At 62.3% G+C, this 54,583-nt stretch carries 58 protein-coding genes and 3 tRNA genes; 28 read left to right on the top strand and 33 right to left on the bottom strand.

What is annotated here, in order from left to right:
• The first annotated feature begins 214 nt into the window (after window positions 1-214).
• The 4 genes from NKJ46_RS24505 to NKJ46_RS24490 all read left to right on the top strand — a co-directional run bounded on the left by NKJ46_RS24505 (window position 215) and on the right by NKJ46_RS24490 (window position 3,699).
• Window positions 215-985 (top strand): rhomboid family intramembrane serine protease, encoded by a 771-nt coding sequence (locus tag NKJ46_RS24505; protein ID WP_352668256.1) that lies wholly within the window; start codon window positions 215-217, stop codon window positions 983-985.
• A gap of 101 nt (window positions 986-1,086) precedes the next feature.
• A complete protein-coding gene (locus tag NKJ46_RS24500; protein WP_023717464.1) occupies window positions 1,087-1,518 on the top strand; it encodes a CBS domain-containing protein in 432 nt (143 codons plus the stop codon).
• A 191-nt stretch (window positions 1,519-1,709) separates the two neighbouring features.
• The gene (gene gatB, locus NKJ46_RS24495) at window positions 1,710-3,209 is read left to right on the top strand and encodes an Asp-tRNA(Asn)/Glu-tRNA(Gln) amidotransferase subunit GatB (RefSeq protein ID WP_352668253.1); all 1,500 of its coding nucleotides are present in this window, start codon (window positions 1,710-1,712) and stop codon (window positions 3,207-3,209) included.
• Window position 3,210: 1 nt separating this feature from the next.
• The gene (locus tag NKJ46_RS24490) at window positions 3,211-3,699 is read left to right on the top strand and encodes a GNAT family N-acetyltransferase (protein ID WP_352668251.1); all 489 of its coding nucleotides are present in this window, start codon (window positions 3,211-3,213) and stop codon (window positions 3,697-3,699) included.
• A gap of 16 nt (window positions 3,700-3,715) precedes the next feature.
• Here NKJ46_RS24490 and NKJ46_RS24485 read toward each other — a convergent pair whose 3' ends face one another.
• The 5 genes from NKJ46_RS24485 to NKJ46_RS24465 form a co-directional block, all read right to left on the bottom strand.
• Window positions 3,716-4,057 carry a hypothetical protein gene (locus NKJ46_RS24485; protein WP_352578246.1) on the bottom strand — a complete coding sequence of 114 codons (342 nt, stop codon included), beginning with the start codon at window positions 4,055-4,057 and terminating at the stop codon, window positions 3,716-3,718.
• Window positions 4,058-4,208: 151 nt separating this feature from the next.
• Complete coding sequence (locus NKJ46_RS24480) at window positions 4,209-5,420, bottom strand: hypothetical protein (RefSeq protein ID WP_352668249.1); 1,212 nt, start codon at window positions 5,418-5,420, stop codon at window positions 4,209-4,211.
• A gap of 146 nt (window positions 5,421-5,566) precedes the next feature.
• Window positions 5,567-5,866: a hypothetical protein gene (locus tag NKJ46_RS24475; protein WP_352668247.1), complete on the bottom strand. Its 300-nt coding sequence runs from the start codon at window positions 5,864-5,866 to the stop codon at window positions 5,567-5,569.
• A 94-nt stretch (window positions 5,867-5,960) separates the two neighbouring features.
• On the bottom strand, window positions 5,961-7,361 hold the full coding sequence (locus NKJ46_RS24470) for an ArnT family glycosyltransferase (protein ID WP_352668246.1): 1,401 nt from the start codon (window positions 7,359-7,361) through the stop codon (window positions 5,961-5,963).
• Between the two features lie 210 nt (window positions 7,362-7,571).
• Window positions 7,572-8,732 (bottom strand): helix-turn-helix transcriptional regulator, encoded by a 1,161-nt coding sequence (locus NKJ46_RS24465; protein ID WP_352668244.1) that lies wholly within the window; start codon window positions 8,730-8,732, stop codon window positions 7,572-7,574.
• Window positions 8,733-8,987: 255 nt separating this feature from the next.
• Between NKJ46_RS24465 and NKJ46_RS24460 the strand changes: the two genes are divergently transcribed.
• The 3 genes from NKJ46_RS24460 (at window position 8,988) to NKJ46_RS24450 (ending at window position 10,482) form a co-directional block, all read left to right on the top strand.
• Entirely contained in the window at window positions 8,988-9,386 is a 399-nt protein-coding gene (locus NKJ46_RS24460) for an NADH:ubiquinone oxidoreductase subunit NDUFA12 (protein ID WP_352668241.1), read from the top strand.
• 155 nt (window positions 9,387-9,541) lie between these two features.
• On the top strand, window positions 9,542-10,024 hold the full coding sequence (locus NKJ46_RS24455; protein ID WP_352451095.1) for a DUF2155 domain-containing protein: 483 nt from the start codon (window positions 9,542-9,544) through the stop codon (window positions 10,022-10,024).
• Between the two features lie 89 nt (window positions 10,025-10,113).
• Complete coding sequence (locus NKJ46_RS24450) at window positions 10,114-10,482, top strand: hypothetical protein (protein WP_352668304.1); 369 nt, start codon at window positions 10,114-10,116, stop codon at window positions 10,480-10,482.
• A gap of 83 nt (window positions 10,483-10,565) precedes the next feature.
• On the opposite strand, the gene aat is transcribed toward NKJ46_RS24450, so the two are convergent.
• From aat to NKJ46_RS24420, 6 genes are all read right to left on the bottom strand, one after another.
• Window positions 10,566-11,183, bottom strand: coding sequence for a leucyl/phenylalanyl-tRNA--protein transferase (gene aat / locus NKJ46_RS24445; protein WP_352668240.1), 618 nt, complete (start codon window positions 11,181-11,183; stop codon window positions 10,566-10,568).
• Window positions 11,184-11,198: 15 nt separating this feature from the next.
• A complete protein-coding gene (gene accC, locus NKJ46_RS24440) occupies window positions 11,199-12,542 on the bottom strand; it encodes an acetyl-CoA carboxylase biotin carboxylase subunit (protein WP_352492533.1) in 1,344 nt (447 codons plus the stop codon).
• 19 nt (window positions 12,543-12,561) lie between these two features.
• A complete protein-coding gene (accB, locus tag NKJ46_RS24435; protein WP_352668237.1) occupies window positions 12,562-13,020 on the bottom strand; it encodes an acetyl-CoA carboxylase biotin carboxyl carrier protein in 459 nt (152 codons plus the stop codon).
• Between the two features lie 26 nt (window positions 13,021-13,046).
• Complete coding sequence (gene aroQ, locus NKJ46_RS24430) at window positions 13,047-13,481, bottom strand: type II 3-dehydroquinate dehydratase (protein WP_031211260.1); 435 nt, start codon at window positions 13,479-13,481, stop codon at window positions 13,047-13,049.
• A gap of 163 nt (window positions 13,482-13,644) precedes the next feature.
• Window positions 13,645-14,448 (bottom strand): DsbA family protein, encoded by an 804-nt coding sequence (locus NKJ46_RS24425; protein ID WP_352668235.1) that lies wholly within the window; start codon window positions 14,446-14,448, stop codon window positions 13,645-13,647.
• Between the two features lie 70 nt (window positions 14,449-14,518).
• Window positions 14,519-15,913, bottom strand: coding sequence for a M48 family metalloprotease (locus NKJ46_RS24420; RefSeq protein ID WP_352668234.1), 1,395 nt, complete (start codon window positions 15,911-15,913; stop codon window positions 14,519-14,521).
• A 145-nt stretch (window positions 15,914-16,058) separates the two neighbouring features.
• Between NKJ46_RS24420 and NKJ46_RS24415 the strand changes: the two genes are divergently transcribed.
• A complete protein-coding gene (locus NKJ46_RS24415) occupies window positions 16,059-17,207 on the top strand; it encodes a pyridoxal phosphate-dependent aminotransferase (RefSeq protein ID WP_352668232.1) in 1,149 nt (382 codons plus the stop codon).
• 11 nt (window positions 17,208-17,218) lie between these two features.
• On the top strand, window positions 17,219-18,166 hold the full coding sequence (locus NKJ46_RS24410) for a glutaminase (protein WP_352668229.1): 948 nt from the start codon (window positions 17,219-17,221) through the stop codon (window positions 18,164-18,166).
• 94 nt (window positions 18,167-18,260) lie between these two features.
• Here the strand turns inward: NKJ46_RS24410 and NKJ46_RS24405 are convergent, their stop codons facing one another.
• Window positions 18,261-21,245, bottom strand: a complete 2,985-nt coding sequence (locus NKJ46_RS24405) for an Rne/Rng family ribonuclease (RefSeq protein ID WP_352668227.1) — start codon at window positions 21,243-21,245, stop codon at window positions 18,261-18,263.
• A 667-nt stretch (window positions 21,246-21,912) separates the two neighbouring features.
• Here NKJ46_RS24405 and NKJ46_RS24400 point away from each other — a divergent pair.
• The 6 genes from NKJ46_RS24400 to NKJ46_RS24375 all read left to right on the top strand — a co-directional run bounded on the left by NKJ46_RS24400 (window position 21,913) and on the right by NKJ46_RS24375 (window position 29,392).
• A complete protein-coding gene (locus NKJ46_RS24400; protein WP_352668225.1) occupies window positions 21,913-23,175 on the top strand; it encodes an N-acetylmuramoyl-L-alanine amidase in 1,263 nt (420 codons plus the stop codon).
• A 214-nt stretch (window positions 23,176-23,389) separates the two neighbouring features.
• Window positions 23,390-25,846: a penicillin-binding protein 1A gene (locus NKJ46_RS24395; RefSeq protein WP_352492524.1), complete on the top strand. Its 2,457-nt coding sequence runs from the start codon at window positions 23,390-23,392 to the stop codon at window positions 25,844-25,846.
• 167 nt (window positions 25,847-26,013) lie between these two features.
• Window positions 26,014-27,145 (top strand): peptide chain release factor 2 gene (prfB, locus tag NKJ46_RS24390; RefSeq protein WP_352668223.1). Its coding sequence is split into 2 segments (ribosomal slippage): window positions 26,014-26,079 and window positions 26,081-27,145, totalling 1,131 coding nucleotides; the frame shifts between segments, so codons are not numbered across the junction.
• A 470-nt stretch (window positions 27,146-27,615) separates the two neighbouring features.
• Window positions 27,616-28,002, top strand: coding sequence for a hypothetical protein (locus NKJ46_RS24385; RefSeq protein WP_352668221.1), 387 nt, complete (start codon window positions 27,616-27,618; stop codon window positions 28,000-28,002).
• 198 nt (window positions 28,003-28,200) lie between these two features.
• Entirely contained in the window at window positions 28,201-28,569 is a 369-nt protein-coding gene (locus NKJ46_RS24380; RefSeq protein ID WP_023679923.1) for a GFA family protein, read from the top strand.
• A 175-nt stretch (window positions 28,570-28,744) separates the two neighbouring features.
• Window positions 28,745-29,392, top strand: a complete 648-nt coding sequence (locus NKJ46_RS24375; protein WP_254817106.1) for a YiaD family glycine zipper/OmpA-like lipoprotein — start codon at window positions 28,745-28,747, stop codon at window positions 29,390-29,392.
• Between the two features lie 112 nt (window positions 29,393-29,504).
• On the opposite strand, the gene NKJ46_RS24370 is transcribed toward NKJ46_RS24375, so the two are convergent.
• Together NKJ46_RS24370 and NKJ46_RS24365 are read right to left on the bottom strand one after the other, a co-directional pair.
• Window positions 29,505-29,777: a DUF2798 domain-containing protein gene (locus NKJ46_RS24370; RefSeq protein ID WP_023679921.1), complete on the bottom strand. Its 273-nt coding sequence runs from the start codon at window positions 29,775-29,777 to the stop codon at window positions 29,505-29,507.
• 44 nt (window positions 29,778-29,821) lie between these two features.
• Window positions 29,822-30,706, bottom strand: a complete 885-nt coding sequence (locus NKJ46_RS24365; protein WP_352668219.1) for an NmrA/HSCARG family protein — start codon at window positions 30,704-30,706, stop codon at window positions 29,822-29,824.
• A 120-nt stretch (window positions 30,707-30,826) separates the two neighbouring features.
• Here NKJ46_RS24365 and NKJ46_RS24360 point away from each other — a divergent pair, with 120 nt between their 5' ends.
• Complete coding sequence (locus NKJ46_RS24360; protein WP_352668217.1) at window positions 30,827-31,720, top strand: LysR family transcriptional regulator; 894 nt, start codon at window positions 30,827-30,829, stop codon at window positions 31,718-31,720.
• A gap of 86 nt (window positions 31,721-31,806) precedes the next feature.
• On the opposite strand, the gene NKJ46_RS24355 is transcribed toward NKJ46_RS24360, so the two are convergent.
• The 7 genes from NKJ46_RS24355 to NKJ46_RS24325 form a co-directional block, all read right to left on the bottom strand.
• Window positions 31,807-33,384: a DEAD/DEAH box helicase gene (locus NKJ46_RS24355; RefSeq protein ID WP_352668215.1), complete on the bottom strand. Its 1,578-nt coding sequence runs from the start codon at window positions 33,382-33,384 to the stop codon at window positions 31,807-31,809.
• A gap of 190 nt (window positions 33,385-33,574) precedes the next feature.
• Complete coding sequence (locus tag NKJ46_RS24350) at window positions 33,575-34,348, bottom strand: NAD kinase (protein ID WP_023679915.1); 774 nt, start codon at window positions 34,346-34,348, stop codon at window positions 33,575-33,577.
• A 461-nt stretch (window positions 34,349-34,809) separates the two neighbouring features.
• Window positions 34,810-35,568, bottom strand: a complete 759-nt coding sequence (locus NKJ46_RS24345) for an MBL fold metallo-hydrolase (RefSeq protein ID WP_352668213.1) — start codon at window positions 35,566-35,568, stop codon at window positions 34,810-34,812.
• 2 nt (window positions 35,569-35,570) lie between these two features.
• Entirely contained in the window at window positions 35,571-36,635 is a 1,065-nt protein-coding gene (locus tag NKJ46_RS24340; RefSeq protein ID WP_352668211.1) for an ABC transporter ATP-binding protein, read from the bottom strand.
• Window positions 36,632-37,414 (bottom strand): ABC transporter permease, encoded by a 783-nt coding sequence (locus tag NKJ46_RS24335; protein WP_352668208.1) that lies wholly within the window; start codon window positions 37,412-37,414, stop codon window positions 36,632-36,634. The genes NKJ46_RS24340 and NKJ46_RS24335 overlap by 4 nt, the downstream gene beginning before the upstream one ends.
• Before the next feature lie 2 nt (window positions 37,415-37,416).
• The gene (locus NKJ46_RS24330) at window positions 37,417-38,259 is read right to left on the bottom strand and encodes an ABC transporter permease (protein ID WP_502903447.1); all 843 of its coding nucleotides are present in this window, start codon (window positions 38,257-38,259) and stop codon (window positions 37,417-37,419) included.
• 13 nt (window positions 38,260-38,272) lie between these two features.
• Window positions 38,273-39,379: a polyamine ABC transporter substrate-binding protein gene (locus NKJ46_RS24325; RefSeq protein WP_352668206.1), complete on the bottom strand. Its 1,107-nt coding sequence runs from the start codon at window positions 39,377-39,379 to the stop codon at window positions 38,273-38,275.
• A 91-nt stretch (window positions 39,380-39,470) separates the two neighbouring features.
• Here NKJ46_RS24325 and NKJ46_RS24320 point away from each other — a divergent pair, with 91 nt between their 5' ends.
• Entirely contained in the window at window positions 39,471-40,085 is a 615-nt protein-coding gene (locus tag NKJ46_RS24320) for a TetR/AcrR family transcriptional regulator (protein WP_352668205.1), read from the top strand.
• 50 nt (window positions 40,086-40,135) lie between these two features.
• On the opposite strand, the gene NKJ46_RS24315 is transcribed toward NKJ46_RS24320, so the two are convergent.
• Window positions 40,136-40,336 (bottom strand): DUF2905 domain-containing protein, encoded by a 201-nt coding sequence (locus NKJ46_RS24315; RefSeq protein ID WP_023679908.1) that lies wholly within the window; start codon window positions 40,334-40,336, stop codon window positions 40,136-40,138.
• Window positions 40,337-40,476: 140 nt separating this feature from the next.
• Between NKJ46_RS24315 and NKJ46_RS24310 the strand changes: the two genes are divergently transcribed.
• The gene (locus tag NKJ46_RS24310) at window positions 40,477-41,043 is read left to right on the top strand and encodes a DUF2569 family protein (RefSeq protein WP_352668203.1); all 567 of its coding nucleotides are present in this window, start codon (window positions 40,477-40,479) and stop codon (window positions 41,041-41,043) included.
• Between the two features lie 64 nt (window positions 41,044-41,107).
• Here NKJ46_RS24310 and NKJ46_RS24305 read toward each other — a convergent pair whose 3' ends face one another.
• The 4 genes from NKJ46_RS24305 to NKJ46_RS24290 form a co-directional block, all read right to left on the bottom strand.
• Window positions 41,108-41,746, bottom strand: a complete 639-nt coding sequence (locus tag NKJ46_RS24305) for a cupin domain-containing protein (protein ID WP_352668200.1) — start codon at window positions 41,744-41,746, stop codon at window positions 41,108-41,110.
• A 135-nt stretch (window positions 41,747-41,881) separates the two neighbouring features.
• Window positions 41,882-42,079, bottom strand: coding sequence for a hypothetical protein (locus NKJ46_RS24300; protein ID WP_084641813.1), 198 nt, complete (start codon window positions 42,077-42,079; stop codon window positions 41,882-41,884).
• Window positions 42,080-42,339: 260 nt separating this feature from the next.
• Window positions 42,340-42,579 (bottom strand): hypothetical protein, encoded by a 240-nt coding sequence (locus NKJ46_RS24295; RefSeq protein ID WP_352668199.1) that lies wholly within the window; start codon window positions 42,577-42,579, stop codon window positions 42,340-42,342.
• A 154-nt stretch (window positions 42,580-42,733) separates the two neighbouring features.
• A tRNA-Thr gene (locus NKJ46_RS24290) sits at window positions 42,734-42,809 on the bottom strand.
• 158 nt (window positions 42,810-42,967) lie between these two features.
• Here NKJ46_RS24290 and NKJ46_RS24285 point away from each other — a divergent pair.
• The 3 genes from NKJ46_RS24285 (at window position 42,968) to NKJ46_RS24275 (ending at window position 44,496) form a co-directional block, all read left to right on the top strand.
• Window positions 42,968-43,135, top strand: a complete 168-nt coding sequence (locus NKJ46_RS24285; protein ID WP_352668197.1) for a hypothetical protein — start codon at window positions 42,968-42,970, stop codon at window positions 43,133-43,135.
• A 187-nt stretch (window positions 43,136-43,322) separates the two neighbouring features.
• The gene (locus NKJ46_RS24280) at window positions 43,323-43,622 is read left to right on the top strand and encodes a BA14K family protein (protein WP_352668195.1); all 300 of its coding nucleotides are present in this window, start codon (window positions 43,323-43,325) and stop codon (window positions 43,620-43,622) included.
• A 517-nt stretch (window positions 43,623-44,139) separates the two neighbouring features.
• Window positions 44,140-44,496, top strand: coding sequence for a hypothetical protein (locus NKJ46_RS24275; RefSeq protein WP_352668192.1), 357 nt, complete (start codon window positions 44,140-44,142; stop codon window positions 44,494-44,496).
• A 39-nt stretch (window positions 44,497-44,535) separates the two neighbouring features.
• Here the strand turns inward: NKJ46_RS24275 and bhcR are convergent, their stop codons facing one another.
• Window positions 44,536-45,393, bottom strand: a complete 858-nt coding sequence (gene bhcR, locus NKJ46_RS24270) for an HTH-type transcriptional regulator BhcR (protein WP_352668191.1) — start codon at window positions 45,391-45,393, stop codon at window positions 44,536-44,538.
• A gap of 204 nt (window positions 45,394-45,597) precedes the next feature.
• On the opposite strand from bhcR, the gene gcl reads away from it, so the two are divergent.
• The 3 genes from gcl to NKJ46_RS24255 all read left to right on the top strand — a co-directional run bounded on the left by gcl (window position 45,598) and on the right by NKJ46_RS24255 (window position 49,314).
• On the top strand, window positions 45,598-47,379 hold the full coding sequence (gcl, locus tag NKJ46_RS24265; protein ID WP_352668189.1) for a glyoxylate carboligase: 1,782 nt from the start codon (window positions 45,598-45,600) through the stop codon (window positions 47,377-47,379).
• A gap of 23 nt (window positions 47,380-47,402) precedes the next feature.
• Window positions 47,403-48,200, top strand: coding sequence for a hydroxypyruvate isomerase (gene hyi / locus NKJ46_RS24260; RefSeq protein ID WP_352668187.1), 798 nt, complete (start codon window positions 47,403-47,405; stop codon window positions 48,198-48,200).
• A gap of 229 nt (window positions 48,201-48,429) precedes the next feature.
• Complete coding sequence (locus tag NKJ46_RS24255; protein ID WP_352668184.1) at window positions 48,430-49,314, top strand: 2-hydroxy-3-oxopropionate reductase; 885 nt, start codon at window positions 48,430-48,432, stop codon at window positions 49,312-49,314.
• Between the two features lie 12 nt (window positions 49,315-49,326).
• On the opposite strand, the gene NKJ46_RS24250 is transcribed toward NKJ46_RS24255, so the two are convergent.
• Both NKJ46_RS24250 and NKJ46_RS24245 read right to left on the bottom strand, forming a co-directional pair.
• Window positions 49,327-49,638 carry a hypothetical protein gene (locus tag NKJ46_RS24250; RefSeq protein WP_352668182.1) on the bottom strand — a complete coding sequence of 104 codons (312 nt, stop codon included), beginning with the start codon at window positions 49,636-49,638 and terminating at the stop codon, window positions 49,327-49,329.
• Window positions 49,639-49,648: 10 nt separating this feature from the next.
• Window positions 49,649-50,506: a TrmH family RNA methyltransferase gene (locus NKJ46_RS24245; RefSeq protein ID WP_352668181.1), complete on the bottom strand. Its 858-nt coding sequence runs from the start codon at window positions 50,504-50,506 to the stop codon at window positions 49,649-49,651.
• A 202-nt stretch (window positions 50,507-50,708) separates the two neighbouring features.
• On the opposite strand from NKJ46_RS24245, the gene NKJ46_RS24240 reads away from it, so the two are divergent.
• Both NKJ46_RS24240 and NKJ46_RS24235 read left to right on the top strand, forming a co-directional pair.
• A tRNA-Tyr gene (locus tag NKJ46_RS24240) sits at window positions 50,709-50,793 on the top strand.
• Between the two features lie 67 nt (window positions 50,794-50,860).
• Window positions 50,861-50,934: transfer RNA gene (locus NKJ46_RS24235), tRNA-Gly, on the top strand.
• Window positions 50,935-51,087: 153 nt separating this feature from the next.
• On the opposite strand, the gene NKJ46_RS24230 is transcribed toward NKJ46_RS24235, so the two are convergent.
• Complete coding sequence (locus NKJ46_RS24230; protein WP_352492496.1) at window positions 51,088-51,555, bottom strand: YidB family protein; 468 nt, start codon at window positions 51,553-51,555, stop codon at window positions 51,088-51,090.
• A gap of 159 nt (window positions 51,556-51,714) precedes the next feature.
• Here NKJ46_RS24230 and NKJ46_RS24225 point away from each other — a divergent pair, with 159 nt between their 5' ends.
• Complete coding sequence (locus tag NKJ46_RS24225; protein WP_023717513.1) at window positions 51,715-51,972, top strand: GlsB/YeaQ/YmgE family stress response membrane protein; 258 nt, start codon at window positions 51,715-51,717, stop codon at window positions 51,970-51,972.
• A 45-nt stretch (window positions 51,973-52,017) separates the two neighbouring features.
• Here the strand turns inward: NKJ46_RS24225 and NKJ46_RS24220 are convergent, their stop codons facing one another.
• The 3 genes from NKJ46_RS24220 to NKJ46_RS24210 form a co-directional block, all read right to left on the bottom strand.
• Complete coding sequence (locus tag NKJ46_RS24220; protein WP_352668178.1) at window positions 52,018-52,674, bottom strand: peptidoglycan recognition protein family protein; 657 nt, start codon at window positions 52,672-52,674, stop codon at window positions 52,018-52,020.
• A 104-nt stretch (window positions 52,675-52,778) separates the two neighbouring features.
• On the bottom strand, window positions 52,779-53,177 hold the full coding sequence (locus NKJ46_RS24215; RefSeq protein ID WP_352668299.1) for a GFA family protein: 399 nt from the start codon (window positions 53,175-53,177) through the stop codon (window positions 52,779-52,781).
• Window positions 53,178-53,267: 90 nt separating this feature from the next.
• Window positions 53,268-54,155: a DMT family transporter gene (locus NKJ46_RS24210; protein ID WP_352668177.1), complete on the bottom strand. Its 888-nt coding sequence runs from the start codon at window positions 54,153-54,155 to the stop codon at window positions 53,268-53,270.
• Window positions 54,156-54,426: 271 nt separating this feature from the next.
• Here NKJ46_RS24210 and NKJ46_RS24205 point away from each other — a divergent pair.
• Window positions 54,427-54,583 (top strand): GTP-binding protein (locus NKJ46_RS24205; protein ID WP_352668298.1); only part of this gene is annotated, 157 nt, incomplete at its 3' end.

The following is a 54,583-nucleotide window of genomic DNA, read 5'->3' as shown; positions in this document are numbered from 1 at the left end:
GCACACCAAAACCACTCCAGAAGCGGTCGTTTTGCGACGATCGGCAGCACTTCAGTCAAGAGTTCAGGGGGAGCAAGGGGGCTCGACTAGCCGTTCAAGGGAAACCTTGGACGGCTTCTTTTTTGATTCGGGGCTGCTGATTCGCCGTTTGTGATTCGGTTGGCCGTGATCTACATGCTCGCGAAGTCCAACCCAGCGACTGAGTGCAAGCCATATGAGCGACCCAGAAAGCCCACCGGAGATCGAGCAGGGCGAGGGCGGGCCTGTCGCCCGCGAACCGGAGCAGCGCCGCGAGCCGGTGTTCAACCTGCCGCCCGTGGTGCTGGCGGTGATCGGCATCTGCGTCGCTGTCCATCTGATCCGGGTCTATTGGCTGACCGACGACCAGGACTTCGAACTGCTTGTCAGGGCTGCCTTTGTGCCGATCCGCTATTCCGGCCGCTTCGACCTGGATTTCTTTGCGTTTTCAAGCTCTTTCACCTACGCCTTCCTGCATGGCGGCTTTGCCCATCTTGCCATCAACATGGTGTGGCTCGCGGCCTTCGGCTCACCGCTGGCCAACCGCTTCGGCGCGCTGCGCTTCAGCCTGTTCTTCGCCGCGACCGGACTGGCGGCGGTGGCATTGTTCTGGGCCATGCATCCGCTTGGCGAGGCGCCGCTGGTCGGGGCCTCCGGCGCGATTTCCGGTATGATGGGCGCGGCGGCACGCTACGGCTTCCGCATCGACCGCTCGTCGGGCAAGGCCGCCTTCGCCGGTCAGCCTTTGCCGATGGCGGCAGTGCTGCGCTCGCGCGGCGTCGTCACCTTTCTCGCCATGTGGATGGTGATCAACCTCGCGACCGGCCTCTTCGGCCTGGCGCCTGGCATTGACGGCCAGATCGCCTGGGAAGCCCATATTGGCGGCTTTCTTGCCGGCTTCTTCGGCCTGCGGTTTTTTGATCGGCGAGAGCAGGCACCCCGGCAGGCGGACGAGTCGGAGACCTGAGACCTCCGCACTTGAAAAGCAACCGATCGCGGCGCACCATGTTCATCCCAGGGAAAGCCGGCCAGGGCAGGAGCCGGCAAGGAAATGCAGAGGAGGACGCCATGACTGTTAAGGCAATTCTCGAGGCAAAAGGCCACGACGTGGTGACGCTCGGGCCGAACGAAAAGCTCAGCGAAGCCATCCGCATGCTTTCCGAACACAGGATCGGCGCGCTGGTCATCACCAACGGCGATCACAAGATCGTCGGCATTCTTTCCGAGCGCGATGTGGTGCGGGTCCTCGCCAAGGAGGGGGCCGCGGCGCTCGACCTCGCCATCCGCTCGGCGATGACGCCCAAGGTGAAGATCTGCAATGAGAACCACACCGTCAACGAGGTCATGGAGATCATGACCAAGGGCCGCTTCCGCCATCTGCCGGTGGAAAAGAACGGGCTGCTCGACGGCATCGTGTCGATCGGCGACGTAGTCAAGCGGCGCATCGAGGATGTCGAGCGCGAGGCCGAGGAGATCAGGGCCTACATCGCCACGGCATGAGGCGACGGCGGCCGGGTTGCCGGCCATTGAATTTTTTCAAGCCGCTATAGCAGTCCATCGCGGCAGGTGCGGGCCTGTGCCGCGTCGGCGTCTGCGGCTTTGCGCTTGTCTCTTTTGGCGGTTTGCACTAGCGAAGTTGCACATCAAAATATGCGTTCTCGCATGTCCGCAATTTCAATATGCAGGCCCTTATGAGCATCATCGATACCCGCACGCCCGACGCCAAGCGCCTGGTTCCCGGCGCTACCGGCGACTGGGAGATCATCATTGGCCTCGAGGTCCACGCGCAGGTGACCTCGCAGGCAAAGCTGTTTTCCGGCGCCTCGACCATTTTCGGCGCCGCGCCCAATGCCAATGTCAGCCTGGTCGACGCGGCGATGCCCGGCATGCTGCCGGTCATCAACGAGGAATGCGTCAAGCAGGCGATCCGTACCGGGCTGGGCCTGAAGGCTGAGATCAACCACAAATCGGTCTTCGACAGGAAAAACTATTTCTATCCCGATCTGCCGCAGGGCTACCAGATATCGCAGTTCAAGCAGCCGATCGTCGGCGAGGGCAAGGTGATCGTCTCGGTCGGCCCGGACCGGCAGGGCGAATTCGAGGACATAGAGGTCGGCATCGAGCGCCTGCACCTGGAGCAGGATGCCGGCAAGTCGATGCACGACCAGCATGCGACGATGTCCTATGTCGATCTCAACCGCTCCGGCGTGGCGCTGATGGAGATCGTCTCCAAGCCGGATATGCGCTCGGCCGATGAAGCCAAGGCCTATGTCACCAAGCTGCGCACGATCGTGCGCTATCTCGGCACGTGCGACGGCAATATGGACGAAGGCTCGCTGCGCGCCGACGTCAACGTCTCGGTGCGCCGGCCCGGCGGCGAATTCGGCACGCGCTGCGAGATCAAGAACGTCAACTCGATCCGTTTCATCGGCCAGGCCATCGACTATGAGGCGCGCCGCCAGATTGCAATCCTCGAGGACGGCGGCAGGATCGAGCAGGAAACGCGGCTGTTCGACCCCAACAAGGGCGAGACGCGCTCGATGCGCTCCAAGGAAGAAGCGCACGACTACCGCTATTTCCCCGATCCCGACCTTCTGCCGCTGGAATTCGACCAGGCCTATGTCGACGCGTTGGCAAAGGACCTGCCGGAACTTCCGGACGCCAAGAAGGCGCGGCTGATCACCTCGCTCGGCCTGTCGACCTACGATGCCTCGATCCTGGTTTCGGAAAAGGCGATTGCCGATTATTTCGAGAGGGTGGCGGCCGGGCGCGACGGCAAGCTCGCTGCCAACTGGGTCATCAACGACCTCCTGGGGGCCTTGAACAAGGCCGGCAAGGATATTGAAAACGCTCCTGTTTCGCCCGACCAGCTTGGCGCGGTCATCGACCTGATCAAGGAAGGCACTATCTCCGGCAAGATCGCCAAGGATCTGTTCGAGATCGTTTGGAACGAGGGCGGCGATCCGCGTCAGCTGGTCGAAAGCCGCGGCATGAAGCAGGTCACCGATACCGGCGCCATTGAAAGGGCGGTGGACGAGGTGGTCGCGGCCAACCCGGACAAGGTCGAGCAGGCGCGCGCCAAGCCGACCATGGCCGGCTGGTTCGTCGGCCAGGTGATGAAGGCGACCGGCGGCAAGGCCAATCCGCAGGCGGTCAACGAGCTGGTCAAGGCCAGGCTCGGGATCGAGTAGGATGTTCGTCCGCACCGCCGGCGAGCGCGATCTTGCGGCGGTGCGCGCATTGCTGGTCGAGACATGGCATGCCACCTATGATGCCATCTACGGCGCGCCGCGGGTCACCGAAATCACCGATGAATGGCATTCGATCGCCGCACTCAAAGCACGGCTGACGCGGCCGAATTCGGAGTTCCTGCTCGCCGACGACGGCAAGAGCATCGGCGGCATGGCCTTCGCCGCCGCCACCACGGATCCCGGGATCGTCATGCTGAACCAGCTTTACGTGCATCCGGCCTGGCAGAGGCAAGGCATCGGCCAGGCGCTGCTGGACGAGATCGAGGCGAGCTTTCCGGAGGCCCGGACGTTGCGCGTCGAGGTCGAGGAAGCAAATGCTCCGGCCATCGCCTTTTACCGCTCGAGAGGGTTCTTGCCCGCCGGCAACACGGCCGATTGCGGCGGCGCCTCTGGATTGCCGGCGCTGGTCTTGGAGAAGGCGATCGGCTAGCCCGTTCGCCTGACGCTCAGTTGCGTTTCTCAGGCAGGTTGGAGCAGCCGGCGGCGAGAAACTCGCACGGCAGGCTGCCGCCGCCACCCGACGTGTGCGGGGGCGTGGCGGCTTCGATTTTTTCCACCTCGTAATATTTCGACGTGACGCCCCATTTTTTGACGCCCTGGCACGTCGAGCGCACGCCAACCTCGGTCGCCTTCGCCGCCGTCTTGTAATAGGTGGTGATCCGGCAGGATTGGCTGACCGGCAGCGCGTTCGCCGGGCTCGTGACCGGCGGCAGGAAGTTCGGGAAGGCAAGCAGCGAGATTGCCGCAATGATCCGGACGGCGGGCATGGTGTGGGGAAGGTGCAGCATCGTTTGTCTCCATCGACGGCGCCGCTCGCTCGTGGCGAAGTGGCGCGTTTGTTCCCGCAAGATCAGGCCATGATGCCGGCGTTGCCGCATCTGCCGCGCGGGGGATGGCGGCAGCGGTCCGAACCGCCGCCGTCATCCGCCAGCGGCCGCGTCAGGGCGTTTTCGGCTTGATGAGCGTCTTTATCGGAACGGTGACTTTTGGAGGCCGGACCGTGCTGGTTCCACCATCGACGGCCAGCCCGCCGCTGTTGAGATAGCGCACCGTATAGCGCAGCTCGTAGCCCGGAACTCTGATCCATGTAGGCTTGTGATTGAACTGATCCGGAGGCCTCGAATACCACTTCGGGATCTGCATGGTCTTGGAACCGGCACCGAATCCCGCAGTCTTGGCCGCAACTGCGAAGGCGCTGTCTCTGGGGTCGTTCGGCGGTTGGTCGACATTGCCGATGACGACCAGCGAATCGTATTTTCGCGCGTCGAGCCTGAGTGCGGGAAGGTTCAGCGCAGCCACGTCGCCTTCGCGCATCGTCAGCGCCTTCTGAAGGCCGTCCTCATTGGCATAGACGTTGAGGTTTATCGCCTCGGATTCCGCGTAGACCACATTGTTGTGGAAGTCGCGTGCTGCCAGGCGTGTGAGGCTGTCGAAGGTCACTTCAATCGTCGGCTTGGCTATGGCGTCCGTCACCACTAGGTTGCGTCGCGGCACCGTCCAGAAGATGAGATCATCGTCGGTGGCCTGCGTGCCGGCATCGGAGCCGTCTATGGCCGAGCATTTCGAATTCGGAACCGGCGTCGTCACCGGCAGAGGTGCCGAAAACGAGCTGCGTACCTGGGCGTCGATGTAATTGCCGACGTTGAAAACGTCTTCGAGGATGTTGCCGCCCTCGAAGCTCGCCGGGCCGGGTTGCGAGCGGATGATGACCTGGCTGGAATCGGTCTGCCAGCCGCTGCAGAAGACGTTGATGTCTATGGGAATGCCGATGTGGCGGTCGGAGGTCACCGGGATCGAGACTTTGATGGTCAGGATATAAGGAACTTTGACGAACGAGCTGTTCGGCTGGTTCAGCATCTGCGTCGCAAAGCGAGACGGCCGCCATTGCTGCAGCGATTCGATCGATGCGCGTGACGATCGTCCCTGGGCGGCGAGCTGTGCGTTGGTGGCGTCGACCTTGGCCTGTGCCAGATTGCGGACGGTGTTAGTGATCAGGAACACGCCGAGTTCGGCTTCGCAGGGCTTGTTCGATTGTGCGGGGTTGCATGGGGTAAGTGCCGCACTGGGAACCGGCGGCCCCGAAGGCGGCGGCTGGGCGGCCGCGGTGGCCGCCATCAGGCAGAAGAACAGCATCGTGCAGGTTTTCAACATGGTATCCTCGCTCTGTCGTTGGAAACCACCCTCCGGCTAGACAGCAGCATTTCTTCGATGGCGGTTCATCGCCCGCACGGGGGATGAACCGCGAAACATCGGACGGGCCCAGCGACGCCGAGCCGCCGTCCTTTCTGATTGGATGGCTATTGCTTCACGGCGCCTTGGGTTGTCGCCTTCGGCGCGACGACCTTGGGCTTGGGGGTTTTCGGCCCTGGGTCGACTACCAATGCGGCCGTGCAGGAGCATTTGCCCGAACCGCAGTTCAGGTCGCCCTTGCACATTTTGGAATGCCGCATGTCGGTGCAGTCGGCAGTCCCTGAGCAGGAGCAACTGCCTTGCCCAATCGTTCCGGACTGACATTTAAAGCTCCATGCCGGATCGGCGGCAAGGCCGGCCACAGCGAGCGATAAGGCAAAAAGCGTCGTCGAAATGAGCTTGCGCATGAATACCTCCCGGTTCTATCGAGCGATGGAACCACGAAGCAGCAACGACTTCATCTCCCGCGCGGGAGATGAAGTCGCGTACCGGTGACGATCGTCAATGCTGTCCCTTCAGCACGACGAGATAACCGCGTTCGACGCGAAGCCGGAACGCGATTTGCCCTGCAGTGCCCGGATCCTTGGAAACCTTGTCGATGACATAGCCGCTGGGATGCGAGCCAAGCCATTCTTCCGGTTTGTCGGTGCTTTCGAATGGCCTTTGCAAGCGGGCCAGGAAGCCGACTTCGCCTTGATAGTCGAAAGCCACGGCCCAGTCCGCATCCTTTCGCTCGTCGATGAAGTTGGCGAGCGGCGTCAGGTCATAGCGCTTGAACGCGGTTGCCGATGCCACCGCGTGGCCGATGCCGAAAATGACAAGCATGACGACGGCCGAGCTCTTCAGCCTGGCGAGCGGGATGTCCGCCATGAAATAGCCGAACAGGATGATCACGAACGGCAACATTGGCACGACATAGTGGGGCTGCTTGCCGGATATCGCGCTGAACACCAGAAAGACGGCAACGAACGAGAACGACAGCAGGCGCAAGGCGCGCAGATCCGGCGACTTCGTCTCGATCAGGCTGCGGATCCGCGCGCGCAGCTTCAACCGCCAGACCTCGGGTATGAAGATCCACGGTATGAACATGACCGGCAGCAGCAGCAGATAGAAATAGAACGGCCGGCCGTGCGAATTGCGCAAATTGCCGGTGACACGCCCCGCCGACTGGTTCCAGACGAGATCATAGACGAAATTGCCTTTTGTCAGGATCGTCGCCGGCACCAGCCAGATCGCCACCGGAATCAGCGCGGCGAGCACTGCCAGGCCCACTCCAGCGAGGAAGTTCGGTGTCGCCAGTCCCGCCCGCCGGTCGCGCCAGAACGGGTAGAACAGGATGGGCGCGCCGATATGGATCAGCACCACCGGGCCTTTCGTCAGCACGCCCATGCCGATGAACAGCCCGGCCAGAACGGCCTGCCAGCGGTTGCCGCTGCGGCCAAAGGCAATCAGCGACAACAGCGCGGCAAGCACAAAGACCGTCAGCAACAAGTCGAACAGGATCAGCGTCGAATAGATGACGAACACGCTGCTTCCGGCGACCAGCCAGGGGACGCGCCGCGCGATGTCGTCGCGGCCCGGAAACAGGGTCTTTGCCAAAGCCGTCGTCAGCCAGATGACGAGCGAGGAGGCGGCGAAGATGACCAGCATCGCCGCCGGCCGGCTGGCGCCGAAAACGGTCCAGACAAGGTCGATAAGCCAAAACAGCAGTGGCGGCTTTTGCAGATAGGGCGCGAAATTCATCGTCGGGACGAAGATCTGTCCGCTCAGATACATTTCCCAGGTGACGCTGAGATATCGCGTTTCGTCGACGGGCAGCAGTGGCCGGAAAGCGACCGCGATTACGATCAGCGCAAGCAGAAAGAGGTAGGGGAGCAGCCGCTCGGTAGATGTCGGTGTCAAAGATCGAGATCCGTGCCAGAAACCATTTTCATTCCAGCCGAGCATAGTGCCGCGTTTCTGGACCGCGAACGACCGCACCATGATTTTGGCCGAATTGCAACGATGCCGGTTTCGTTTCGCAGATTTTGCGGACGATGGTCTCAAGGGCTTGGAAAAACTTGCCGGCCGAGTCTTTTGGAGCGCTGCCGGTCCGGGGAAACCTGCGCAAAATCAACTCGAGCGCAAGGGCGGCGATAATTCGCGCATCAAGAGTTCGAGCTCGCGCTGATCGCCTGTACCGGTCTTGTCGAAGATCGTCGCCAGCTGCGACTTGACGGTGCCGTCGGAGACGCCGCCGGCGGCGGCGATTTCCTTTCGCGTCAGGCCGGCGGCAACGTGACCGGCGACGCGCCTTTCTGCCGCGGTCAGTCCGAACAGCGCCGCAATGGCGTCCAGCGCCGGGATTGGTGCCGAACCGGCCGCCGCGATGAAGATCGCTGCGGCGGCGCGCTGCGCGATGCGCGCCGAGATTTCACGCCGCGCCAGCGGCATCACATGGGCCACTGCCGGAACGGCCGTCTTGGCCAGGGGAATGTTGATGCCGCAAGGTCCGAGCGCGAATTCGTCGCGCGTGCCGAGCTGGACGGCGCGGCCGATCGCGGCATTGGCGTTGGCGTAGGTGAAGGAAAGCTGGCCGCGCACGCAAGCGACCGAAATGTTTTCGGCGAGCAGCGCTTCGGCTGATGGATTGGCGAAGATGATGGTCATGTCTTCGGCGACGATCAGCACCGGATGGTCGAGGCTTTCGATGATGGAGCGAAAGATTTCGGCCTTGCGCCGCTCGGCCTCGAACAGGTCGCCGATGGTCACCGCGCGCCGCACATGCGGCGCCAGCAGGCAGACAAGCTCGAGATCCTCGCGGGAAATCTGGCGCCTGTCCTTGTCGGTGACCACCATCAACGTGCCGATCCGGGTCGGCCGCTTCATCAACGCCACCCAGAAGAAATCGTCCAGGCGGTTGGGTTGCACCCATTCGCGTACGATGCGGCTTTCGAGCCATCTCTGTCGCGTATCCGGGCCTTGCAGGGCGTAGATCGAATCGACGGTGAACGGCACGTCGATCTCCATCTTGGGAACCGCCGCATAGAACGGCACTTGCGAGCCGTAGTCATGCTTCAACGGCTCAAGAACTGCGGGATCGCCGCAGGACACCGAAAACCGCGCGGAACTGCTGATCGTGTCGATGACGGCGAGCATGGCAAGCTGGCCTTCCGCCAGGTTGCAGATGGCCTCGAGTGTCGCCTGCCAGCGGTCGACGTCGGCAATCGAATCGTAGATCGCCTCAACGACCTGCGGCAGCGCGCGACCGGCCGTGCCCGCCAGCGATGACATGAGCCCCTCTCATTTGCCGTCCTTGAGGCAACGAAGCTTCAACTCCTAGAATAACGCTGCGTAAGGTTGCCAACAACCCATTTCATCTGCTTCGCGCGGACGCGAAAATAACATGATCATTTCGCTTTCCCGCCAGCCATTTGCTCCTCGGTTGCGGCAAGACGCTTGCCTTCGCAATGCCGTGACGCCATAAGCAGGAACAGGCGCCGCAGCCGCCGCGAGGACTTGCTTCAAGGACTTGCCACGAGGATTTGGATGAAAACTTTCCTTCTGCAGTTTTTCACCTGGTGGAATAGCCAGACATTGGGAACGCGCTTCCACACCTGGCGGCACGGCAAGAAGGTCGGGCAGGACGAGGTCGGCAACGTCTACTATGAGGGCGGCGTCGATTCGGAAGGCCGCACCCGTCGCTGGGTCATCTACCGCGACTATTCGGAAGCCTCGGCGATTCCGCCCGGCTGGCATGGCTGGATCCATCACCGTGTCGACGTTGCGCCGCCAAGCGAAGAGTACAAGCCACGCGACTGGCAAAAGCCGCATGTGCCGAACCTCACCGGCAGCCCCGCAGCCTATCGCCCGAAAGGCTCAGTGCTGACCAACCAGCATCGTCCGCAGGTGACGGGCGACTACGACGCCTGGACGCCTGGTTCGTGATCGATCGGCGCGACATGCGCGCGGTCTCCACGGGGCGGTCCCCACGACGACGGTCCTTTGTCGCCACAATTGCTGTTTAGCTGTTTGCTGATCCGACAGCAGCAACTAGCCTTGGCGTTAAGAGAATCACCCGGGCGCAAACCACCGGACCTTGCATGAGCATGTTCAGCCGAATTTTGACGGGCGGATTAACCGCGGTCGTTCTCGCTTCTATGGTGGCGCTTGCTGCTGCGCAGGAGTTGGCGCCGCCTGCGCCGGACGCGTCGGTGGCGCCTGCAGCACCCGCAGTATCCGAGCGCATCACCAATCCCGTCGCTGAATTCGCCGGCATCGACAAGATCACCGGCCGTATCATCACCTTCGATGTCTATATCGACGAGACGGTGCAGTTCGGCGCTTTGCAGGTGACGCCGCGCATCTGCTATTCGCGGCCCGAAAACGAAGAGCCTAAGACGGATTCGTTCGTCGAGGTCGACGAGATCACGCTCGACCGGAAAATACGCCGTATCTTCACCGGCTGGATGTTTGCCGAAAGCCCCGGGATCAACGCCGTCGAGCATGCCGTCTATGATATCTGGCTGAAGGGCTGCAAGCAGAAGTCCGACGTGCCGGCACCCGCCGCCCCCAAAACCAACTAGAATCTGTCAGTGCGGCGGCGGATACCGCGCTTTGCGGAACCGCCGTGTTGCCCGAGCGTTGGTGCCTCTCTACGGAGGAGGTTGCCATGATGATGGCCAACAAGAACGAACTTCTCGACATCGAAAGGGGATTCTGGAGCGGCGGTGCCGACTATTTCAAGGCCAATGCCGATACCGAATGCCTGGTGGCCTTCCCGCAGATGGCGCGGGTGATGAGCAATACCGATCTGGCCGCAACTGCGACGGACCCGAACCGCTGGCGCGATCTCGATATCGACCTCAAGGGCATCATCGAGCCGGGCAGCGACATCGTCATGCTGACCTACGAGGCGCGTGCAACCCGGCAAAATGGCGAAGCCTATGCGGCGCTGGTCAGCACCGGCTATGTCCACCGCGTCAACGGCTGGAAGATGATGTTCCACGCACAGACGCCGCTGGTGACGGCAGCAAAAGGCTGACCGGCCGCTAGAGCAATTCCAGGACAAGTGTGAACGGTTTCCGTCCGGAATTGCGTTTCTGTGAAACGATGAACCATTCCAGGTTATGGAAAAAACACGGCCTCGCCCTTCAGCGCCTCGGCCAGCATCTTCTCGTACTTGCCGCGCGGCACGTCGATCGCGCCGAAGCGTTTGAGATGCTCGGTGGTGAACTGCGTATCAAGCAGTGCAAAACCGCGCGCCTTCAGGCGGTCGACGAGGTGAACCAGGCAGGCCTTCGACGCGTCGGTCTCCCTGGCGAACATGCTCTCGCCGAAAAACACGCGGCCGAGCGATACGCCGTAGAGCCCGCCGACCAACCGGTCGTTGTGCCAGGCCTCGACCGAATGGCAATGGCCCATCCGATGCAGCTCGATATAGGCTTCGCGGATCGGCGCGTTGATCCAGGTCGACCGACGTTCCTCGCGCCTTTCGGCGCAGGCCTCGATCGTCGCCTCGAAGTCGAAATCGATGCGGAACTCGAACAGGTTCTTGCGGATCGTCTTTCTCAGGCTTTTCGGTATGTGGAACCCGTCGAGCGGAATGATGCCGCGCGTCTCCGGCCGCACCCAGAACACTTCGGGGTCATTGGCGCTCTCGGCCATCGGGAAGACGCCGGAGGCATAGGCTTTGAGCAAAAGGTCAGTCGGGATGCGATAACCGGGTGCGTAGGGACGGGTCATCGCTTCGCCCCTGTATCACTCGCCTTCGGCCAGGTATTTTTCCAGCCAGTGGATGTCGTAGTCGCCATTGGCGATGTCGGCGTTGCCAACGAGGTCGCGAAACAGCGGCAGCGTCGTCTTGATGCCGTCGACCACGAATTCGTCAAGCGCGCGCCGCAGCCGCATCATGCATTCGACGCGGTTGCGGCCGTGCACGATCAGCTTGCCGATCAGGCTGTCGTAGTAGGGCGGGATTTTGTAGCCGGAATAGACGCCGGAATCGACGCGGATGCCGAGGCCGCCCGGCGTGTGGAAGTGGGTGATGGTGCCCGGCGAGGGGGTGAAGGTGCGCGGATCCTCGGCGTTGATACGGCATTCGATGGCATGGCCATGGAAGCGGATATCCTCCTGGCGCACCGAAAGCCCGCCGCCCGAGGCGACGCGGATCTGCTCGTGCACGAGATCGATGCCGGTGATCGCCTCGGTGACCGGATGTTCGACCTGCAGGCGCGTGTTCATCTCGATGAAATAGAACTGGCCATCCTCATAGAGGAATTCGATCGTGCCGGCGCCGGAATAGCCGAGATCGGCGATCGCCCTGGCGCAGACGCCGCCAATATGCGCGCGCTCCTCGGCATTGAGAGCCGGCGAGGGCGCTTCTTCCCAGACTTTCTGGTGGCGGCGCTGCAGCGAGCAGTCGCGCTCGCCGAAATGCACGCCGCGCCCGGCGCCGTCGCCGAACACCTGCACTTCGATATGGCGCGGCTTCTGCAGATATTTCTCGATATAGACTGCGTCGTCGCCGAAGGCCGCACCCGCCTCCGAGCGTGCCGTCTGCAGCGCCACCTCGAGATCGGCCTCGCTACGCGCCACTTTCATGCCGCGCCCGCCGCCGCCCGCCGACGCCTTGATGATGACGGGGTAGCCGATCGCGGCGGCAATGCGCTTGGCTTCCTTGTCCTCGGTGACCGCGCCGTCGGAGCCGGGCACGACGGGAATGCCGAGGCGTTTTGCGGTACGCTTGGCCTCGATCTTGTCGCCCATGATGCGGATATGGTCGCCGGTCGGGCCGATGAAGGTGATGTTGTGCGCGGCGAGGATGTCGGCGAACTTGGCGTTCTCCGACAGAAAACCGTAGCCAGGATGCACCGCGTCGGCGCCGGTGATCTCGCAGGCGGCGACGATCTGGTGGATGTTGAGATAGCTGTCGCGCGACGGCGGCGGGCCGATGCAGACGCTCTCGTCGGCGAGACGCACATGCATGGCGTCGGCGTCGGCGGTCGAATGCACCACCACCGTCTGGATGCCGAGCTCCTTGCAGGCGCGCAGCACCCTGAGGGCGATTTCGCCGCGATTGGCGATGAGGATTTTCTGGAACATCTTTCGCCTGTTCCCGGCTCTACTCGATCACGACGAGCGGCATGCCATATTCGACCGGCTGCGCATCTTCAAACAGGATCGCCGTCACCGTGCCGGCACGCGGCGAGGGGATCTGGTTCATCGTCTTCATTGCTTCGATGATCAGCAGCGTCTGGCCTTCCTTGACCTTCTGGCCGATTTCGATGAACGGCCTGGCGTCGGGCGACGGTGCCAGATAGGCGGTGCCGACCATCGGCGAGGCAACGGCGTTCTTCGACACGTCGGGCGTCGTCGGCGCGGCCGCTGCCGCAGGCTGCGCGGCTGCCGGGGCATAGGCCGGCTGAGCCGCGGCGACGGCATGGACGGCCGGGGCCTGCCGCGAGACGCGCACCTTCAGATCGCCGAGCTCGACCTCGATCTCGGTCAGGTTGGTGTCGTTCAGTATGCCCGCCAGATCGCGGATCAGCTGCTGGTCAACACCGTTCTTCTTTATCGACATTTTCGAGCCTTCTGTTTGTTGGCCGGTCATAGGCGTGCAGCCAGCGCCTGCAGCGCCAGCGTGTAGCCGAGCGGCCCGAACCCGCAGATCATGCCGACGGCGACCGGCGCGACCATGGAAACGTGGCGGAATGGTTCCCGCGCATGGATGTTGGAGAGATGCACCTCAGCGACCGGCAGCGGCGCGACAGCGCGGATGGCATCGTGAATGGCGATCGAGGTATGGCCGTAGGCGCCCGGATTGATAACGATTGCGGCGGCCTTGTCGGCGGCCTCCTGGATCCAGTCGACGAGGTCGCCCTCATGGTTCGACTGGCGGAAATCGATCTCCAGCCCAAGTGCGGCACCTGCCTGCTTGCAGTCGTCGGCGATCGCGGCAAGCGTCTTGCCGCCATAGATGCCCGGCTCGCGCTTGCCGAGCGCGTTGAGATTGGGGCCGTTCAGGACGAAAACCGTTTTCAAAAAATGCCGACCTTTCCCGGCGCGGCTAAGCCGGCGCGCCGGACCCTCTATAATGGGCATAGACGCTGGCGAAAAGAGCGCAAGTGCGTTCTTTCGCCGTCCACAACAGCCGGAAAACGGCCCGTGCCGGAAACCCGCAGCCTAATCGAAACCCGAACGCTAATCAGAGCGCGGCCTTCGCCGCCTCGATCTTTTCGGCCAGCACTTCCTGGCCAAGCGCGCCGAACACCACCTCGTTGCCGACGACATAGGACGGCGTTCCGGTTATGGCGAGCTTGGTGGCGAGATCATAGGTCTTGGAGAAGGCCTCGGTGATGCTCGGGTCCTTCATCTTTTCGCGCAGCGCCGCCTCGTCGGCCCCGAGCGACAGCGCCACCTTGATTGCCGCCGCCTCGGTGGCGCGCCCCTGGCCGCCGAGCAGCGCATTGTGGAATTCGCCGTATTTCTCCGGCTTCATCAAATGGAAGGCCATCGAGACGACGCTCGCCTTCTGCGAATCCGGGCCGAGGATCGGGAACTCCTTGAGTACGAAGCGCAGGTCCGGATCGGCCTTGGTCAGCGCGCGCATGTCGTCGATGGCGCGTTTGCAGTAGCCGCAATTGTAATCGTAGAACTCGACGATGGTGATTTTGCCGTTCGGATTACCGACAACACCGTCGAAGGAGGAATTGAAGATCTGGTCCTTGGCGTCTTTGATGACGCCGAGACTGGCGACGCGCTGTTCTTCCTTCTGCTTGGCCTCGAGTGCCTGCTGGGCCTCCAGAAGCACTTCCGGGTTCTTCAGGAGATAGTCGCGGACGATGCCTTCGACTTCGGTGCGGTCGAGCTTGGTTTCCGAGGATGCCATCTGGACAAGCCGCGCCGTGCCGGCCTTCGCCGTCTGCGGATTGCCGGCGACGAAGCCGAACGCCAGCATGGCGAGGGCCGCTGCCACTCCGGTAGTGCCCAGCAGAATTGCCTTGGTCATGATCCTCGATCCTCTTGCCTGTGTTCGGGTCTGCTCGGTTTGGCTGCGTCGCAGCCTGCGTCCGAAAGGTTCACTTCTTCTTACCTGATGGTGCGTAGTTTATTATGTCCTGCGCGCGAAGCCAGCCCGGCTCGCCCCGCTTCATGGTCTGCTGCGCCCGCATGGCGAAGATTTTCGCATTCTTGTAGTCGCCGGAATAAAAATGCCCTTCGGCGGTTGCAAGCTCGGCGGCCGGGATGTTGCCGAGTTCCCCGTAGGCCTGTGCCAGATAGCGGTATCCGTCGGCGTTTTCGCGATCCCGTCCGAGGCCGGTGTTGATCTGCGCCACTGCCTTCTTCAGCGAATCCTGCGTGCCGATGGCCATCAGCGCCTGGCCATAAGAGACCGGCAGCAGCCCGGATCGCGCCGGATCGAGGCTGACCGCCTTGGCATAGGCGTCAGCCGCATCCTTCGGCCGGTTCGCCTTCATCAGGATGTCGCCGCGTAATTCCTGGAAATAGGGATTTTTCGGCTGTTCCTTGATCAACGCGTTGGTCTTGCTGAGCGCCGAGGCCAGATTGCCGAAAAGATAAGTCATCTGCGCGTCGCCATAGCGCGAGGCGAGGCTGCCGGGATTCTTGCGCATCAATCGCGACGCCGCGGCCTGGCCTTGCATATAGGCGGCGATCTTGATGCGCATCATATCGTGGCGCTGCTGCAGTGCCGGCGGGTCGACCTTGTCGACGTAAGGGCTCTGCTTCACCAGCACTTCGAGATTGGCGATACGCTCCTGCGGCATCGGATGGCTGATCCTGTAGGGATCGACTTGCGCGCCCGAGAGCGACAATGCGTTCTGGAAGCGGCCAAACGTCTTCAGCATGCCCATGCCGGACTGGCCGGTTGCATTGAGATAGGTGATCGCCGAACGGTCGGCGGTCATCTCCTCGGTGCGCTGATAGGCGAGGATGCTGCGTTGCGCCATCTCGCCGCCGCCGGCCACCACGCCCATGCCGGCGCCGGCGAGGCCGCGGCTGTTGCTGGTGGCGCCGGCCACCATGGCGCCGGCGCCAAGCAGCGTCGCCAGGATCGCCATCGTCTTGGCGCGCTCGAGCTGTTCGCGCAATTTCTGCTGGTGTCCGCCGGCGATATGGCCGGCCTCGTGGGCGATGACGCCGATGATCTCGTTGGGCGTTTCGGCCGTCATCAGCGCGCCGGTGTTGATGAACAGGCGACGGCCGGCAACGAAGGCGTTGAAGCTCTGGTCGTTGACCAGCACGATGTTGATGGCGTCGCCCGACAAGCCCGCTGCCTTGAAGATCGGCCGCGCGTAATCGCGTACCAGCGCCTCGATCTCTGCATCGCGCACAACCGGCACATTCTGCGCAAAGGCATTGACCGAGCCGGCGATGGCGACCACCGCGGCAAGCGAAAGCGTCGCGAGGGCGCGCGCTGTCCTGGCGATCGTCGATTTGGGTCGGCTCAACATGGCAGCTCCACTGGTAGACGAGTGGGCGAAGGATGAAAAGTCGGCAGCCTAAACTTACCGAACTTGTGATCCCCACACCAATCGGGCATTTGTGCGGCGCGGCCAGCATGGCCGGCACGTGCGGACAAGTGTGGTGGATTGAAAAATGGTTGTTTCGCTTTCGCGCCGCGGCGCGGTCGAACCGTTCCATGCCATGGACATCCTGGCCGAGGCGAATCGGCTGAAAGCCAAGGGCCTGCCGGTCGTTTCCATGGCCGTCGGCCAGCCTTCCGATCCGGCGCCAGCCGGGGTTCGCGAAGCGGCGGCCAATGCCCTGAAAGCAGGCCGCATCGGCTATACCGACGCGCTGGGCCTCGCCGGCCTGCGCAAGGCGATCGCGGCGCATTATGGCGAGCACTACGGGCTTGACGTTTCGCCCGAGCGGATAGCCGTCACCACCGGATCGTCGGCTGCCTTTAACCTCGCTTTCCTGGCAATGTTCGATCCAGGCGACCGCGTCGCCATCGCTGCACCCGGCTATCCTGCCTATCGCAACATCATGGCCGCGCTCGGCATCGACATCGCCGAGATCGAGCTCGACGGCGCCGCCTATCTCCACGCCGAGCACCTGCAAGCCGCGCATCGCGAAAAACCTCTGAAGGGCGTGCTGTTCGCCAGCCCGGCCAACCCGACCGGCGCGGTCATTCCCGCCGGCGATCTCGAGGCGCTGGTCGAGACAGCTCAAGAGCTCGGCATCGCCGTGATCTCAGACGAAATCTACCACCGGCTGGCCTATGCTGCGCCCGACACGACCGCGCTTTCTTTCGGCGCGGATGTGACGGTGATCAATTCCTTCTCGAAATATTATTGCATGACCGGCTGGCGCATCGGCTGGATGGTGCTGCCGCAGGAACTGGTGCGGCCAGTCGAGCGCATCGCCCAGAGCCTCTACATCTCGCCGCCCGAACTGTCCCAGATTGCCGCGATCGAGGCGTTCAAGGCGACAGAAGAGCTGGAGGCGGTGAAGGCGCGCTACGCCTGGAACCGCGAGCTCCTGATGCAACGCCTGCCGGAACTCGGCTTTGCGCTTCCCGCGCCGATGGATGGCGCGTTCTACGCCTTCTGCGACGTCACCAGGCACACCAATGACAGCATGGCGTTTGCGCGCAGGATGTTGGCCGAGGCGCATGTGGCGGCGACGCCAGGCCGCGATTTCGATCCGCTGCAAGGCCATCGCACGATGCGCTTTTCCTATGCCGGCAGCCACGACGACATGGTCGAGGCGATGGCGCGTATCGAACGCTGGCTGAAGTAGCAGGGGCGACGATGCCGGAGTTTGATCAGGCGCCTCAACTCGAACATGCGTTGCGCGACGTCGCTGCCGAAATGGCGGAGCGTACCGATCGCGGCGACGTCGCCAGCTATATTCCCCAGCTCGGCAAGATCGATCCGAAAAAATTCGGCATTGCCGCGGTGACCAATGACGGCCGCGTGCTGACCGCGGGCGATGCCGACGAGGCGTTTTCGATCCAGAGCATCTCAAAGGTGTTCACGCTGACGCTGGCGCTCGGCAATGTCGGCGACGCGCTGTGGCAGCGGGTTGGGCGCGAACCTTCGGGCAATCCGTTCAACTCGATCGTCCAGCTCGAGCACGAGAACGGCATTCCGCGCAATCCATTCATCAATGCCGGCGCCATCGTGGTCTCAGACATCCTGCTTGCCGGCCATCAGCCGCGCGAGGCGATCGGCGAGATCCTGCGCTTCATCCAGTTCCTGGCCGATGACGACACGATCATCATCGATCGCGAGGTCGCGGCGTCCGAACGCGCCACTGGCTTTCGCAATTTCGCGCTTGCCAATTACATGAAATCGTTTGGCAATCTCAATCACGCGCCGGAACTGGCGCTGGGCGTTTACTTCCACCATTGCGCGATCGCCATGAGCTGCCGGCAACTGGCCCTGGCCGGCCGCTTCCTTGCAAATGGCGGCAAGAACCCGGCGACCGAGCATTCCGTCGTGTCGGCCGAGCGCGCCCGCCGCATCGGCGCGATGATGCTGACCTGCGGCCACTATGACGGCTCCGGCGACTTCGCTTTCCGCGTCGGCATTCCCGGCAAGAGCGGCGTTGGCGGCGGCATATTGGGGATCGTGCCGGGCGTCGCGTCGCTTGCCGTCTGGTCGCCTGGCCTTAATGCCAACGGCAATTCCAGGCTGGGCTCGATCGCGCTAGAGAAACTGGCGAAGACAATGAACTGGTCGATCTTCGCGCCATAGTCTTGTCGCCTGGGATTGGGACAAAAAGTCCCGCGCAGCCGATCGCCAGCGCGGGACTTTTTAATCAGAAAGTCTGGCTAATGCACGGAAAGGCTTAGAAAAAGCCCTTCCGTTGCCACCAGCCGGCACGCTTCGGCTTGTCCTCGGCCTTTGCTTCCTCGGTCTTTGCCTCGTCGGGGACGATCGAGGAGACGACCGGCACGACCGGAGCATCCACCGGTACGGGCTTGCGCCGCGACGGCCGGACCTTCGGCGCTTCCTCAGCAGCCGCCACTTCGGTCTCCTGCGACACCGGCGCAGCGGTCTCGCCGGAAGCCACCGACGCCGCCTCGGCAGCCGATGTCTCGGCGCCCGCAATCTCGGCAACTGCTTCCGCCGCAACCTTCTTCGGCTTGGCGGCACGGCGCGGCTTCTTCGGCTTTTCGGCGCTCGGCATGTCGTCGTTCGCCGGAGCAAGCACCGCAAGCTCTTCGGCCGGCGGCGCACCTTCCGGCTCGCCGGTCACGGGCTCTGCTTCCGATACGGCACCTTCTGTTATGGCGGCTGGCTCGCCGGCGCCGGCTTCCAAGCCATCCTCGCCGTCCTCACGGCGATTGCGCTTGCCGCCGCGCTTGCCGCGCCGGCGCTTCTTGCCGTGACCGTCGTCCGCCGCTTCCGCCGTTTCGGCAACATCGGCCGGCGCTTCACGTTCCGCTTCGGCGGCTTGGTCGTCCGAGGCTACGAAGGCGTCGTCTGTCGGCGCCGAAACGGAAGCACCTTCCATAGCAGCGCCGTGCTCGCGGTCGCCATGTTCGCGATCCCCGTGGTCGCGATCGCCATGTTCACGATCCTTGCCGCCGCGCCGTCTGCGGCGCTTGCGGCGCTTGCGATCGCGGCCTTCGCCGTCCTCGCCGGACCTTGGCTGCTGCGGCTGCTGGACAGGGCGTGGCTGCTCGGCCTGCACCGGTGCCTCGTCTTCCTCCTCGATGACGATCTCGTCCTCGGGTTCTTCCGGCTCGACATAGGCCGGGAACGTGCGGACCTCGACGAAGCCTTCCGGCTTTTCGGCCAGCGCACCGCGGAAGATGGCATAGTGTTGTGCACCGACCGCGTCATCGGCTTCGATGGTGATGGTCACGCCGAAGCGGTGCTCGAATTCCACCAGCGTGCCGCGCTTGTGATTGAGCACATAGAGCGCGGTTGCTGCCGGCGTCCGCACCGTGATGTGGCTGCGCGAATCCTTGAGCAGGAATTCCTCGATTGCCCGCACCACCATCAGCGCGACCGAGGAATCGGAGCGCACGTGGCCGGTGCCGCCGCAATGCGGGCAAGGCTTCATGGTCGATTCCAGCACGCTGGCACGGATGCGCTGGCGCGACATCTCCATCAGGCCGAAATGCGAGATGCGGCCGACCTGGATACGGGCACGATCGTTCTTGAGGTGATCCTTCAGCCGCTTCTCGACGGAGCGGTTGTTGCGGTTCTCCTCCATGTCGATGAAGTCGATGACGATGAGGCCGGCGAGATCGCGCAGCCTCAATTGCCGGGCGACTTCCTCGGCGGCTTCCAGATTGGTGTGGAGTGCAGTGTCCTCGATCGAGTGCTCCTTGGTGGAACGGCCCGAATTGACGTCGATGGCGACCAGCGCTTCCGTCTGGTTGATGATGATGTAGCCGCCGCTCTTCAGCGTCACCTGCGGCTGCAGCATGCGGTCGAGCTGCGCTTCGATGCCGTTGCGCACAAAGATTGGCGTCGTGTCGCGGAACGGCTGAACCACCTTGGCGTGGCTCGGCATCAGCATGCGCATGAAGTCCTTGGCCTCGCGGTAGCCTTCTTCGCCGGAAACCAGGATCTCGTCGATATCCTTGTTGTAAAGGTCGCGCACCGAACGCTTGATCAGGCTGCCTTCCTCGTACACCAGGGCAGGGGCCGTGGATTGCAGCGTCAGATTGCGGACGTTTTCCCAAAGCCGCATCAAATATTCGTAGTCGCGCTTGATCTCTGCCTTGGTGCGGCTTTCGCCGGCCGTACGCAGGATGACACCCATGCCCTGCGGCACTTCGAGATCGGCGACGACTTCCTTCAGCCGCTTGCGGTCCTGCGCATTGGTGATCTTGCGCGAAATGCCGCCGCCGCGTGCCGTGTTCGGCATCAGCACCGAATAGCGGCCGGCCAGCGACAGATAGGTGGTCAGCGCTGCACCCTTGTTGCCGCGCTCTTCCTTGACGACCTGCACCAGCAGGATCTGCCGGCGCTTGATCACTTCCTGGATCTTGTACTGGCGGCGCACTGGCTTGCGCCGGTTGCGCACTTCTTCTAGCGCGTCTTCGGCGCCGACCGATTCGACCTCGTGATCGTCCGGATGCGAGGATTGCACCTCTTCCAGCATGCCGCGGTCATTGTCTTCGGAGGTTGCTTCGCTGCTTGTCTCGGCCCCGCTTGTCTCGGGCCCGCTTAGCTCGACTTGCGGGACGGCTTCCGAGATTACGTCGGCATCGATGCTGGCAGCGATGGAACTGGAACCGCCTTCGGACGGCTCGGTCTCACCGCGATCGGCGACTTCATCGCTCTGTCCGGCAGCATCCTCGCTCTGTCCGGCAATGTCGGACATGGTGTTGTCGGCAGCGGAATCCAGGTTTTCTGCGACGGCATCTTCGCCGTTCTCGCTATTCTCACCGTCGGACGCGCCTGCCTCGCGCCTGTGTTCGCCGCGGTCGCGGGTCTTGCCGCCGCGCCGGCGTCCGCGCTTGCCACGGTCGCGGCTCTGGCGGTCCTCGCCTTCGGCGACTTCCTCGTCCTCTTCGTCCTGGGCCTCCTGTGCTTCCGCACGCAGCAGCGCCTGACGGTCGGCGACCGGAATCTGGTAGTAGTCGGGGTGTATTTCACTGAAGGCGAGGAAACCGTGACGGTTGCCGCCATATTCGACAAAGGCTGCCTGGAGGGAAGGTTCGACGCGCGTTACGCGGGCGAGATAGATGTTTCCTTTGAGCTGCTTCTTGTCCTGGGATTCAAAGTCGAATTCTTCAATACGGTTACCGCGAACGACGACAACGCGTGTTTCCTCCGGGTGGGAGGCGTCTATCAGCATTTTGTTGGGCATTATCTCGTTTCCTCCCGGCAGCCGTCGGCCGCAGCTTGCAGGACAATGCCCGCTGCCGTGGACCTGGAACATGGGTGCCGGACAATTGAACGTCCGCCGGCCGCTGCCTGAGCGCCATGGCGGTGCCGCCCGCAGCCGTAGTGGCGCGGTTTGTTGCGGACCTTTCCATGATTGCGCTTGAAGCCATCGTCACCAGCAGAACCTTTTGAACCAAAGCCCGGGAAAAACCGGACCAGCTTGTTTGCTCATACAGAGCCGGCACGGGACAATCCCGGCCGTTTTGCTCACGCAGGCGATTCCCCCGCCACGGGAGCACGCCTGCGAAAATCGTCGCGATCACCGATGCCTTCTTCGCCTGAAGCGAAAGGAGCCGTCTTGCGTCTGACCTGTAGCAGGAAGCTGCGGAGGAGGACGGTTCCAGGATTGCAGTGATCCACCATCGCTTTTATGATTTGGCGGGTTGGAAGGCAACCCCGATTCCCGATGCCGGCAAAAAGCCGTTCCGCAGCGGAAGCCCCGGTCCCAAGCCTTCCATGAAAAGGCTTGGTTAACCTTCTCTGGATACCAATCGTTAATCGAGTTCGCGGCCTGCCAGAACTTTGACAAGCAATAAGGCACTTCGACAAGCCATCGGGCATGACGCCAAACGGGAGCGACTGGTAGAAAGATGGGACTGGCAGGCTTCGCAGACAAGGGCCGTCATCATGGAGGCCGGTTCTTCCGCACCGCCTGCCTGCTGCCGCTGATCCTGGCTTGCCTGGTCTTTTCGCCGCTTTCGCGTGCTGCCGACGCACCGCTCGGTGCCACAAGCTACAAGATGGCCGGCGATGCCACCAAGATGCGCATCGTCATCAATTTCGACCGCGAGCCCGACATCAAATGGTTCCTGCTGCGCGGCCCCAATCGTCTGGTCATCGATCTGCCGGCCACGAGATTCGCCCTCAATGCCAAGGATGTGAAGCCGCGCGGGCTTGTCCGCGCCGTGCGTTACGGCGAACTCGGCGAGAGGAAATCGCGGCTGATTCTCACCGGCAAGGGACCGTTCGCCGTCGACAATCTCGACGTGCTCAAGAACGATGACGGCAAGGGCTACCGCATCGCCATCGACATGTCGGCGGCGTCGCAGCGGGAATTCGATGCGGCGCTCGCCAATCAGGCGCTGACCACCGGCTCGACGGTCTCCGCCGACAAGGCCGGCAGGGTCGGTACCGGGCCGGTCTCCAATCCGGGCCATCGTTTCACCGTCGTCATCGATCCCGGCCATGGCGGCATCGACGGCGGTGCCGAGGGCCTGAACGGTACGGTCGAGAAGAACGTGACGCTCGCCTTCGCCATGGAACTGCGCGACAAGCTCGCCGCCGGCGGCAAATACGACGTGTTCCTGACGCGTGAGACCGATGTGTTCCTGCGGCTCGACGACCGCGTGCGCATTGCCCGCCAGCATGAGGCCGACCTGCTCATCTCGATCCATGCCGACACGATCAGCCTCAAGGGCATCCGCGGCGCTACCGTCTACACCGTGTCCGACAAGGCTTCCGATCCCGAGGCGCAAGCGCTTGCCGACCGTGAAAATCTTTCCGACCAGTTCGCCGGCATGGAGATCAAGGACGACAGCAAGGAAGTGACCGATATCCTGATCGACCTGATCCGCCGCGAGACGCATAATTTTTCGATGAGCTTTGCCCATACTCTCGTCGGCCAGCTTTCCACCAGCGTCGGCCTGATCAACAACCCGCAGCGTTCTGCCGGCTTCAAGGTGCTGAAGGCGCCGGATGTTCCATCCGTGCTGGTCGAACTCGGCTATCTGTCAAATGCCAAGGACGAAGCACAGTTGCTCAGCGCCGATTGGCGCAACAAGGCGACCCAGAGCATAACCAACGCCGTTGCACTGTTTGCTTCGGCCAAGAGCGGAACGGGGGCCGGAGGCTGAAATGCCCGCCGGCGCCCACAACCTGAAGCAGCGTTGCACGGCGACAACACCCTGTGCTTTTATTTCCGGCATTCGAAACCGAAATTCCATGCTGCCGTATTTTGCCCACATGGTCGCGACATGGGTTTTGCGATTACGGTTTGGGATCGTCCCGAAAGCTTGCGTGAAGGGCGGCTTCGTTTAGGAAATTCCCGAACCAAGGACTGGAGCGGGTATGATTCGTCTCATTGGCTATTTCTTCGGCATCGGCACGACGCTGGCCCTTTTGGTCGCGGCGGGCGTGGCGATCTATATCGGCCATTTGTCGAAGGACCTGCCCGATTACGAGGTGCTGGCCAAATACGAGCCGCCGGTGACGACCCGCATCCACGCGTCGGATGGCGCGCTGATGGCCGAATATGCGCGTGAGCGGCGGCTTTATCTGCCGATTCAGGCGATCCCGGATCGCGTCAAGGCGGCCTTCCTGTCGGCCGAGGACAAAAATTTCTACAACCACCCCGGCATCGACGTGACTGGCCTTGGCCGCGCCATTGTCGTCAATCTGCAGAATGTCGGCTCGGGAAAGCGCCAGGTCGGCGCCTCGACCATTACCCAGCAGGTGGCGAAGAACTTCCTGTTGTCTTCAGACCAGACCTACGAGCGCAAGATCAAGGAGATGATCCTCGCCTTCCGCATCGAGCAGGCCTACTCGAAGGATCGCATTCTCGAGCTCTATCTCAACGAGATTTTCTTCGGCTTCGGCGCCTATGGCGTCGCCGGTGCTGCGCTCACCTATTTCGATAAATCGGTGAACGAGCTCACCGTGGCCGAGGCCGCCTATCTCGCCTCTCTGCCGAAGGGTCCGAACAACTATCATCCCTTCAAGCATGCCGATCGCGCCTTGGAGCGCCGCAACTGGGTCATCGACCAGATGGTCGAGAACGGCTACGTCACACATGAAGAAGGCGAGAAGGCCAAGGCCGAGCCGCTCGGCGTCACGCCGCGCCGCACCGGCAATTATCTCTTCGCCGGGGAGTATTTCACCGAGGAAGTGCGTCGCCAGATCATCGCGCGCTATGGCGAGAATGCGCTCTACGAAGGCGGCCTTTCCGTCCGCACGACGCTCGATCCGAAGATGCAGCTGATTGCCCGCAAGGCCATGCAGAACGGTCTCATGAAGTTCGACACGCTGCGCGGCTACCGCGGGCCGGTCACGAGCATCGACATTTCCGGCGACTGGGGCGTGCCGCTGGGCAACGTCAAGCGATTGGAGGACGTGCCGGAATGGTCGCTCGCCGTCGTGCTCGACAGCTCGGCCACCGGCCTGTCCATCGGCCTGCAGCCGACGCGCCAGATCTCCGGCGAAATCGTCAAGGACCGCGTCGAAGGCACTGTCAGCAAGGAAGACATGAGCTTCGCCATGCGCCACGTGGTCGACGGCAGGACCGTCAAGGCGAAGTCGCCGGCCGACGTGCTGAAGCCGGGCGACGTGATTTTCGTGCAGAAGAACGACGGCTCGGACAACAGCTACAGCTTGCGCCAGGTTCCTGAAGTGGAAGGTGGCCTGATCGCCATGGATCCGCATACCGGACGCGTCCTGGCCATGGTCGGCGGTTTCTCCTACGCGCAATCGGAGTTCAACCGGGCGACGCAGGCCATGCGCCAGCCCGGATCGTCGTTCAAGCCGATCGTCTATTCGGCCGCCCTCGACAATGGCTATACGCCTGCCTCGGTGATCATGGACGGGCCGATCACCATCCAGAGCGGCAACACGACCTGGACGCCCAAGAATTACGACGGAACGGTGGCCGGCCCGGCGACCTTGCGCTCCGGTATCGAGAAATCGCGCAACCTGATGACGGTGCGGCTTGCCAACGACATGGGCATGAAGCTGGTCGTGGAATATGCCGAGCGTTTCGGTGTCTACGACCATCTGGCGCCGTATCTGCCGATGGCGCTGGGATCCGGCGAGACGACGGTGATGCGCATGGTGTCGGCCTATTCGATCATGGCCAATGGCGGCAAGTCGATCAAGCCGTCGCTGATCGACCGCATCCAGGACCGGTATGGCAAGACCGTCTTTAGGCAGGACGAACGCGGCTGCTCGAACTGCAACGCCGCAGAATGGCAGAACCAGCCCGAGCCGGAGCTGGTCGACAACTCCGAGCAGGTGCTCGATCCGATGACGGCCTACCAGATCACATCGATGATGGAGGGCGTCGTGCAACGCGGTACCGGCGCCACCATCAACGAACTCGGCCGTCACATCGCCGGCAAGACCGGAACGACCAACGACGAAAAGGATGCCTGGTTCATCGGCTTTACGCCGAACCTCGTTGTCGGCCTCTATATGGGCTACGATCAGCCGAAAGGTCTCGGCAAGGGCGCGACCGGCGGCGGCCTTGCCGCGCCGATCTTCAAGGACTTCATGCGCGTGGCGCTGGACGGCACGCCCAATGTCGACTTCAAGGTTCCGGAAGGCATGAAGCTGATTGCGATCAATCGCAAGACCGGCATGCGGGCCAACGCGGGCGACGCCGGAGCCTTCATCGAAGCCTTCAAGCCGGGTACCGGTCCCGCCGACAGCTACTGGGTGATCGGCATGGGTGCGGACGGCTCCAACGCCACCGGCGGGGCGCTGTCGCCGCAGGCCAACCAGGCCATCCAGTCGGGCGGCGGCGGGCTCTACTGACAATCGCTACATTGTGTCGGGCCGGCTTGACGATCATGGTCGAGCCGGCCCATCCCGCTTTACAGGGGCCGGTGCTTTACAGGGGCGGGCGCTTTACAGGAGACCGTGCCGTCCCTATGTATCGCGCCACCAAACCGCCATCCAGCAACAGGACAGAACAGCCAGCCATGCGCGCGGAAACGCAAAATATTGTCGACGAGATCAGGCAGGCGATCACCCTGCTGAGGAGGCATCTTTGACTGGGACCAAGCCATAAAGCGGCTTGAGTACCTGAACGTCCGCGCCGAGGATTCCAGCCTCTGGAACGAGCCGCTGGAAGCGCAAAAGCTGATGCGCGAGCGTCAGGGCCTCGAGGAAGGCATTGCCGCGGTCAAAGGCCTCACCCAGGCCCTGGAAGACAATATCGGCCTGATCGAGCTTGGCGAGGAAGAGGGCGACGAGGGCGTCATCGCGGAGGCCGAAGCGGCGATCCGCTCGATGCGCGGCGAGGCCAAGGCGCGCCAGATCGAAACGCTGCTGTCGGGCGAGGCTGATACCAACGATAGCTATCTGGAAGTCCATGCCGGCGCCGGCGGCACCGAAAGCCAGGACTGGGCCTCGATGCTTCTGCGCATGTATACGCGCTGGGCCGAGCGCCGCCGCTTCAAGGTCGAGGTGCTGGAAGTGCATGACGGCGAAGAAGCCGGCATCAAGTCCGCCACGCTGCTGGTCAAGGGCCACAACGCCTATGGCTGGCTGAAGACGGAATCCGGCGTGCATCGTCTCGTGCGGATTTCGCCCTATGACAGCAATGCGCGCCGCCACACCTCCTTCGCCAGCGTTTGGGTCTATCCCGTCATCGATGATACGATCGACATCGACGTTTCCGAATCCGACGTCCGTATCGACACGTATCGTTCCTCGGGATCGGGCGGCCAGCACGTCAACACCACCGATTCGGCGGTGCGCATCACCCATCTCGCCACCGGCATCGCGGTCGCCTGCCAGGCGGAGCGCTCCCAGCACAAGAACAAGGCGAAAGCCTGGGAAATGCTGCGCTCGCGGCTTTACGAGGAAGAGCTGAAGAAACGCGAAGCGGTGGCGAACGCCACGGAAGCGTCGAAGAGTGATATCGGCTGGGGCCACCAGATACGTTCCTACGTGCTGCAGCCCTATCAGTTGGTGAAGGATCTGCGCACCGGTGTCGAGAGCACCAGCCCGTCGAGCGTGCTCGACGGCGACCTCGACGATTTCATGGAAGCCTCACTGTCGCAGCGGATCGAGGGTGGCGCTGGTGAAACGGTGGCCGATATCGACTGAGGGTGGCGGCACCAGTCCGGCAGTACCTGGTTTCATCACGCGAGAGTTACGGCCATCGCGCGAGAGTGACGAGCTCTCAATTTGAACTTACCTGTCGTTCTACAACTTTGTTTTTCATCGAATTTTTCAAAATCGATTTCGGCTTTTGACGCGGATGCCTCGGGCCTGCCGGTGCCAAGCCTGGAACCAGCGCGAGCCGATCCCGTTATTGGCGATCCCACTGCCGGGGTTGACCAGGTTTCGTCAATCAGGACGGCAGGTTGGTTCCGGTTGCAGAGGTCGGCGTTCGGTTGCGACAGCAATTCCTTGCGCCAACCAAGGAATCAGCCCAGCATTCATGCGCTGGGGAGGAAAAAAGCATTTATGGCCGGACGCGGCGTATCTGCGACCTGACGATCCGGCCACTGGGAAGACACGTTCCGGGAACGGGCAAGCGAGATGCTTGACAACCGTTGATAGGAACTGCGCTCATGCCTGCTCTCACAACCAGACCGGCCCCAGTCGCCCGCACGGCGCGCCGACTCCTGAATTCACTTGTCGCGGCAGCGGTTTTGATAGCTGCCGCCATTCCATTTGCAGCGCCTGCTCTGGCGCATGATGCCAAGCCGACCGCGGCCATGCCGCAAGGCTGGAGCTATCCGTTCTCCTGCTGCTCGGGCTATGATTGCCGCGAGGTCTCTCAGACATCGATCAGCGAACGTCCCGAGGGCTATGTCATCAAAGGGACCGGGGAAGTCGTGGCCTATAGCGACAAGCGGATCAAGAATTCGCCCGACGGCGAATATCATTGGTGCTCCGTTGCCGGTGCCAATGACGGAAAGACCATCTGCCTGTTCGTGCCCCCATCGTCCTATTAGCGCATGACGCCCAAAAGCTTGCCCGCGGGGTGACACCGAGGGGTGCAGCGGTTTTGAATCGGTGGGCCTTCGAACGGCAACCCAGTACTTTTAACCTGTGCATCGCAGGCTCACAGGTCGCTGACAGGCAGTTGTCAGGAGCGTTCCTTTATGCTGCCTTTGCCGTACGGGGCGGCGGCATTGTGAGGGACTAAATCCATGACCATCAAGGCAAGCTGCCACTGCAAGGCGACGACATTCGAGGTTTCGCAAGCGCCACAGACAGTGACGCGATGCACCTGTTCCTTCTGTTCGAAACGCGGTTCGTTGTGGGCCTATTACACCCCATCGCAATTCAGGCTCACCAGCCCGCCGGAGAATGTCTCGTTCTACCAGTGGGGATCAAAAACCATAAAACACGGTTTTTGCGCCACCTGTGGCTGCGGCACCTTCACCGAGACGCCGGACTGGTCGACAGGCGAGCCGAATTTCGACAATCCGAAGATCAGCGTGAACTCGCGGCTGTTCGACGATTTCGATCTCGACAAGGTCGAAGTGGTGGTCATCGACGGCAAGAATCTCTGGTAGCCGGTCGAATTGCGGTGGTCGCGCGAGCCGCTGCAGGCGTGTGGAATTGAGCCGGGGAAAGCCGCGGGAGCGGCTTTTGCTGGTCCGCTTTTCGCCGCATTTCATGTTACAAGTCTGCTGGAAGGGCTGATGCGGTGCGCCGTTGCGCGGCCGTGGAATGGAGAGGGACCACCGTATGAAAAAGATTGTGCTCGCCGTCGTGGCGACGGCTGTGCTCGTGAGCGCATGCACCACCGATCCCTACACCGGGGAACAGAAGGTTTCCAACACCGCTGCCGGCGCCGGTCTCGGTGCTTTGGCGGGTGCCGGGCTCGGCATGCTTGCCGGCGGCAACGACCGCCGCAACGCGCTGATCGGCGCGGGCATCGGTGCGCTTGCCGGCGGTGCCATCGGTGCCACCATGGACCAGAATGAGGCCGAACTGCGCCGGCAGCTTCAGGGCACCGGCGTCAGCGTCACCCGCACCGGCGACCAGATCATCCTCAACATGCCGTCCGACATCACCTTCAACGTCGACCAGGATGCGGTGAAGGCCGGTTTCTATCCGGTGCTGAATTCAGTGGCCCTTGTGCTGAAAAAGTTCCGCCAGACCACGGTCGACGTGTTCGGCCACACCGACTCGACCGGCAGCGACGAGCACAATTTCGACCTGTCGCAGCGGCGCGCATTGGCGGTCGCCAACTATCTGTCTGGACAGGGCGTCGATTCCCGCCGCTTCGCCGTCACCGGCTTCGGCAAGACGCGTCCGATCGCCTCCAACGCGACCGCTGCCGGCCGGGCTCAGAACCGCCGCGTCGAGATCCAGCTGTCGCCGCTCACCTGAGGCAAGCGCCCGAACCGGGAGCGGCCCCGCAAAGGGGCCGCTCTAAATGGTTGTGGCGGACCGCCGGCCGCCGGCGCCCTTCGTTCGTGATGTCAGGACGGGGTTCGTGATGTCAGGACCGGGCCGGCTGATCGACAATCGCGGCAACGATCCGGCGCACGATCGGAAGCACGATCAGCAGACTGGGAAACGCGACAAGCCATGAAGCGCCCCATGCATAGCTCCAGGCCGCTATAAACCCGTTCGTCCAGCCTGCGCCGATTGCCGTCGAAACCGCCGAGACAATCGAGGACATCAGAATTGAAAGAACCAACGGCATCACCACCGCGCCGTAGGAGGGCGGCAGCTTTCTCAATTTGAAGGCTCGGTCCGGTGATGCTTGCATCGAAATCTTCCAATCAAAAATGTGCGTAAGCGTTGTGAGGACGATCAGGCGGCATATGCCGTCTGCAGCGCCAATTCCCGAATGAAGCTTCGCAGCGAACGCGGCTCGCGGCCAAGCGCGGCGCGCAACGTCAGGCTGTTCCCGCCGAGGCCGTATTTGGCGTAGTGGCTGTGTACTTTGGCCAGCATCTGCAACTGGCGGTCGGTATAGGGAAGGCGGGCCTTCGCCGCCCAGTCCTGAAATGTCGGCTCGCCCGCCGAAACCGGCCGGCCAAGCGCTTGGCTCATCATGGCGACGACCTCTTCGCGACTGTGCATACCGTCGGCGCACAGCTCGAGGGTCGCATAGGACAAACGCGCTTCGGTCAGTGCGATCGCCGCCACTTCAGCGACATCGCGGTAGTCGACGCGGGCGAGCTTCGCCGTCTTTGGAAACGGCTCGGCGAAAACGCCGTGCTCGACAACGGACGGCCAGGCGGCCGCGATATTCTGCATGAAATTGGCCGGGTGCAGAATGGTGTATTCCATGTTTGTCGAATAGAGGGCAGCTTCGACGGGTATCTTGCTTGCATGGTTTTCCAGCCTCGTATTGGTGGGCTGGATCACCGACGAAAAGACGAACTTTCGAACGTCTGCTCGCGCCGCTGCCTCAACCATGGCAACCCCCATGGCGGCTTCGTCGGGAGCAAAGGCCGGTCCGATGTGGAAGACACCGTCGACACCTTTCACGGCCTGCTCAAGGCTCTGATGGTTGCGCAGATCTCCGATCGCGATCTCGGATGCGCCGGCTTTCCGGGCTTTTTCGGCACTCGCGGCGTCACGAACAAGCGCCCGAACCCCGGCATTGCGGCGGACGAGTTCAGGCACCACCAAGCCGGCAACGCGGCCTGCGGCGCCTACGACCAGGATGGTTGGACTGGGTGTTCGCATGACGATCTCCTTCCCTCGAGTCTGCCTTTCGGCCAATGCGGGGAAGATAAAGTCTGGCGAACTTCGTTAGAATTCATCGATTTTGCGATAGTTTCTCTCGATTTTCGGGAGAAATAGGCGATGAGCCGGATAGATGATTTCGAAGCCTTCATTGCCATTGTCGAACATGGCAGCCTGACGGCTGCAGCACGCCGGCTGAACCGCTCGCTGCAGTCGATCAGTCGGTCCCTGGCGACATTGGAGGAATCAATCGGGGTCGAGCTTCTGCACAGGACGACACGCCGCTCGACGCCGAGCGAAGCCGGAGCGGTCTTTTTCCAGCGCATCAAACCCGCCGTCGAGGAAATTAACGAAGCCAGGCTTCAAGCAGCCAATCGACGGTCGGAGCCATCCGGCATCCTGCGTGTGAGTGCCCCGGTTCTGTTCGGCCCGGACTTCCTCGTGCCGGTTATCGCCGACTATATGCGGACATATTCCCGGGTCGAGGTTGACCTCCAGCTTTCCGACGAATTTGTCGATCTTGATGCCGAGGGTCTCGATCTGGCGGTAAGGATCGGCAATTTGCCGGATTCCAATTTACGTGCGAAGCGCCTGGGGGCGCTGCGGCGCGTGGTGTTCGGCGCACCTGCCTACTTCCAGCAACAAGGCCGACCGGCCCATCCGCTCGAATTGCGTGAGCATGAATGCATCGTACGAACCGTCGACGGCCGCCCAGGCGAATGGATGTTTCAGATTGAAGGTAAGCCCCGGCCGGTGAAGGTCGCGGGCACCTTCCGGTCGAATTTGATGATATCGATCTATGCGGCCGCGGTTCACGGATTGGGTTTGGGCTACTCGCCGCTTTGGCAGGTAAAACACCTCGTGGACGATGGCCGCCTGGAACTGGTTCTGACCGAATTCGAGCCAGTGCCGGTGCCAATACACGCCGTGTGGCCGGAAGGCAGATCGTCCTCGGCCAAAGTTCGCGCTTTTCTGGACCTGCTGGCATCCCGCCTGGAGCTCAAGAACCTTTAGCGCAAAGCGATGCAAGCCCTGGAAATGTGCCACGGAAGGGTGTCATCTGGAAGGAACTGCGCGTCGGTGTACGCGCGAACGCCGTCTCAGACCTTGGCGACGATGCGCATAAAGGCTGGCATGTCGTCGCCGAAGCCGACGGTTGCGTCATTGTCTTCCTGACGCTGGCGGGCAGGGCGCTCGCGCTGTGGCCTGGTGTCGCCGGGTTCCGGCGCGCGCCGTTCGTTGCGATCGGGCGAAGCTTTGCGTTCGGTGTTTTCGGAGCGGATCGCGTCCTTGCGGGTACGCCGCTCGCCAATGTCGGCGACGGCGGCTTCGGCCACGACCGGCTGTTCCTCGCTAACCGCTTCCGGCGCCGTTTCCTCGCCACGTTTGGCCTGGCGTTCACGCGGTTTGCGTTCGCCCCTGTCCTTGGCGTCGTCCTTTCGGCCGGCGCGGCGTGGTGCACCGCGGCCACGGCGCGGGGCCTCATCCTCGCCGCCCTCGCTGGCGACGACCGTCGACAGGTCGCCGTCGTGCCATTCGATCTTGGTGCCGATCAGCCGCTCGATGGCGTCGATGTATTTGGTGTCCGATTTGGTCGCGATGGTGAAGGATTTGCCGGAGCGTCCGGCGCGGCCGGTACGGCCGATGCGGTGGACGTAATCCTCGGCGTGGATCGGCACGTCGTAATTGAAGACATGGCTGACATCGGGAATGTCGAGGCCGCGCGCCGCGACGTCCGAAGCAACGAGGTAGCGCAGCTTGCCGTCGCGGAAATTGGCCAGCATCTGCATGCGCGCACGCTGGTCCATGTCGCCGTGCAGAGCGCCGGCGTCGAAATCATATTTCAGCAGCGAGCGGAACAGCTCCGATACTTCGATCTTGCGGTTGCAGAAGATGATGGCGTTCTTCAGCTCGGCATCCTCGGCCTTCATCAGATTGCGCAGCGTCTCGCGCTTGTCCCAGGGCTTTGGCCCGGATTTCACCAGCCGCTGGATGATGTTGGTGGCGGCAGATGCTGCCTTCGACACTTCGACGCGCACCGGCGCGTGCAGGAATTTCTCGGTGAGCTTGGTGATCTCCGGCGGCATCGTCGCAGAGAAGAACAGCGTCTGCCTGGTGAACGGGATCATCTCGCAGATACGCTCGATGTCGGGGATGAAGCCCATGTCGAGCATGCGGTCGGCCTCGTCGATGACGAGGATCTCGACGCCGTTGAGCAGGAGCTTGCCGCGCTCGCGATGGTCGAGCAGACGGCCGGGGGTCGCAATCAGCACGTCGGCGCCGCGCTCGAGCTTCTTGTCCTGCTCGTCGAAGGACACGCCGCCGATCAGCAGCGCGATGTTGAGCTTGTGGTTCTTGCCGTATTTGACGAAGTTTTCCTCGACCTGCGCGGCGAGCTCGCGCGTTGGCTCGAGGATCAGCGTGCGCGGCATGCGGGCGCGGGCGCGGCCCTTTTCCAGCCGGGTGAGCATGGGCAGGACGAAGGACGCCGTCTTGCCGGTGCCGGTCTGGGCAATGCCCAGCACGTCCTTGCCGAGCAAGGCGTGCGGGATAGCACCAGCCTGGATCGGCGTCGGCTCGGTGTAGCCGGCATCGGTAACTGCGGAAAGGACCTTCGGCGACAGGCCGAGGTCTGCGAAGGTCAACGCTTCTTGAGCGATCTGGGTGTCTGAGGACAAGTTTGGCTGTCTTTGGCTGGTTCGGGGGCGCAACATAAGCAGTCGCGGCAAGCGCCGCGCGCCTGCAAGATTGGTATTGCAGGTAGGCGCAAGCCCACGATTTGTCAACACAAACGGGCGGCATTGGCGCGATTGTGAAGTCGTAGCGTTAATCGCGATGCTTAATTTGCGCAGTGGCTGCTGCGCCGGCTCAATACCTGAACTGTTCGGCGAGAATGCGCTCGTTCCACGAATGGTTGGGATCGAACAGCAGCGTCGCCGTTGCCGTCGGCGATTCCCTCACCGTGACCGTGGTCACCGCCTTGACCTCGGTGTGGTCGGCGGCGGCGTTTACCGGCCGCTTTTCCGGCTCCAGAATGTCGAAACGCACGATCGCCTTGTTGGACAGCAGCGCGCCGCGCCAGCGGCGCGGACGAAACGGGCTGACCGGGGTCAGCGCCAGCAGCGGAGCGTCGAGCGGCAGGATCGGCCCGTGCGCCGACAGATTATACGCGGTCGAGCCGGCCGGCGTCGCAATCATCACGCCGTCGCAGTGCAATTCCTCCAGCCGCTCTTGCCCATCCACGGTGATGCGGATCTTGGCGGTCTGGTAGGACTGGCGCCAAAGCGCGACCTCGTTGATCGCCAGCGCCGAAATCGTCTCGCCCTCCGCCGTCACCGCCTGCATCTCCAGCGGACGGATCGTTTCGGCAACGGCCGCCGCAATGCGCCCGGTCAAGCCGCTGGCGCGGTATTCGTTCATCAGGAAACCGATGGTGCCACGGTTCATGCCGTAGACCTTCTTTCCCGTGCTCATCGTCTCGCGCAAGGTCTGCAGCAAAAAGCCGTCGCCGCCGAGCGCCACGACGATCCCGGCTTCTTCGACGGATGCCTGGCCGTAACGTGCCGAAAGGCTTTCCAGCGCCGCATTGGCGTCGGCTGTACCGGATGAGACGAAGGCGAAACGGCTGGCGGTTTTGCTCATGGCTCTCAACGACAACCGATTGGCGATGACCGTTTGGCGACCGATTGGCGGCGACCGGTTGCTGGGCCGCGCCAGCGCCGGGTTAGCATGGGTGGGCATTTCTGCAAAGGGAGGGAGGTGCCTTGAGTTGGCCGCCAAACAAGCCGCACTCGCGCATCATGTCGGAGGACAAAATGATGTGATGGTTAAGACCCGCCTTAAACTCTCGTAAAGCCGGATCGATCATGTTAGCCGGCAGCGGACGGGCGGCGTGGGGGCTAACCAGTCGAGGCCGATCTATTGCCGCTGGCACGCTTGATTATCGTATTCCTGATGCTGGCAAGTTTTGCCCTGGCTTTCGCGGAACTGGTGCGCCAGTCGGAGGAAAAGAGTTTTAGACCCGAGCCCACGGCATCACGCTGCGGCGACGCGGCGGGGACACCCTGTCCGCAAAGGGCGCTTTGACGCTGTAACGCTGGTCCTTATCGGGCGAGCAGATGGCAGCCGGCTTGGCGCTTTTGCGCGAGATACTCGTCGACAAGCTGGCGATAGCGGACTTTGCCGAAGCTCGGGAAATGGCCGCCGTGCACGACCGAGACCTCGAGATCGCGCATGCGCAGCAGCGATGCGACATAGTCGTCGATATCGGAGTGATAGACGTCGTCGATCAGCGGGCCGTCATAGATGATGTCGCCGGAAAACAGGATGCCCGTCCTGTTTTCGTAGAGCGCAATGCCGCCGGGTGAATGGCCGGGCGTGTGGATGACCTCGAAGGCACGGTCGCCGAGATCGAGGATATCGCCTTGCTCGAGCAAGCGGCCGGCTGGTGCGGGCAGGATCCGATAGCGTGCCGTATCCCAGCCTTGCGGCATGCCGTCGAACATTGCGTCGGTGGCATAGCGGTCGGCGACCGTCCACTCATTGCGCGGATCGGCGAGGATCTCGGCCTCGGCCGGGTGCACGCAGCGGTCGGGAAATTCGTGATGGCAGCCGATATGGTCGAAATGCGTGTGGCTGGCCACGCAGGTGAGCTTGCGCTCCGTGACCAGCGGCACGTGGCGCCGCAGGCTGAAATGGCCGAGGCCGGTGTCGAACAGCAGATCGCGGTCGCGGCCGCGCACGTGCCAGATGTTGCAGCGGAAGAATGGCTTGATCCACGGCTCGTGGATCAGCGTCACGCCATCGCCCATACGGATGGTTTCGTACCAGTTAGGAGCGTCGATGGTTGGAAGCGCGCTCATGTTCAGTCCGCAAGCAGGATGATGTCGCCAGCATCGCACGATACCGCGACCACGTCGCCCGGCTGGACGGCCGATACGGCGGGAACCTTGGCGATGAAGTGCAGCGCCGGGTCGGCCGCGGAGGTCCCCAGCACACGCTTGAAGCTGCCCTGAAAGACGACGTCGCTGACCTTGGCCATGCCAAGCGCCACGGCGCCCCCGGCCGTGCCGAGGACAAGGTGCTCAGGCCGGATGGCCAGCGCAACGGTCGAGCCGACCGGCAATGTGCCGGCCAGCGAGAGCGGCCCAAGCTTCGTGGTGACGGTGATCTTGCCGCTCTTCGCCTCGGTCACCGTTCCCGATATCAGCGTGCTTTCGCCCATGAAAGTCGCGGAAAAGCGCGTCGCCGGCCGTGCATAGACGCGCTCGGGCGGTCCTTCGTCCTCGATGCGCCCGTCATTCATCACCACGCAATGGTCGGCCAGCGCCATCGCCTCTTCCTGGTCGTGGGTGACGTGGATGAAAGCGGTGCCGACTCTTTTCTGGATCGCCTTCAATTCGTCCTGCATCTGCCGGCGCAATTTCAGGTCGAGCGCGCCGAGCGGCTCGTCGAGCAACAGCACCGCCGGCTCGACCACCAGGGCGCGCGCCAGTGCCACGCGCTGCCGCTGACCGCCTGAAAGCTGGTGCGGCTTCTTGTCGAAGGCGGTGGCGAGGCCAACCAGCGCCAGCGCCTCGCGCGCTCTCGCTGCGCGGGTTGCGCCATCGACGCCCTGCATGCGCAGGCCGAAGCCGACATTGCTGCCGACGCTCATATGCGGGAACAGCGCATAGTCCTGGAACACGGTCGTCGTCGGCCGCTTCGCCGGCGGCACGGCGGTGCAGTCCTCGCCGCGGATCAGCACCTTGCCTTCGCTCGGCGTGACGAAGCCGCCGAGGATGGACAGCAGCGTCGTCTTGCCGGAGCCGGACGGCCCGAGCAGGATCGTGTAGCTGCCAGGCTCGATCGTCAGCGAGACGTTCTTCAGCACGGTGTGCTGGCCGAAGCGATGCGAGACAGAGCTTATATCGACCAGTGGCGCACTCATGCCGGCTTCCTCCGCAACAGCATCAGCTCGAACAATACCACCAGTACGATGGAAACGGCGAAGACCAGCGAGCCGACGGCGTTGGTCTTGGGATTGAGACCGGAGCGCAGCAGGTTCCAGATCTCGACCGGCAGCGTCGTGTCGAAGCGCGTCAACAGGAACGAGATGACGAATTCGTCCCAGGAGAAGGTCATCGACAGGAAGAAGCCGGCGAAGATGGCCGGCGCCATGACAGGCACCGTGATCAAAAGCAGCACCTTCCATTCGGGCGCGCCGAGGTCGCGCGCCGCGCGCTCGATATTGATCTGATGGTCGCCCATCTGGCTGTAGACGATGGCAAAGCAGAGCGGCAGATTGATCACCACATGACCGATGCCGGCGGCAGTGAGCGACTTCGGCACGCCGGCCCAATTGAACAGCACCAGCAGCCCCATGCCGATGATGAGATAGCTGACGGTCAAGGGCAGCGTGATCAGCCCGCGCATCAGGCCCGAGCCCGGCAAGGCGAAGCGCGCAAAACCCCAGGCGGAGAGGAAGCCGAGCGTAACGGCGGCAGCCGACGAGACGACCGCCACCAGCAGCGAATTGACCAGCGCCGAAGTCAGCCGCGTGTCGGCGAGCACGGCCTCGTACCAGAGCAGCGACGGCCCGGTGAAGGGCGGGATCGGAAACGACGTTGCCTGCAGCGAAAACAGCACCAGCACCACCACCGGCAGGAAGATGAAGCCATAGATGGCGAGGGCATAGAGACTCGAGACAGTGCGGATGAGCGCGCGCATGGTCAGGCCCGTTCGATCTTCAGCCAGCGGGCGCAGGCGAGATAGGCGATGGTGACCACCGCCATCAGGATGATCGACAGCGCCGAGGCGAGCGGAAAGTCGCCGCGCCGGCCGATCTGCATCATGACGAGTTGCGGCATCAACAGCTCGTTGTTGCCGCCGAGGATCTGCGGCGTGATGTAGTCGCCGATGCACAGCACAAAGGTGAGGAAGGCGCCGACCATGATGCCGGGCAGCGTCAGCGGCAGAACGACATGCAGGAATGTGCGCACCGGCCCGGCGCCGAGGTCGGCGGCGGCCTTGCGGTAGCTTGGGCTGAGCTGCTTCAGATTGGCGAAGATCGTCAGCGTCAGCAGCATGACGAAGAAATGCACGAAGCCGGTGACGGTCGCTAGCCGCGTATTGGCGAGCTGCAGCGGTTCGCCGAACAGGCCAGAGCCGGTCAGCGCGCGGTTGACGACGCCGTTCTGCGCCAGCACCAGCAGCCACGAATAGGAGCGCACGACATAGGAGGTCCAGAACGGCAGCACCGCCAGCATCAGCGCCAGCCGCTGCCAGCGCTCCGGCACCTGTTCGGCCAGAATCCAGGCAAAGGGATAGGCGAGCAGCACCGAAATCAGAGTAACGATGGCGGTGACCTGCAGCGAGTTCACCATCGCCTGCCAGTAAGATGGATTGGCAAAGAACTGGCTGTAGTTGGACAGCGTGAAGCCGCCGCCTTCATGCGCCGTCAGGCTGGATACGGCCATGGCGACGAAGGGCAGCACGAAGAACAGCAACGTCCAGCCGAGCGCCGGCGTGACCAGCGCCCAGGGCAGGGCACGCCCGCTGTTGACGGCGTTCACGGCCGGCAGCCAGTCATTGCGCCTGCAGCATTTCGGTCCAGACGTCCTGCATCTTCTTGTCGAGATCGGCGTTCGGCGCCGGATAGGACTGGGCGCGGGCGAGGAACTCCGGCTGCTCGTCAAAGCGCAGGATCTTCTTCTGCTCGTCGCTCAACGCCGCCTTGGCGTTGGCCGGCATGCCCCAATAGCAGGACGAGGTCGCGAGCCGCGCCTGGCCTTCGGGGCTCATAATGTACTGGATGAATTTAAGCGCCAACTCCTTGTTCTTGGAATCCTTGAACATTGCCAGCGACTGCGACCACAGCACGGCGCCTTCTTTCGGGATAGAGAAGTCCAGCGCCGGGTTTTCCTTGGCCAGCCCCGCCGTCACCCATTCGCCGCCGCCGACCAGTATATCGACCTCGCCGGTCGCCAGCGCCGTCTGGCTGGCGGTCACTTCGCCGACCAGCTTGGCGTTGGCCTTCATTTTGAGCAGCTCTTCCTTGATGGCGGGAAGGTCGGCTTCGGTCAGTTCCGCCGTCTTCTTGCCGATCGCCAGTGCGGCCATGCCGATGACCGGCAGGTAATAATCGTAGATGGCGATCTTGCCCTTGTATTTGTCGCCGGTCAGCGCAGCCATCGACTGCATGTCGGCCGGGTCGACCTTGGTCTTGTTGTAGCCGATCGTGTTGTAGCCGAACTTTTCGGTGATGCCGTAACGCTTGCCGTCGACCACGGTAGAGCTATCCATCTTCACCTGCGGGAAGAGGTCGGACAGCGGCAGCTTGTCTTCCGGCAGCGGTTCGAACAGGCCTTTTTCGACACCGCGCGGCACGTCGATGCTGTCGATCACCATCACATCCCAGTCGCCGGGCTGCGACTGTTCGACGATGGCCAGGCCAGCGCCGGTGCCTTCGAATTCCTTGACATTGACCTTGACGCCGTTCGCCTCCTCGAACGGCTGCAACAGTGCCGGATCGGCGTGATCGCACCAGATCAGCGCGTTGAGGTCCTGCGCCTGAGCGAGGCTGCCCGCCGCCAGCAGCAGGGCTGCCGCGGCACACGCGCCCTGGAGATGGCTCTTCAGAACGGAAAGCGGATTCCTGACGGTTGGGTTGGGGGTCTTTGGATTGACGGACATCGAGTGTTCTCCCTTGCCTTTTTGGCGTGTAGCAAAAAATTGAACCAATTCTAAAATTGAGTCAATTCTGTTTTTGTGGCAAACAGCCGCTATGAGCGGATTGCGGGCAAGGCAGAAGGCGGATCGGCACCGCCGCATCATCGAGGCGGCGGCGGCGCTTTTCCGCGATGCCGGTTATGAAGGCGCCAAGATCGAAACCATCGCCGCGCAGGCCGAAGTCTCGGTCGGCACCATCTATAACTACTACCAGAACAAAGGCGACATCCTCGGCGCGATCGTTTCGATGGAGGTCAACGAGGTGCTCAATGCCGGGCGCGGAGTGGTGGCCAACCCGCCGGCAAATGTCGGCGACGCGCTGGACACGCTGCTCGGCATCTATATCGAGCACTCGCTGCATTATCTCAGCAAGGAGATGTGGCGGCAGGCGATGGCGATCTCGACGCAATTGCCGGACAGCCCGTTCGGCCAGGCCTACACCGCGCTCGACAGCGCACTGACCGAGCAGATCCGTGCGCTGATCACCAGGCTACAGGCGCTCGGCCTGGTGCGCCGCGACATCGACGGGCCGGCGCTCGGCGAACTCATCTTCAACAACATGAACATGATGTTCATCGAATTCGTGAAGCGCGAGGAGGCGAGGATTGCAGAGTTGCGCACGGCGATACGGAGGCAGAACCGGATATTGGTGGCAGCGATCGGAGTGTAAGAAGATCAAGAGCGAGTAGGGCCTGCAACACAAATCGCCCGGAGCATCGCCTAACGGTTGATCAGCCATAGAATGGCCGAGAGCACGATGCTGACCAGTATCCCCGTGGTGATGGGGACATAAAGCCTGAAGTTCTCACGCTCGATCACGATATCGCCGGGCAGCCTGCCAAGGCCGGTCCGGGCCAACCAAGGCCACAGCAGGCCTATGGCGACTATGCTGAGGCCAACGACGATCAGAGTTCGCGACATGGCAGCATCCTGCCGGAAATAGCATCGTGCCAGAAATATGGTGTTGACGGGTCTTGCAAGCAGCGCTTCCTTTCGATGTTGCCTCTTGAGTTGAGGTTGAAATCTGATACAACCTAAAAGAGCATCAAGGGAGGGATTGGATGCAGATTTCCATCTGGCATTGGGCTATACTGCTGCTGCTGATCGGCGTGCCTGTTTTCTTTGCCGTTCGGTCAGCCGCAAAGCCATTACAGGATCCTTCGGCTCTCGTAGGTTTCGGAGGCTGGCTCATGCTGCTGGCGATTGGACAGTGCTTGGCACCTTTCCGCACGCTGGCTGAGCTGTTCTCTTCGAGCGAGGGCTATCGACAGCTAATGACGCTCCCCAATGGCACCTTGGCGGTCTACGGCGAGGTTGCCCTGTTGCTGGCGTTTCTGGTGCTTCAGGTGATTGTGTTCGTGGCAATGCTTCGGCGGAGTTCCCGCTTCAAGCAGCTATTCCTGTGTCAGTGGTTTGCAATACCAATCGTGTTTATTCTGGACGCGGCGTGGACCTCAGCGGTTATGAGTGCTCCTGTGAGCTTGGTGCTTGCAGGGGATGCGCTGGTAATGCCCGTAGTTTCTTTTGTCCTGACCGGGATTTGGGTCGCCTACGTCTACAAGTCGGTCAGGGTGAGAAACACGTTCGACATGGCCGCGATATCCGGTCAGGTCGCGAGTGCTTCATAGAGCTTGCCGCGAGTCCTATGTATGGCTGCCGACAAAAATGCCGGGCGCCCAGTGTGGACCCGGATCACCCGGCTACTAGGCCTGCTCGAGCGAGGATTTCAGGAGCCGGCGTGACATGCCCGTGCGGCTTGCAGTAGACGGGGTCGATCGCGCGATAGCCGAGCAGATGGCCGAGTGGCGCCAGGATTCCCAGCGCCACTCGCTGAATCGCAGGTGGCGGGTGCGTGAAGACGATCACGTCGGCAAATTCCCTGGCAATGACCGCCGCCTGAAGCGGTGAAGGTCTGCCTTTTCTGTCCACCTTGCCGGCATTGGCCAGGCCGAAGAGCATGCCGATCAGCAACTCGAAACGGTTCGGGTCGACATTGTCCGCACCTGGCGCCCGGTCGACTTCGACCAGCACATGCGCTTCTTCGGTTTTGCTGCTGTTCCACCAATCATGTGCGACGCCTGCTTCGACCGTGGCGGATTGGCCAGGCCCCAGGGACAAGGTCTTCCCTGCGATGCAAGCGTCGAGTTGGCCACGCAGGACGGTAAACCGTTCTGTCAGGGTCGGGTGGAAGTGCTCGCCCACCACGGCGGCTCCCGGCCGGGCGGTCAGATGAGCGATGCCAGGTCCCTGGCCGCGGTCTTCGGTGCCACGCAGGATGACTGCATATTCGCCAGTCACCTTGTTCTCGTAGACATCTCCACAGCGTGACATGGAACGGCTCCGGAGTTTCCGAGCACCACTGCCCGGCAACTCTATCGTCAAAGGCTTGGTCGTTCAACGACGCTCGAACGGGCGATTGCGGAAACACCAGTTGCCGGCTCTTCGTCAACGCGGGCGACCGACGCTCTACCGAACATGCTTGGGCGGCCGCGCCCGCGGAAACGGCACGACCGTCAGTGGCGCCTTGCGGAATTCCGCGATGGCTATTTCTTCAATCAGCGCGTCGAGGGCCTCGTTGACGCGTCGGCTCGTTTCATCCGCGCCGCAGAGGCGGTTTTGTGCGCACTCCAAAAGCTCGCGCGCCGCGGCGAAATCACTTCGCATGACAACACCCGTTGGTTTTGGCCCGCCGCACGGACATTGTCGGCGCGCTTAATTGAGCGAGTGCTAATATACACAGAAGCAATTGAATCGAATGCTGTTAAATGGCCCGGGGAGGGCCGAAATGCTGGCACTGTAAGGGCGAGACACGAATAGGTTCGGCGTCTCCTGGTATGAGATGCCAAAGCGCAATCCGGTGTCAGATTAAGCCGGCAATTTCAGGCAAAGTTTGTGGTTCCCCGACGGGGACGGAACGCGCGAGCCTAATTGGTTCTTGGGCGGCTTAAGAATTCTCTGGCGGCGGCAATCTGGCGTCGATGCTCGCGAAGGAATGCCGCGCCGAAACAAATCGCAAAGGCCAGTACGGAAAGGCTTGTCGTTGCTCTTGATGCTGGATCGGGATCGGGACTTATCAGGAAACGGAAACCAAGCGCGAAGGCGAAGACGACAAGGCCACCAAACATTCCGTTGATGAAGGGGGCGGTCGTGCGTTTCTGCTCCAACGAAGACTCCTAGGTTTTCCGCTAGGGAACTATGGTTTCCGCCAGGGAATATATGTGTTGAAGCTGATGTGCTACCGATCCTGACGGCCCCGGCCTGTGGATATCGGGGATGAGCAGATATCAAGCGCCCCAGAGGTCTCAAGAAGCCCGGTACTGGTGCCCCCGGACGGGATCGAACCGCCGACCTTCGGTTTACAAAACCGCTGCTCTACCAGCTGAGCTACAAGGGCACGGCGCTCCGGTTAGCATATTTGCTGCGCCAGTAAAGACAAAACTCCGTTTTTCGGTTCCCGGCGAACGCGCCGGTTCTGCCGCTAGGGCGTCCTGAAAACGGCCAATTCGCTCCCTATATTGATCGAAGGTGCAATCGCATCAGCGAGGCTGTCGCATGATCAGGTTTGTCATCATTCTCCCGCTCGTCATCGTGGCCTGGGTTCTCCTGGTGAAGCTTATCAAGGATCTGAAGCGCGCCAATATCGACTGGACCGGCGTCACCACCATCATCGGCTTTATCGCGCTCGCCTTCTGGCTTCGCCATATCACCGGGATGGGCTGAGGCCTGCCGATTGTTCCGGTGAACTGTCGAACGGCGCGACCGTTCATGGTCGCGCGGCTGACAGCACCGGACCGGCCGATTTCCCCCGTCGAGAAAAAATCAAAAAAGATCTTCGAACCTTTTTCCTTGTCGGGACGACTGATGGTCAAGAGGCGGTTGGATCGCCTCCCACAACAAGGAGATCGTCATGTTCAATCGCCCCATCGTTTCCGGCCTCGTCGCCACCACTGTCGCCGCCGCCATGCTGGTCGGCACCGTTCAGCCGTCGGCCGCCCATCACAAGCACAAGCACCTCGGCATCGGCATTGCCGCAGGTGTCGGCGGCTTCCTGCTCGGCAGCGCGCTGGCCCAGCCGCGCACTGTCTATATCGAGGAAGACGGCGACTCCTGGCACGTCCGGCGCTGCCTCAATCGCTACCAGAGCTACGACCCGTACTCGGACACCTATGTCGGCCACGACGGCTATCGCCATCGCTGCCGGCTTTGAGAGCCACTATGCCAGCTTTGAGAGCCACTATGCCAGCTTTGAGAGGAGGTGACCGTTTCAGGCAACCGGAAGAAGGGGCACCCCACTGCCGCTTTTTCTGTGTGTCTGGGCTCCTATTCGAATGGTCGACCGCCACCGTCGGCATAGCGCATCATTTTCGAATTGGGCGCCGTCGATGAAACTGCCAATCTCCCCCCTTGCGGGGGAGATGCCCGGCAGGGCAGAGGGGGGTGCTGTCCCGCACTACCTGTCAATAGATGACAATCAAGCCCTACGCCAATTCCAGTTGGAGTGGCTAAACATCGAAGCCGGCGATCCTTCCCACCCCCCTCTGTCCTGCCGGACATCTCCCCCGCAAGGGGGGAGATTGGATTGCCGCACGGCTTTCGCCAACCGCCAACACCGAAGACTGCCTTATCCCGCCGTTCGGCTCTTGCCGATGTACAGGGGTTTCGCAGCACCCTAATCTACAGGCCGAACGGCAATCTACTGCCAAGCCGAAATAGGGAGAGGGCGCTTGGGCGAGCACGATCCGAACGAACAGCCGATCGAGACGGTTTTCCGCAACGGCACAATCACCACCGTCGGCATCCTGCTGGCGTTCTCGTTGGGCTTCATCACGCATTGGGCCGCCAACCCGATACCATGGGAAATCTATCACCTGGCCGCAGTCGTGCCGATTTTGATCGGCATTGCCCTGCAGATACGAGCGCTGCGGTTGCTGCTCGACTTAACGTCTCTACAACGGCGCGTTTATGAGCGCGCCAATCGTATCTTCATTGCCGGCCTCATCTTCACCGCCTGCGGAGTTGGGCTGGCGATGCTGCTTGATTTCTACGACCTGTCGACCAAGAGCGCGGTGCCCGGGGCCTAGCTCTGGCCATCCTGGCAGATGTCGCACCATCGGCGCTGGTCAGCGCTGCCATGCGCTCGGTTCGCTGCCAAGGCCGGGAGGGGTCGGCAGGCCGCCGATCATCCTCGTCACCTCCGCTGCTGCATCGCGCACCAGCGGGCCGATCTCGGCCAGCCGTTCCGGCGTGACCCGCACCGTCGGCCCGGAGACCGAAACGCCGCCGATCGGCTCGCCGAATTCGTTGAAGATGGCGGCGGCGACGCAGCGCATGCCCGGATGCCGCTCCTCGTCGTCGACCGACCAGCCGCGCAATTTGATCGTCACCAGGTCGCGGGCGAGCGCCGAGATGTCGGACAGCGTGTTTTCAGTGAAGCGCTCCAACCCGGCCCGGCGCAGGATGGTGGCGACGCGCTCCGGCTCGAGATGCGCCAGCACTGCCTTGCCGATGCCCGAGGCATGGAAGGAGCTGCGCGTGCCCGGCCGGAAGAAGGCGCGGATCGCCTGGTGCGTCTCGACCTGGCTGACGAAGACGACGCAATCGTCCTCGGCGACGCCGAGATTGGCCGTCTCGCCGGTCTTCTCCATCAATTCCTGCATGACGATTCGGGCGCGGTCGACCAGCTTGCGGCGGCGCAGGAACGCCGCGCCCATGCGGTAGGTCTCGACGCCGATCGACCACAGCTGGTCGGTGCCGTCGAACTCGACCATGCCATGGTTCTCCAGCGTCGTCAGCATGCGGTAGGCGGTGGATGCCGGCAGACCGGAACTGGCGGCGATCTCGCTCAGCGACAGGCCGCTGCCATCGGCGACGATTGCCAGGATGCGCAGCGCCCGGTCCAGCGACTGCACCGAGGCGGCCTCGGACGGCCCGTTGAAGGCGCGCGGGCGGCCGCGCTGACGTTTTTCGGTGCTTTCCATCGGGCCATTCTTCGCCCTGTTCGCCCCAACAGGCAATGAAAAAGTTTTTCACCGATTTGCGGAGCGAATTCGTGGAAAACAAAAAAATCAATCAATTCAAATTATAGTAGCTGTTTTCTAGAAATGAAAAAATATTCTGAAAAAATTGAAACATCATTGGCGCGCTGGCATTATCAGCCATCAACACATCTCGTGGAGGCTGGCATGGCCAGGATGCGCGCAGTCGACGCAGCGGTTCTCGTTCTCGAAAAGGAAGGCATCTCCTGTGCCTTCGGCGTGCCAGGTGCTGCGATCAACCCGCTCTATTCGGCACTGAAGGCGAGGGGCAGTATCCGCCACATCCTTGCGCGTCACGTCGAGGCGGCCTCGCATATGGCCGAAGGGTTTACCCGCGCCAGATCGGGCAATATCGGTCTGTGCATCGGCACTTCGGGTCCCGCCGGCACCGACATGATCACCGGCCTCTATTCGGCCGCCGCCGATTCAATTCCCATCCTCTGCATTACCGGGCAGGCGCCGCGCGCGCGTCTCAACAAGGAGGATTTTCAGGCCGTCGACATTGCGGCGATCGCCGCACCCGTCGCCAAATGGGCGGTCACCGTCATGGAACCCTATCTGGTGCCGATGACGCTGCAGAAGGCGTTTCACCTGATGCGCTCATCGCGGCCGGGGCCGGTGCTGATCGATCTGCCGGTCGATGTGCAAATGGCCGAGATCGAGTTCGACATCGATGCCTACGAGCCGCTGGTGCCGTTCAAGCCGGCATTGTCGCGCGCCCAGGCCGAGAAGGCGTTGACGATGCTGAACGCGGCGGAAAAGCCTGTCATCGTCGCCGGCGGCGGTATCATCAACGCCGATGCGTCCGATCTGCTGATCGAGTTCGCCGAGGTCACCGGCGTGCCTGTCATTCCGACGCTGATGGGCTGGGGCGCGATCCCCGACGACCACCGCCTGATGGCAGGCATGTGCGGGCTGCAGACCTCGCACCGCTATGGCAATGCGACGATGCTCAAAGCCGATTTCGTTTTCGGCATCGGCAACCGCTGGGCCAACCGCCACACCGGTTCGGTCGACGTCTACACCAAGGGCAAGAAGTTCATCCACGTCGATATCGAGCCGACGCAGATCGGCCGGGTCTTCGCACCGGACCTTGGCGTCGTCTCGGATGCCGGTGCAGCACTTAAAATGCTGCTCGACGTCGCGACCGAATGGAGGACGGCCGGAAAATTGCGCGACTGGTCGGGCTGGGCCGGCGAATGCCGGCAGCGCAAGAAGACAATGAAGCGCAAGACCCATTTCGACCAGGTGCCGCTGAAGCCGCAGCGCGTCTACGAGGAGATGAACAAGGCGTTCGGCCGCGACACCACCTATGTCACCACGATCGGCCTGTCGCAGATCGCCGGGGCGCAGTTCCTGCATGTCTATAAGCCGCGCAACTGGATCAATTGTGGCCAGGCCGGGCCGCTCGGCTGGACGTTGCCGGCAGCCCTCGGCGTTCGCGCCGCCGATCCGGACCGCCCCATTGTCGCGCTGTCCGGCGACTATGATTTCCAGTTCATGATCGAGGAGCTGGCGGCCGGCGCTCAGCACAAATTGCCCTATATCCATGTCGTGGTGAACAACGCCTATCTTGGGCTTATCCGCCAGGCGCAGCGCGGCTTTTCGATGGATTTCGAAGTCAGCCTGGCCTTCGAGAACGTCAACCGGAAAGACGAGCCTGAGGCGGGCTACGGCGTCGACCACGTCGCCGTTGCCGAGGCGATGGGCTGCAAGGCGGTCAGGGTGCGCCGGCCGGAGGAATTCGCCGGTGCCTTCGAGGAGGCGCAGCGGCTGATGAACGAGCACCAAGTTCCGGTCGTGCTTGAATTCATCCTCGAGCGCGTCACCAATGTTTCGATGGGTACCGAAATCGACAAGATCACCGAATTCGAGGAGCTTGCCGAACACCACGAAGATGCCCCCACGGCAATCGTCATGCTCGATTAAGCCGTTTATGAGGAACTACTGCCATGCCACGGTTTTCAGCCAATCTTTCGATGCTCTTTCCCGAGCATGACTTTCTCGACCGGTTCGATGCCGCTGCCCGCGCCGGCTTCAAGGGCGTCGAGTATATCGGCCCTTATGACCATGCCCCGGATGTCGTCGCGGCCAGGTTGAAGAAGAACGGGCTGACGCAGGTCCTGTTCAACCTGCCTGCCGGCGACTGGGCCAAGGGCGAGCGCGGCATTGCGATCCTGCCGGACCGCGTGCCGGAGTTCCGGCAAGGCATTGCCAAGGTCGTCACCTATGCGCACGCGCTGGGTTGCGAACAGGTCAATTGCCTCGCCGGCATCGCGCCGCAGGGCGTCGATCGCTCCGTGCTGGAAGACGTCTTCGCCGAAAATCTGGCTTTCGCGGCCGAAAAGCTGGAGCAGGCCGGCATCCGGCTGCTGATCGAGCCGATCAACACCCGCGACATTCCGGGCTTCTTCCTGAATTACTCGGATCAGGCCCTGGGGCTGATCGACCGCGTCGGCTCGAAGAACCTGTTCCTGCAATACGACATCTATCACATGCAGATCATGGAGGGGGATCTCGCCCGTACCATTGAGGCAAACCTCAACCGCATCGCGCATATCCAGCTTGCGGACAATCCCGGCCGTCATGAGCCGGGGACGGGCGAGATCAATTTTCCCTTCCTGTACAGCCACATCGACCGCATCGGCTATTCCGGCTGGGTCGGGGCGGAATACAAGCCGAAGGGCGGAACAGAAGCCGGGCTCGGGTGGTTTCGGGAGCTGGCTGGGCAGGGGAGTGCGGCGGCGTAGACGCTACGTATCGCACGTCGCGTTCCTGCGCGCCCCCCTCTGGCCTGCCGGCCATCTCCCCCACGAGTGGGGAGATCGGCAGTTCCCGCGCCGGCCCTTAAACTTTCCTGACCTCGAAAATTGGCGAAAGCGGCGGTGACATCCAATCTCCCTCCTTGTGGGGGAGATGGCCGGCAGGCCAGAGGGGCGCGCGCAGGAACGCCGCCTTAACAAGAAACGGAGAACCAAAATGGAAACCATCGGCTTCATCGGCCTCGGCATCATGGGCGCGCCGATGGCGGGGCATCTGCTAGACGCGGGCTACACCGTCTTCGCCAGCGACCACCGCTCGAAACCGCCGGCCGATCTCGTCGAAAGGGGTCTGAAGACCATCACCGGCCACAGCGCCGTCGCGAAAACGGCCGACATCGTCATCACCATGGTTCCCGACACGCCGCAGGTGGCCGATGTGCTGTTCGGCGAGAACGGCGTCGCGTCCGGGCTGACAAGAGGCAAGCTGGTCATCGACATGAGCTCGATCTCGCCGATCGAGACCAAGGAATTCGCAAAAAAGATCAACGATCTCGGCTGCGACTATCTCGACGCGCCGGTGTCGGGTGGTGAGGTCGGCGCCAAGGCAGCGTCGCTCACCATCATGGTCGGCGGTGAGGAAAAGGCCTTCGAACGCGCCAGGCCCATCTTCGAGAAGCTGGGCAAGAACATCACTTTGGTCGGACCGAACGGCGTCGGCCAGACCACCAAGGTCGCCAATCAGATCGTCGTCGCGCTAACCATCGAGGCCGTTGCCGAAGCGCTTGTCTTTGCTTCAAAAGCCGGCGCCGATCCGGCCAAGGTCAGGCAAGCGCTGATGGGTGGGCTGGCCGCCTCGCGCATTCTCGAAGTGCACGGCGAGCGCATGATCAAGCGCAGCTTCGCGCCCGGCTTTCGCATCGAGCTGCACCAGAAGGATCTCAATCTCGCGCTGGAAGGGGCAAAGGCGCTTGGTGTTGCGCTGCCCAACACCTCGTCCACGCAGCAATTGTTCAATTCCTGCGCAGCCAATGGCGGCGCCAAGGAGGATCATTCGGCACTGGTGCGGGCACTGGAGCGGATGGCTGGCCACGAGGTTGGGTGAGAGTGAGGTGAATTAGTCTGCAATAGCTTCGATGGGCCGACTTCGTTCGACCGCATAGCGTATGAGATCGGCAAAATGTTTCAGAAAATCTTTGGATTCCTCCGACATTCCTTCAGTTCGCCCAAGTGCCTCAACTTGCTTGGTCAAGGAAGTTAAGGATTCGATCGGAAGAGTCGCGTCCTCATAGAAATCTTCGAATTTCAGTATGAGTTCAAACGCGTTTTGGTTTGCAATTGACACGATTTCATGATGCGCAGAGGGACCTACCGATACGCATCGATCGATATGTCCATCTGGATTGAGAACGGCAAAATCCAATGACATGCATTGCGTCCTATTTGCCGCGCGCGAACCACCTTTGGGCCGCATAAAGCGCCACCGCCGCGGCATTCGACACATTGAGCGAGCGGATGGCGCCGGGCATGTCGAGGCGGGCGAGCGTCGTCACCGTTTCGCGCGTTTTCTGGCGCAGGCCTTTGCCCTCGGCGCCAAGCACCAACGCGATCTTTTCTCCGGCAAAGCTCGTTTCGAGCTCCGCCGGCCCGTCCGAGTCCAGCCCTATCGTCTGGAATCCGGCCTCGTGCAACTGGCCCAGCGCGTCGGCGAGGTTCTTCACCTCGATCTGATCGATGTGTTCGAGCGCGCCGGAGGCCGACTTCGCCAGTACGCCGGATTCCTGCGGGCTGTGGCGCGCCGTGGTGATCAGTGCGCCGGCGCCGAAGGCCACCGCCGAGCGCAGGATCGCGCCGACATTGTGCGGATCGGTGATCTGGTCGAGCACCAGCACCAGCCTGGCGTCGCCAAGCGCATCGAGCCGCTTCGGTTTCAGCGGCTCGGCCTCGATGAGCACGCCCTGGTGCACGGCATCCGAGCCGGTGACCTTGTCGATGTCCCTGGGTTCGACCAGTTCTGCCTTGAAGGGCAAAGCGCCGAGATCGGCGATTGCCAGTCGCTCGGCAGCGTTGCGCGTCACCAGCATCTTCCTGATCTTGCGGCGCGGATTGTCGAGTGCTGCCCGCGCCGTGTGCAGCCCGTAGAGCCGCACCAGCCCATCCGCCGGGTTCTCGCCGGGCGGCACTGGCTGGCGCGGCCTGAACGTCGGCGCGCCGCCGCTCTTCTCGTCGCGATGCGCGCGGCGCAGCTTGGCGTAGTGGGTGTCTTTCGGGGTCTTTGATTTGTTATCGTTGCTCATGGCCGGCTTCTATAGCCGTGTCGTCCGGCCATGGATACAGCTGCATAAGCTGCATGTCAGGCGAGGTGCGAAATTCAGCGCTTTTTGCCGGGCTGTTGCGGTTGACAGTTTTGGGCGCTGCCGCCATAAGGCGCTTCGCGGAAGGGCTGCTTTGGCAGCCGCGACGCGTCGATGCCTCGTTGCATGGCTCCGGCGGCAGACTGGAGAGGTGCCCGAGTGGTTAAAGGGGACGGACTGTAAATCCGTTGGCTATGCCTACGTTGGTTCAAATCCAACCCTCTCCACCACTGCCGGCCCGGAAGCCCTGAAACGCAGAGCGAGCGTCGGAGCGGATCCGATGCTGACTGAAAGGGCGCGGGTATAGCTCAGTGGTAGAGCAGCAGCCTTCCAAGCTGAATATGCGGGTTCGATTCCCGCTACCCGCTCCAGATTTCCCCCAGCCGCGGGCACCTCGCGCACGATCCCGAAACAGGCAGCGCCAAGCGAAGCGCTTTGCCGTTAATTCAAGGTTGCGCGTCCAAACGGGCGCGCATCTTAATCTGTGTTATCGTTGTCCCGAACCGCAGGCAGCGCGGAAGGCGTCAGCTAGCGAATTTGCTGAATATGGACGCGAGCTGGTTCTGCTGCGGCACTTGCCCGTTCGGCGTCAGCTGATCGACAAGCCCGGGCAAGGCCGCGGACAATTGCTGGAGCAATTCCTGCTGGTTCAGACCCGTCCTTTGCGCGATCTCCTGAATGATCTGCGGGCCGAGAGCACTGCCCAGATCGTTGGGGTTGATCGGCTGGTTCTGACCGGTGCCGACCCACGAATTGGCGACGTTGCCGTGGCCGGCGTCCTTCAGTTTGTCGAGCAGGCCGCCCAGACCGCCGAGCAGTCCGCCGTCGGCGGATGCGGTTGTATCAGGCGGGACGGCGGCAGGGCTCTGCGCCGCCTCCGGCTGGGCGGAACTTCCACCACTCAGCATTTTTCCCACCAAAAGTGCGCCGAGCGCGATCATCAGCGGCTTGGCAACGTTGCCGCCGGGAACGGCATTGTCAAACAGTCCCATTGTGGATCTCCATGTCAAATTGCCCGTCCGTCGCCGACAATGACGCATTCATGGCGAATTTCAAGCCGGTTTGAGCTTTCCGTAATCATGATTTTCAAGTTGGCTTGAGCTTTGCTTAATAATGTGGAAGTAATCGGGTGCGGGGAACGGAGAGGAAAAATGTCAATATTAAGCTGGATTATTCTCGGCGTCATCGCCGGCTTCATTGGCAGCAAGATCGTCAATAAAAGCGGGCAAGGCCTTGTGCTCGACATCGTCCTCGGGATTGTCGGGGCTATCGTCGGCGGGCTCATCTTCAGCGCCTTTGGCGCGTCGGGCGTTACCGGGCTCAACATCTATAGCCTGATCGTAGCCGTGGTCGGTGCGGTGGTTGTCCTGTGGGCCTATCACCAGTTCAGCGGCAAGAGGGCACTCTAGAAGCCGTCCGGCAGTTGCGTCGGCATTCACCCGAATGCCGACCGCTTATCTGATCCTTTTGAGGATTTCGCGGATCAGCGTGTTGAAGCCGGCTTCCAGTCCTCTCACCATGATCGGCCATAATTCCTCGAGCAGTCGCTGCCATGCGGCATCGCGCCCAATCCTCACCGGCAGATTTGGCATCGCGCCCATTGCCGTCACGTCGCGGCGCAGCCGCTCGCCACAGGCGCTTGCGCCGCTGATCGTCGGATCGAAGGGCAGCCGGGTGAAATCCCATTTTCCGCGTAGTTCGATGCCGAGATTGCTCTCGACTTCGGCATGCGACAACACCGTTTGGGGCGTGACCTTGATGCGGTAGTACTTGCAGAGTTCGGCGACAACCCCGGTCATCGCGTCCCACTGCGCCCTGGTCATCGGATAGCGGCCGGCATCGAACGGCCTTTCCGCCGCCCCGGCCATGCAGCAGAGCGAAACCCCGATCGAGCCGCCGTTGCAGTTGAGCGTGTGCGCGGCATATCCCGGTTTTACCCGGCCCGAATTGAGCGCGATCGAAGGCCGGCCCCTGACCAGGCGGCCATTCCCCTCGACCAGTATGTGATACGCATCCCTGTCGGTATCGCCGGCCGAATGCGAGCCGGCCGTCCAGTGGCAAATGACGCGCCTCATCGCAACATTGGGCAACCAGTCGGGCGGCAATGCCACAGAAATCTCCGCGACATGAGTTCAGTGACTGAGCACAGCATAGTTTCCTTGGCGGCGGACGCGAAAACGAAACGATAATTTGGTTGAGCGTTTCTAACGGTCAGCTACTCGCCGGCATCTCCGGCGACCGCGTGTTCTCTGTATTGCGGCAGATCGTCGGTGATCGTGAACCACTTCGCCTTGGAGCCGACGAAGATGTGCTGTGTCGGCCGGATAGTCGGCTCGTCGACGAGGGTTCCCATGGCGACATGCACGAAGGCACCGTCGCGGACCACCGAATAGAGCAACGAGCCGCAGGTCTTGCAGTGCGCGTTATGGCCGGTTTCGTCGCCGAAGATCATGAGATTGTCCTCGCCGCTCGCCAGGCTCAGCCTGTCGCGCTCGATGCCGGCCAATGGCTTGAAGGCCGAGCCGGTGGTGCGCCGGCAGTTCGAGCAGTGGCAGTTCGCGGCATAGACGAACGCGTCCGCCACCGCATACTGAACGGCGCCGCACAGGCACATTCCGGCGAGCGTGCGGTTGCTTGCATTCTGGTTGCTTTCGTTGTCCGGGCTTGCCACGCGCTCCTCCTATTGTGCAGGCCGATTTCAGTTTCAAGCGACGACGGTCAACCGGCGCTTGCGCTCGTCGAGCGAGACGATGGTCAACCCGCTGGCCACTACCAGCAGGATGCCGCAGATGGCCAGCGCATTCGGGAGCTGCCGGAAAACCACCAGGCCCGAAATCACCGCCCAGACGGTAAAGCAATAGTAGAACGGCGCTACCACGCTGGTCGGCCCGACGCGATAGGCCATGAAGATGAAGAAGTGGCCGAAGATCAGGAACAGTCCGGCGCCGCCCATCAGCAGCAGGTGACGGGTCTCAGGCACCACCCACTGCTCGGAAACCAGATGCGCAACGCCGGCGCCCGCGAGCACCACAATCACCGCGGAAATAGCCACGACCATTCCCGGCACGTCGGCGGCGACCTTGCGTCCGGCCAGATCGCGCGCCGCGGACAGGGCTGCATTGCCTAGCGCCAGCAGGGCGTAGACCGAAATCCCCTGCATTGTCGGTTGTGCCACCATCACCGCGCCGACAAAGCCGAGCCCGATCAGCGCCAGGCGTAGCCCGCCGATCCGTTCGCCAAACAGCATCGAGGAGCCGACCAGCATCAGCAAGGGCGTGATCTGCCCGAGCGCGGTCGAATCGGCGATCTGCATGTTGGCGAGCGCCACCACGTAGCAAAGGATCGCACCCAGTTCGAGCATGTTCCTGCGCAAAACCTTGGCGTCGAGGATCAGCGGAATCTGCTTGCCATAGCCCAGCATGAACAGCAGCGGAATGCCCCACAATGTTGCCGCAGCGCCGCGCAGGAACAGCACCTCATAGGGCGGCAGTCCCGCGGTTGCGAGCTTCATCATCGTGTCGTTGACGATGTAGGACCCGGTCGAAACGACCATGAACAGCGGGCCTCGTATGGCAGTCGGGATGAAATGCATCGGCCCACGAAATCAGACCCGCGCCAGGGCGGCAATGGGCCAGATCCGGCTGTAAATCCGTCAAAGCCGTCAGCCGCCGCCGTAACCATTCCATTTGCCCTTGTTCGTTCCTATATCCGCGCCACATTCTCCGAAACCGGAACAAGCGTTCGGGCGGGCGGGCGCGCTCGGCGACAAGGCACTTGTGTTTTTCGGCCTTAGTCGCTAATCGCCCCGCATTCGACTGAACTGAAGGTCCAGGCCGTCCCCAGGCCGTCCAAGGAAAGAGACTATGGCAAAAGGTAAATTCGAGCGCACTAAGCCTCATGTGAACATTGGCACGATTGGTCACGTCGACCATGGCAAGACGTCGCTGACGGCGGCGATCACCAAGTATTTTGGCGAATACAAGCGCTACGACCAGATCGATGCGGCGCCGGAAGAGAAGG

Origin of the sequence: Mesorhizobium sp. M0166 (assembly GCF_040322255.1) — a bacterium.
Taxonomy (GTDB): Bacteria; Pseudomonadota; Alphaproteobacteria; order Rhizobiales; family Rhizobiaceae; genus Mesorhizobium.
Note: the sequence above shows the minus strand (reverse complement) of the source record. Positions and strands in the feature narration are given on the sequence as shown.

Coding starts and splice junctions, on each gene's coding strand:
- NKJ46_RS24505 (WP_352668256.1), top strand. CDS start 215: ATGAGCGACCCAGAAAGCCCACCGGAGATCGAGCAGGGCGAGGGCGGG.
- NKJ46_RS24500 (WP_023717464.1), top strand. CDS start 1,087: ATGACTGTTAAGGCAATTCTCGAGGCAAAAGGCCACGACGTGGTGACG.
- gatB (WP_352668253.1), top strand. CDS start 1,710: ATGAGCATCATCGATACCCGCACGCCCGACGCCAAGCGCCTGGTTCCC.
- NKJ46_RS24490 (WP_352668251.1), top strand. CDS start 3,211: ATGTTCGTCCGCACCGCCGGCGAGCGCGATCTTGCGGCGGTGCGCGCA.
- NKJ46_RS24485 (WP_352578246.1), bottom strand. CDS start 4,057: ATGCTGCACCTTCCCCACACCATGCCCGCCGTCCGGATCATTGCGGCA.
- NKJ46_RS24480 (WP_352668249.1), bottom strand. CDS start 5,420: ATGTTGAAAACCTGCACGATGCTGTTCTTCTGCCTGATGGCGGCCACC.
- NKJ46_RS24475 (WP_352668247.1), bottom strand. CDS start 5,866: ATGCGCAAGCTCATTTCGACGACGCTTTTTGCCTTATCGCTCGCTGTG.
- NKJ46_RS24465 (WP_352668244.1), bottom strand. CDS start 8,732: ATGTCATCGCTGGCGGGCACGGCCGGTCGCGCGCTGCCGCAGGTCGTT.
- NKJ46_RS24460 (WP_352668241.1), top strand. CDS start 8,988: ATGAAAACTTTCCTTCTGCAGTTTTTCACCTGGTGGAATAGCCAGACA.
- NKJ46_RS24455 (WP_352451095.1), top strand. CDS start 9,542: ATGAGCATGTTCAGCCGAATTTTGACGGGCGGATTAACCGCGGTCGTT.
- NKJ46_RS24450 (WP_352668304.1), top strand. CDS start 10,114: ATGATGGCCAACAAGAACGAACTTCTCGACATCGAAAGGGGATTCTGG.
- aat (WP_352668240.1), bottom strand. CDS start 11,183: ATGACCCGTCCCTACGCACCCGGTTATCGCATCCCGACTGACCTTTTG.
- accC (WP_352492533.1), bottom strand. CDS start 12,542: ATGTTCCAGAAAATCCTCATCGCCAATCGCGGCGAAATCGCCCTCAGG.
- accB (WP_352668237.1), bottom strand. CDS start 13,020: ATGTCGATAAAGAAGAACGGTGTTGACCAGCAGCTGATCCGCGATCTG.
- NKJ46_RS24425 (WP_352668235.1), bottom strand. CDS start 14,448: ATGACCAAGGCAATTCTGCTGGGCACTACCGGAGTGGCAGCGGCCCTC.
- NKJ46_RS24420 (WP_352668234.1), bottom strand. CDS start 15,913: ATGTTGAGCCGACCCAAATCGACGATCGCCAGGACAGCGCGCGCCCTC.
- NKJ46_RS24415 (WP_352668232.1), top strand. CDS start 16,059: ATGGTTGTTTCGCTTTCGCGCCGCGGCGCGGTCGAACCGTTCCATGCC.
- NKJ46_RS24410 (WP_352668229.1), top strand. CDS start 17,219: ATGCCGGAGTTTGATCAGGCGCCTCAACTCGAACATGCGTTGCGCGAC.
- NKJ46_RS24405 (WP_352668227.1), bottom strand. CDS start 21,245: ATGCCCAACAAAATGCTGATAGACGCCTCCCACCCGGAGGAAACACGC.
- NKJ46_RS24400 (WP_352668225.1), top strand. CDS start 21,913: ATGGGACTGGCAGGCTTCGCAGACAAGGGCCGTCATCATGGAGGCCGG.
- NKJ46_RS24395 (WP_352492524.1), top strand. CDS start 23,390: ATGATTCGTCTCATTGGCTATTTCTTCGGCATCGGCACGACGCTGGCC.
- NKJ46_RS24385 (WP_352668221.1), top strand. CDS start 27,616: ATGCCTGCTCTCACAACCAGACCGGCCCCAGTCGCCCGCACGGCGCGC.
- NKJ46_RS24380 (WP_023679923.1), top strand. CDS start 28,201: ATGACCATCAAGGCAAGCTGCCACTGCAAGGCGACGACATTCGAGGTT.
- NKJ46_RS24375 (WP_254817106.1), top strand. CDS start 28,745: ATGAAAAAGATTGTGCTCGCCGTCGTGGCGACGGCTGTGCTCGTGAGC.
- NKJ46_RS24370 (WP_023679921.1), bottom strand. CDS start 29,777: ATGCAAGCATCACCGGACCGAGCCTTCAAATTGAGAAAGCTGCCGCCC.
- NKJ46_RS24365 (WP_352668219.1), bottom strand. CDS start 30,706: ATGCGAACACCCAGTCCAACCATCCTGGTCGTAGGCGCCGCAGGCCGC.
- NKJ46_RS24360 (WP_352668217.1), top strand. CDS start 30,827: ATGAGCCGGATAGATGATTTCGAAGCCTTCATTGCCATTGTCGAACAT.
- NKJ46_RS24350 (WP_023679915.1), bottom strand. CDS start 34,348: ATGAGCAAAACCGCCAGCCGTTTCGCCTTCGTCTCATCCGGTACAGCC.
- NKJ46_RS24345 (WP_352668213.1), bottom strand. CDS start 35,568: ATGAGCGCGCTTCCAACCATCGACGCTCCTAACTGGTACGAAACCATC.
- NKJ46_RS24340 (WP_352668211.1), bottom strand. CDS start 36,635: ATGAGTGCGCCACTGGTCGATATAAGCTCTGTCTCGCATCGCTTCGGC.
- NKJ46_RS24335 (WP_352668208.1), bottom strand. CDS start 37,414: ATGCGCGCGCTCATCCGCACTGTCTCGAGTCTCTATGCCCTCGCCATC.
- NKJ46_RS24325 (WP_352668206.1), bottom strand. CDS start 39,379: ATGTCCGTCAATCCAAAGACCCCCAACCCAACCGTCAGGAATCCGCTT.
- NKJ46_RS24320 (WP_352668205.1), top strand. CDS start 39,471: ATGAGCGGATTGCGGGCAAGGCAGAAGGCGGATCGGCACCGCCGCATC.
- NKJ46_RS24315 (WP_023679908.1), bottom strand. CDS start 40,336: ATGTCGCGAACTCTGATCGTCGTTGGCCTCAGCATAGTCGCCATAGGC.
- NKJ46_RS24310 (WP_352668203.1), top strand. CDS start 40,477: ATGCAGATTTCCATCTGGCATTGGGCTATACTGCTGCTGCTGATCGGC.
- NKJ46_RS24305 (WP_352668200.1), bottom strand. CDS start 41,746: ATGTCACGCTGTGGAGATGTCTACGAGAACAAGGTGACTGGCGAATAT.
- NKJ46_RS24300 (WP_084641813.1), bottom strand. CDS start 42,079: ATGCGAAGTGATTTCGCCGCGGCGCGCGAGCTTTTGGAGTGCGCACAA.
- NKJ46_RS24285 (WP_352668197.1), top strand. CDS start 42,968: ATGATCAGGTTTGTCATCATTCTCCCGCTCGTCATCGTGGCCTGGGTT.
- NKJ46_RS24280 (WP_352668195.1), top strand. CDS start 43,323: ATGTTCAATCGCCCCATCGTTTCCGGCCTCGTCGCCACCACTGTCGCC.
- bhcR (WP_352668191.1), bottom strand. CDS start 45,393: ATGGAAAGCACCGAAAAACGTCAGCGCGGCCGCCCGCGCGCCTTCAAC.
- gcl (WP_352668189.1), top strand. CDS start 45,598: ATGGCCAGGATGCGCGCAGTCGACGCAGCGGTTCTCGTTCTCGAAAAG.
- hyi (WP_352668187.1), top strand. CDS start 47,403: ATGCCACGGTTTTCAGCCAATCTTTCGATGCTCTTTCCCGAGCATGAC.
- NKJ46_RS24255 (WP_352668184.1), top strand. CDS start 48,430: ATGGAAACCATCGGCTTCATCGGCCTCGGCATCATGGGCGCGCCGATG.
- NKJ46_RS24250 (WP_352668182.1), bottom strand. CDS start 49,638: ATGTCATTGGATTTTGCCGTTCTCAATCCAGATGGACATATCGATCGA.
- NKJ46_RS24245 (WP_352668181.1), bottom strand. CDS start 50,506: ATGAGCAACGATAACAAATCAAAGACCCCGAAAGACACCCACTACGCC.
- NKJ46_RS24230 (WP_352492496.1), bottom strand. CDS start 51,555: ATGGGACTGTTTGACAATGCCGTTCCCGGCGGCAACGTTGCCAAGCCG.
- NKJ46_RS24225 (WP_023717513.1), top strand. CDS start 51,715: ATGTCAATATTAAGCTGGATTATTCTCGGCGTCATCGCCGGCTTCATT.
- NKJ46_RS24215 (WP_352668299.1), bottom strand. CDS start 53,177: ATGTGCCTGTGCGGCGCCGTTCAGTATGCGGTGGCGGACGCGTTCGTC.
- NKJ46_RS24210 (WP_352668177.1), bottom strand. CDS start 54,155: ATGCATTTCATCCCGACTGCCATACGAGGCCCGCTGTTCATGGTCGTT.